The 57,671-nt window shown below is 69.9% G+C and carries 46 protein-coding genes and 1 pseudogene; 34 read left to right on the top strand and 13 right to left on the bottom strand.

Annotated elements, in window-relative coordinates; translation table 11 throughout:
• Window positions 1-4: 4 nt before the first annotated feature.
• Entirely contained in the window at window positions 5-682 is a 678-nt protein-coding gene (locus LX83_RS25825) for an MBL fold metallo-hydrolase (RefSeq protein ID WP_253775886.1), read from the bottom strand.
• A gap of 139 nt (window positions 683-821) precedes the next feature.
• Here LX83_RS25825 and LX83_RS25820 point away from each other — a divergent pair, with 139 nt between their 5' ends.
• Window positions 822-2,162, top strand: a complete 1,341-nt coding sequence (locus LX83_RS25820) for an acyltransferase family protein (protein WP_253775884.1) — start codon at window positions 822-824, stop codon at window positions 2,160-2,162.
• Here the strand turns inward: LX83_RS25820 and LX83_RS25815 are convergent.
• Window positions 2,129-2,830: pseudogene (locus LX83_RS25815) on the bottom strand (maleylpyruvate isomerase N-terminal domain-containing protein); the annotation flags it as partial. The gene LX83_RS25820 and the pseudogene LX83_RS25815 overlap by 34 nt on opposite strands.
• 122 nt (window positions 2,831-2,952) lie before the next feature.
• Here LX83_RS25815 and LX83_RS25810 point away from each other — a divergent pair.
• The 3 genes from LX83_RS25810 (at window position 2,953) to LX83_RS25800 (ending at window position 8,980) form a co-directional block, all read left to right on the top strand.
• Window positions 2,953-4,248: an MFS transporter gene (locus LX83_RS25810; protein ID WP_253775882.1), complete on the top strand. Its 1,296-nt coding sequence runs from the start codon at window positions 2,953-2,955 to the stop codon at window positions 4,246-4,248.
• A 264-nt stretch (window positions 4,249-4,512) separates the two neighbouring features.
• Window positions 4,513-7,422 carry an excinuclease ABC subunit UvrA gene (gene uvrA, locus LX83_RS25805; RefSeq protein ID WP_253775880.1) on the top strand — a complete coding sequence of 970 codons (2,910 nt, stop codon included), beginning with the start codon at window positions 4,513-4,515 and terminating at the stop codon, window positions 7,420-7,422.
• Between the two features lie 181 nt (window positions 7,423-7,603).
• On the top strand, window positions 7,604-8,980 hold the full coding sequence (locus tag LX83_RS25800; protein WP_253775878.1) for a hypothetical protein: 1,377 nt from the start codon (window positions 7,604-7,606) through the stop codon (window positions 8,978-8,980).
• A 542-nt stretch (window positions 8,981-9,522) separates the two neighbouring features.
• Here the strand turns inward: LX83_RS25800 and LX83_RS25795 are convergent.
• The gene (locus tag LX83_RS25795; protein WP_253775876.1) at window positions 9,523-10,344 is read right to left on the bottom strand and encodes an SGNH/GDSL hydrolase family protein; all 822 of its coding nucleotides are present in this window, start codon (window positions 10,342-10,344) and stop codon (window positions 9,523-9,525) included.
• Between the two features lie 398 nt (window positions 10,345-10,742).
• On the opposite strand from LX83_RS25795, the gene LX83_RS25790 reads away from it, so the two are divergent.
• From LX83_RS25790 to LX83_RS25760, 7 genes are all read left to right on the top strand, one after another.
• On the top strand, window positions 10,743-16,898 hold the full coding sequence (locus tag LX83_RS25790; RefSeq protein ID WP_253775874.1) for a PA14 domain-containing protein: 6,156 nt from the start codon (window positions 10,743-10,745) through the stop codon (window positions 16,896-16,898).
• Window positions 16,895-17,731, top strand: a complete 837-nt coding sequence (locus LX83_RS25785) for a hypothetical protein (RefSeq protein ID WP_253775872.1) — start codon at window positions 16,895-16,897, stop codon at window positions 17,729-17,731. Before LX83_RS25790 ends, LX83_RS25785 begins: the two co-directional genes overlap by 4 nt.
• Before the next feature lie 904 nt (window positions 17,732-18,635).
• The gene (locus LX83_RS25780) at window positions 18,636-19,175 is read left to right on the top strand and encodes a hypothetical protein (RefSeq protein ID WP_253775870.1); all 540 of its coding nucleotides are present in this window, start codon (window positions 18,636-18,638) and stop codon (window positions 19,173-19,175) included.
• Between the two features lie 319 nt (window positions 19,176-19,494).
• Window positions 19,495-20,040, top strand: coding sequence for a hypothetical protein (locus LX83_RS25775; protein WP_253775868.1), 546 nt, complete (start codon window positions 19,495-19,497; stop codon window positions 20,038-20,040).
• A 1,652-nt stretch (window positions 20,041-21,692) separates the two neighbouring features.
• Window positions 21,693-21,881: an RHS repeat-associated core domain-containing protein gene (locus tag LX83_RS25770; protein ID WP_253775866.1), complete on the top strand. Its 189-nt coding sequence runs from the start codon at window positions 21,693-21,695 to the stop codon at window positions 21,879-21,881.
• A 1,991-nt stretch (window positions 21,882-23,872) separates the two neighbouring features.
• Window positions 23,873-24,118, top strand: coding sequence for a hypothetical protein (locus LX83_RS25765; protein ID WP_253775864.1), 246 nt, complete (start codon window positions 23,873-23,875; stop codon window positions 24,116-24,118).
• Between the two features lie 310 nt (window positions 24,119-24,428).
• Window positions 24,429-24,836, top strand: a complete 408-nt coding sequence (locus LX83_RS25760) for a hypothetical protein (protein WP_253775862.1) — start codon at window positions 24,429-24,431, stop codon at window positions 24,834-24,836.
• Window positions 24,837-25,099: 263 nt separating this feature from the next.
• Here LX83_RS25760 and surE read toward each other — a convergent pair whose 3' ends face one another.
• A complete protein-coding gene (gene surE / locus LX83_RS25755) occupies window positions 25,100-25,885 on the bottom strand; it encodes a 5'/3'-nucleotidase SurE (RefSeq protein WP_253775860.1) in 786 nt (261 codons plus the stop codon).
• Window positions 25,886-25,905: 20 nt separating this feature from the next.
• Window positions 25,906-26,844, bottom strand: a complete 939-nt coding sequence (locus tag LX83_RS25750; protein ID WP_253775858.1) for a PfkB family carbohydrate kinase — start codon at window positions 26,842-26,844, stop codon at window positions 25,906-25,908.
• Window positions 26,845-27,155: 311 nt separating this feature from the next.
• Here LX83_RS25750 and LX83_RS25745 point away from each other — a divergent pair, with 311 nt between their 5' ends.
• Window positions 27,156-27,365 carry a DUF397 domain-containing protein gene (locus LX83_RS25745; protein ID WP_253775856.1) on the top strand — a complete coding sequence of 70 codons (210 nt, stop codon included), beginning with the start codon at window positions 27,156-27,158 and terminating at the stop codon, window positions 27,363-27,365.
• Between the two features lie 117 nt (window positions 27,366-27,482).
• Here the strand turns inward: LX83_RS25745 and LX83_RS25740 are convergent, their stop codons facing one another.
• The 3 genes from LX83_RS25740 to LX83_RS25730 form a co-directional block, all read right to left on the bottom strand.
• Entirely contained in the window at window positions 27,483-28,898 is a 1,416-nt protein-coding gene (locus tag LX83_RS25740; RefSeq protein ID WP_253775854.1) for a GntP family permease, read from the bottom strand.
• A gap of 106 nt (window positions 28,899-29,004) precedes the next feature.
• The gene (locus LX83_RS25735) at window positions 29,005-30,591 is read right to left on the bottom strand and encodes an N-acyl-D-amino-acid deacylase family protein (protein WP_253775852.1); all 1,587 of its coding nucleotides are present in this window, start codon (window positions 30,589-30,591) and stop codon (window positions 29,005-29,007) included.
• Between the two features lie 56 nt (window positions 30,592-30,647).
• On the bottom strand, window positions 30,648-31,961 hold the full coding sequence (locus LX83_RS25730; protein ID WP_253775850.1) for a type III PLP-dependent enzyme domain-containing protein: 1,314 nt from the start codon (window positions 31,959-31,961) through the stop codon (window positions 30,648-30,650).
• A 125-nt stretch (window positions 31,962-32,086) separates the two neighbouring features.
• Here LX83_RS25730 and LX83_RS25725 point away from each other — a divergent pair, with 125 nt between their 5' ends.
• From LX83_RS25725 to LX83_RS25715, 3 genes are all read left to right on the top strand, one after another.
• Complete coding sequence (locus LX83_RS25725; RefSeq protein WP_301328918.1) at window positions 32,087-33,220, top strand: sugar kinase; 1,134 nt, start codon at window positions 32,087-32,089, stop codon at window positions 33,218-33,220.
• A complete protein-coding gene (locus tag LX83_RS25720; RefSeq protein ID WP_253775848.1) occupies window positions 33,217-33,960 on the top strand; it encodes an IclR family transcriptional regulator in 744 nt (247 codons plus the stop codon). Before LX83_RS25725 ends, LX83_RS25720 begins: the two co-directional genes overlap by 4 nt.
• 131 nt (window positions 33,961-34,091) lie before the next feature.
• The gene (locus LX83_RS25715; RefSeq protein ID WP_253775846.1) at window positions 34,092-34,472 is read left to right on the top strand and encodes a RidA family protein; all 381 of its coding nucleotides are present in this window, start codon (window positions 34,092-34,094) and stop codon (window positions 34,470-34,472) included.
• Between the two features lie 125 nt (window positions 34,473-34,597).
• Here LX83_RS25715 and LX83_RS25710 read toward each other — a convergent pair whose 3' ends face one another.
• Complete coding sequence (locus LX83_RS25710; RefSeq protein WP_253775844.1) at window positions 34,598-34,951, bottom strand: DUF1844 domain-containing protein; 354 nt, start codon at window positions 34,949-34,951, stop codon at window positions 34,598-34,600.
• Between the two features lie 275 nt (window positions 34,952-35,226).
• Here LX83_RS25710 and infC point away from each other — a divergent pair, with 275 nt between their 5' ends.
• From infC to LX83_RS25665, 9 genes are all read left to right on the top strand, one after another.
• Window positions 35,227-35,796: a translation initiation factor IF-3 gene (gene infC, locus LX83_RS25705; RefSeq protein ID WP_308204059.1), complete on the top strand. Its 570-nt coding sequence runs from the start codon at window positions 35,227-35,229 to the stop codon at window positions 35,794-35,796.
• A gap of 110 nt (window positions 35,797-35,906) precedes the next feature.
• Complete coding sequence (gene rpmI / locus LX83_RS25700; RefSeq protein ID WP_253775840.1) at window positions 35,907-36,101, top strand: 50S ribosomal protein L35; 195 nt, start codon at window positions 35,907-35,909, stop codon at window positions 36,099-36,101.
• A gap of 241 nt (window positions 36,102-36,342) precedes the next feature.
• Window positions 36,343-36,717: a 50S ribosomal protein L20 gene (gene rplT, locus LX83_RS25695; RefSeq protein ID WP_253775838.1), complete on the top strand. Its 375-nt coding sequence runs from the start codon at window positions 36,343-36,345 to the stop codon at window positions 36,715-36,717.
• The gene (locus LX83_RS25690) at window positions 36,714-37,604 is read left to right on the top strand and encodes a TrmH family RNA methyltransferase (RefSeq protein WP_407649672.1); all 891 of its coding nucleotides are present in this window, start codon (window positions 36,714-36,716) and stop codon (window positions 37,602-37,604) included. The genes rplT and LX83_RS25690 overlap by 4 nt, the downstream gene beginning before the upstream one ends.
• A 159-nt stretch (window positions 37,605-37,763) precedes the next feature.
• Window positions 37,764-38,831, top strand: coding sequence for a phenylalanine--tRNA ligase subunit alpha (gene pheS / locus LX83_RS25685; RefSeq protein ID WP_253775834.1), 1,068 nt, complete (start codon window positions 37,764-37,766; stop codon window positions 38,829-38,831).
• Between the two features lie 98 nt (window positions 38,832-38,929).
• Window positions 38,930-41,509, top strand: coding sequence for a phenylalanine--tRNA ligase subunit beta (gene pheT, locus LX83_RS25680; protein WP_253775832.1), 2,580 nt, complete (start codon window positions 38,930-38,932; stop codon window positions 41,507-41,509).
• Window positions 41,510-41,781: 272 nt separating this feature from the next.
• On the top strand, window positions 41,782-42,552 hold the full coding sequence (locus LX83_RS25675) for a class I SAM-dependent methyltransferase (RefSeq protein ID WP_253775830.1): 771 nt from the start codon (window positions 41,782-41,784) through the stop codon (window positions 42,550-42,552).
• Complete coding sequence (locus tag LX83_RS25670; protein WP_253775828.1) at window positions 42,549-43,118, top strand: nitroreductase family protein; 570 nt, start codon at window positions 42,549-42,551, stop codon at window positions 43,116-43,118. The genes LX83_RS25675 and LX83_RS25670 overlap by 4 nt, the downstream gene beginning before the upstream one ends.
• Window positions 43,102-43,431: a DUF6092 family protein gene (locus tag LX83_RS25665; RefSeq protein ID WP_253775826.1), complete on the top strand. Its 330-nt coding sequence runs from the start codon at window positions 43,102-43,104 to the stop codon at window positions 43,429-43,431. Before LX83_RS25670 ends, LX83_RS25665 begins: the two co-directional genes overlap by 17 nt.
• 15 nt (window positions 43,432-43,446) lie before the next feature.
• On the opposite strand, the gene LX83_RS25660 is transcribed toward LX83_RS25665, so the two are convergent.
• From LX83_RS25660 to LX83_RS25645, 4 genes are all read right to left on the bottom strand, one after another.
• A complete protein-coding gene (locus tag LX83_RS25660) occupies window positions 43,447-44,466 on the bottom strand; it encodes an acetylserotonin O-methyltransferase (protein ID WP_253775824.1) in 1,020 nt (339 codons plus the stop codon).
• A 30-nt stretch (window positions 44,467-44,496) separates the two neighbouring features.
• Entirely contained in the window at window positions 44,497-45,216 is a 720-nt protein-coding gene (locus LX83_RS25655; protein WP_253775822.1) for a tRNA-dependent cyclodipeptide synthase, read from the bottom strand.
• A 263-nt stretch (window positions 45,217-45,479) separates the two neighbouring features.
• Window positions 45,480-46,058, bottom strand: a complete 579-nt coding sequence (locus LX83_RS25650) for an oxidoreductase (protein WP_253775820.1) — start codon at window positions 46,056-46,058, stop codon at window positions 45,480-45,482.
• On the bottom strand, window positions 46,055-46,537 hold the full coding sequence (locus LX83_RS25645; RefSeq protein ID WP_253775818.1) for a methyltransferase domain-containing protein: 483 nt from the start codon (window positions 46,535-46,537) through the stop codon (window positions 46,055-46,057). The genes LX83_RS25650 and LX83_RS25645 overlap by 4 nt, the downstream gene beginning before the upstream one ends.
• 63 nt (window positions 46,538-46,600) lie before the next feature.
• Between LX83_RS25645 and argC the strand changes: the two genes are divergently transcribed.
• The 10 genes from argC to tyrS are packed head-to-tail and all read left to right on the top strand — an operon-like array spanning window position 46,601 to window position 57,193.
• Window positions 46,601-47,644, top strand: a complete 1,044-nt coding sequence (argC, locus tag LX83_RS25640) for an N-acetyl-gamma-glutamyl-phosphate reductase (RefSeq protein ID WP_253775816.1) — start codon at window positions 46,601-46,603, stop codon at window positions 47,642-47,644.
• A complete protein-coding gene (gene argJ, locus LX83_RS25635; RefSeq protein ID WP_253775814.1) occupies window positions 47,641-48,855 on the top strand; it encodes a bifunctional glutamate N-acetyltransferase/amino-acid acetyltransferase ArgJ in 1,215 nt (404 codons plus the stop codon). Before argC ends, argJ begins: the two co-directional genes overlap by 4 nt.
• Window positions 48,852-49,799, top strand: a complete 948-nt coding sequence (gene argB / locus LX83_RS25630) for an acetylglutamate kinase (RefSeq protein ID WP_253775812.1) — start codon at window positions 48,852-48,854, stop codon at window positions 49,797-49,799. Before argJ ends, argB begins: the two co-directional genes overlap by 4 nt.
• Window positions 49,796-51,082, top strand: a complete 1,287-nt coding sequence (locus tag LX83_RS25625; protein WP_301328917.1) for an acetylornithine transaminase — start codon at window positions 49,796-49,798, stop codon at window positions 51,080-51,082. Before argB ends, LX83_RS25625 begins: the two co-directional genes overlap by 4 nt.
• 1 nt (window position 51,083) lies before the next feature.
• Window positions 51,084-52,025, top strand: coding sequence for an ornithine carbamoyltransferase (argF, locus tag LX83_RS25620; protein WP_253775810.1), 942 nt, complete (start codon window positions 51,084-51,086; stop codon window positions 52,023-52,025).
• Window positions 52,022-52,564, top strand: a complete 543-nt coding sequence (locus LX83_RS25615) for an arginine repressor (protein ID WP_253775808.1) — start codon at window positions 52,022-52,024, stop codon at window positions 52,562-52,564. The genes argF and LX83_RS25615 overlap by 4 nt, the downstream gene beginning before the upstream one ends.
• On the top strand, window positions 52,557-53,777 hold the full coding sequence (locus LX83_RS25610; protein WP_253775806.1) for an argininosuccinate synthase: 1,221 nt from the start codon (window positions 52,557-52,559) through the stop codon (window positions 53,775-53,777). Before LX83_RS25615 ends, LX83_RS25610 begins: the two co-directional genes overlap by 8 nt.
• Window positions 53,778-53,788: 11 nt before the next feature.
• Window positions 53,789-55,237, top strand: a complete 1,449-nt coding sequence (argH, locus tag LX83_RS25605; protein WP_308204058.1) for an argininosuccinate lyase — start codon at window positions 53,789-53,791, stop codon at window positions 55,235-55,237.
• An 8-nt stretch (window positions 55,238-55,245) separates the two neighbouring features.
• On the top strand, window positions 55,246-55,875 hold the full coding sequence (locus LX83_RS25600) for a DNA-3-methyladenine glycosylase (protein WP_253775804.1): 630 nt from the start codon (window positions 55,246-55,248) through the stop codon (window positions 55,873-55,875).
• A 43-nt stretch (window positions 55,876-55,918) separates the two neighbouring features.
• A complete protein-coding gene (gene tyrS, locus LX83_RS25595) occupies window positions 55,919-57,193 on the top strand; it encodes a tyrosine--tRNA ligase (RefSeq protein WP_253775802.1) in 1,275 nt (424 codons plus the stop codon).
• The last annotated feature ends 478 nt before the right edge of the window (window positions 57,194-57,671 follow it).

The following is a 57,671-nucleotide window of genomic DNA, read 5'->3' as shown; positions in this document are numbered from 1 at the left end:
CAGCTCACCAACCGCGCTCACGCCATTCGGCGAGGTGGGGGCGCTGTTCGCCGAGGGTGGAGTCGTCGCCGTGGCCCGGGTAGAACCAGGTGTCGTCCGGCAGGACGTCGAAGACGCGCTCGGTCACGTCGGTGATCAGCGACTGGAAGTCCTCCGGTGAGGTGGTCTTCCCGACCCCGCCAGGGAAGAGCGAGTCGCCGGTGAACAGGTGTGGGTGGCCGGCCGGGTCCTGGTAGAGCAGGGCGATGGAGCCGGGGGTGTGCCCGCGCAGGTGGATCACGCTCAGTTCGACGCGGCCCACGGGGATGGTGTCGCCGTGTTCGACCAGCCGATCGGGTGGCACCGGCAGTGGTTCGGCGTCCAGGGGGTGGGCGATGGTGTTCGACCCGTTCGCGCCGGCCACCGCGCCCAGGGCCTGCCAGTGGTCGCCGTGCTGGTGGGTGGTGACGATGGTGCGCAGCGTCGGACGCTGGGAGTCGTAGCCGATCAGGTCGGACAGCCGCTCCGGGTCGGCGGCGGCGTCGATCAGCAGGGCCTCGTGGGTTTCGCGGCACACCAGCAGGTAGGCGTTGTTGTCCATCGGGCCCACGGAGATCTTGGTGATCGTCAGCGCGTCCAGCGTGCGCCGGGTCGCCGGTCCGCCCGGGTCCACGTGACCGGTGTAGGTGTCTAGTACGTCCACGCTCGCAGACCGTAGCCGGTCGACCGGAGACACCGCATGTCTTCAGAGTCCTCACAGGTTGACCCCCTAGGCTCGGCTGGAGCCAAGGAGATACCCCGAACAGCCGTTGCCGTCCGACTCCGAACAGGTCCTCCAGCTCGTGACTGACGCCCCCGCAACAGACCACCGGCTCCCCACCAGCTCCACCCGCTCGCGCCGCCGCCTGAGTTGGGACGTGCTCCGCGTTGTCGCGGTGTTCTGCGTGCTCCTGCAACACGCCACGCACACCGGCCCGGCCAACCACGCCGAGCTGGGCACCCTCCCGTTCACCTTCGTGCTGTCCATGGGCGCCAGCACACTCATGGTCATCTCCGCCTACTTCGCGTGCGCGTCGCTGGCCAAGGGGCGGCCGGGCCGGTTCTTGCGCAACCGGCTGGCCCGGATGATGCCGGCGTTCGCCGCGGCCGTGGTGCTGACCTTCCTGGTGCAGCGCTGGGTGGCGCCGGAGGGCTGGGGCCAGCTCGACGGGCGGGACGTGGTGTTCAACATCCTGCTGCTGCAGGCGTGGCTGCCGGACGTGCGCATGGTCGACTTCGCCTACTGGACGGTGCCCGTCCAGGTGGTCGCCTTCGCGGCCGGGGCACTGCTCTGCGGCCGGGCGCTCGGGCGGGGTCGGGCACTGCGGCTGCTGCTGTGGGCACTGGTGGCCGTTCCCCTGATCGTGCGACTGGGCACGTTCGAGCCGGGGCCGCTGCGCACCGCCTCCGACGGGCTCGGCCTGCACCGCGCCCAGCTGTTCGCCGCGGGCGCGGCGATCTGGCTGTGGAGCCGGGGTCGGCTGGGCGGCCCGCACCTGGCCTGCCTGCTGACCGCGGCGGTCGTCGCGCAGGAGATCCACAGCGGTGAGCTGGCGTCCACCATCGGGTTCGGTGTGCTGCTGCTCGCGGTGTGCCTGGCCGCGGGCGGGCCGGACTGGGACCGGCCGCTGCTGCGCGCGCTGTCCCGGCCGATCACCTGGTTGGCCGGCATCTCCTACGGCGTGTACCTGGTCCACCAGGAGATCGGCAACGTGGTGATGGTGCGGCTGGCCGAGCGCGGGTTCACGTCGTGGTCGCTGCTGGCCGGCTTCGTCGGCTCGGCGGTGCTGCTGGGCTGGCTGCTCACCGTGCTGGTGGAGCGGCCAGCCCACCGGTGGCTGACCGGTCCGCAGCCGGCCTGGCTGGCCAGCGCGGTGCTGTTCTCCTGGGTGCGGCCGCCGCTGTTCCGCCCTGGCTCGGTGCTGGCCAGGGCGAGCGTGACAGGGCAGCGGCGGACCGGCCGGCTGCTCGGGGCCGAGCCCGGGCGGGGGCCGGCTCAGATCCAGCGGGGCAGTGGCGGCAGCGCGCTGCCCAGCGCGGAGCCGTCACCCCGGCCGGTCAGCCAGGCCAGTGCCCGGTCCGCGGAGGCGCGCACGGTGAGTGGGATCGCGGTGTCCCCGCCGAACAACTCCCAGGTGCGCTGACCGCCGCCGGGCAGGTCGAGTTCCAGCCTGATGGTCGGGCCCTCCGCCCGCCCGGCGTGGTGGCGCACGGCGTGGTCGAGCAGGGTCTCCAGACGCGCCACGGGCACGTCGGCGAACTCCAGCCCGAGATCGAGGTCGACCGCGTGGATCCACACCTCGCGCATGCGGATCCACGGCAGTTCCGCCGCGGGCAGCAGCTGGCCGTGGCTGGTGGCCACCTCGGCCGCCCAGGCGGAGGCCGGCATGCCGGCGGCTGCCTCGGCCCACCGCTGGCTGGCCGCCTCCAGGTCCGCCACCAGCAGCGCGGCCGGCCGGTGCGCGCCCTCCTCGACGTCGGCGTCCCGGTCGGCGCAGCTGTAGTAGGCGGCGTGCTCCACGCCGGTGCGCGCCCACGTGAGCAGGTTCACCAGGGCGTCGGCGTTGCGGGCCAGGTGGGTCAGCAGATGCGCCCTGGTCCACCCGGGCAGCCGGCTGCGGCCGCGCGCCGTGGCCTCGTCCATGCCGCTGACCAGCGCGTACAGTCGCTGGGTCGCCTGTTCGACGGCGTCCAGGCCGGCTCTGGCGATCCGCGCCGCCTCGGGTTCGCCGCGCGGCGGTGGCACGGTGGCGTCGGCTGATCGGACAGATCGAACAGCCGGACCACCGCCGGTGCTGCTGGCCTGGATCATCTGCCTACCCCCGGGCGTTGTGGCGTGGTTGGGTGGCTCACTCCAGCGTAGGAGGCTCGGCCAACTCCTGGTAGGCCCGTCGGACACGAATGGCGGGCAGAGCCCGACTTGTGGAGCAATGAATGACAGAAACATCCCAACCAGTCGAAACGGCCACGGCCAGGCCGGGTCGGGTGCGCGCGCTGACGGCCGCGGCCATCGGCAACGGCCTGGAGTGGTTCGACTGGAACGTCTACGCGATCTTCGCCGGCTACTTCTCCAAGCAGTTCTTCGCCGGGGGCAGCGGGGCGACCGCGCTGCTCAGCGCGTTGGCGATCTTCGCGGTCGGGTTCTTCTTCCGCCCGCTGGGCGGCGCGCTGCTGGCGGCGTTCACCGACCGGCACGGCCGCCGCGCCGGCATGACCCTGTCCGTGGTGCTGATGGCCGGCGGCAGCCTGCTGATCGCGATCTCGCCGACCTACGCGCAGATCGGGCTGCTGGCGCCGGTGCTGCTGGTGACCGCCCGGATCGCCCAGGGTCTGTCCACCGGTGGTGAGTTCGCCGCCAGCGCCACCTACCTGGCCGAACTCGCCCCGGCCAACCGGCGCGGCTTCTACGGCAGCTTCCTCTACATCAGCAACGCCACCGGCACCCTGCTGGCCTCGCTGCTGTCCCCGGTGCTGATCGGCCTGCTCGGCGCCGACGCCGTGGCCGACTGGGGCTGGCGCATCCCGTTCGTGATCGGCGCGCTGCTCGGCGTGTACGGGCTGTACCTGCGGCGCACCCTGGCCGAGACCGAGGCGTTCCTGGCCAGCAAGGACCAGCGGGTGGCCCGGCCCACCGCCGAGGTGCTGCGCCGGCACCCCGTGGCCGTGCTGCGGGTGGTCGGGTTCACCCTCGGTGCCACCACCGCCTATTACACGTTCGCCGTCTACCTGCCCACCTACGCCAAGCAGGTGGGCGTGCCCGCGGTTGGCGCGGACTGGGCGGGCATCGCGGCGCAGGTGCTGTTCATCGGGGTGCTGCCGCTGCTGGGCGCGCTGTCCGACCGGATCGGGCGGCGGCCACTGCTGATCGTGTTCGCCGGCGGGTTCGTGCTGCTGGCCGCGCCGCTGTTCCTGCTGATCAACACCTCGCCGTGGGCGCTGTTCGTGGCCATGGCCGGTGGACTGGGCCTGTTCGCCTGCTACGGCGCGGTCGCCCCGACCGCCATGGCCGAGATGTTCCCGACCGAGGTGCGCACCGCCGGCATCGGCCTGCCCTACGCGCTGACCGTGGCCCTGTTCGGCGGAACCGCGCCGTACGTGATCCAGTGGCTGGGTGACCGCGCCGGCACCTGGTACCCCTGGTACCTGGCGGTGCTGTGCCTGATCAGCCTGGTGGTGTTCGTGACGACCAGGGAGACGCGGGACGCGGACCTGGTCTCGACGAGGGCGTGACCAGCGGCACACCGAACTGGGGGACCGGCCGGCGGGAATCTGGACGCCGGTCGGTCCGTTGTTGTCGGTGGGTGGTCCTAGCATGGCTCCAGGCCGATCCCGGCGCGAGACACCTGTCGCACCCCGGACCGCCGCCACCCCGGCGGTCAGCAGCGAGTAAGGTGTTCGAACGTCTGTTCGGGGAATGGATCACCGTGCGCCACGTCGCCAGTCATCCAGCTCTGACCTGGCCGGACTCGCCCAACAAAAGCCGAAGGGACCCCAGTGGCCGACCGCCTTGTCGTTCGCGGCGCCCGCGAGCACAACCTGCGCAGCGTTGATCTCGACCTGCCGAGGGACAGCCTGATCGTGTTCACCGGGCTGTCCGGTTCAGGCAAGTCCAGCCTGGCCTTTGACACCATCTTCGCCGAGGGACAGCGGCGTTACGTGGAGTCGCTGTCGGCCTACGCCCGACAGTTCCTCGGCCAGATGGACAAGCCGGACGTGGACTTCATCGAGGGCCTGTCGCCGGCCGTGTCGATCGACCAGAAGTCGACCAGCCGCAACCCGCGCTCGACCGTGGGCACCATCACCGAGGTCTACGACTACCTGCGGCTGCTCTACGCCAGGGCCGGCAAGCCGCACTGCCCCACCTGCGGCGAGCCGATCAGCCGGCAGACCCCGCAGCAGATCGTCGACCAGGTGCTGGCCATGGAGCCGGGCACCCGCTTCCAGGTGCTCGCCCCGATCGTGCGGGGCCGCAAGGGCGAGTACGTGGACCTGTTCGCCCAGCTCCAGACGCAGGGCTACTCCCGGGCCCGGGTCGACGGCCAGACCTACCCGCTGTCCGAGCCGCCCAAGCTGAAGAAGCAGGAGAAGCACCACATCGCCGTGGTGATCGACCGGCTCGCCGTCAAGGCCAGCGCCAAGCAGCGGCTCACCGACTCGGTGGAGACCGCGCTGCGCCTGGCCGACGGCCTGGTCGTGCTGGAGTTCGTCGACCTGCCCGAGGACGACCCGCACCGCGAGCGGGGCTTCTCCGAGAACCTGGCCTGCCCCAACGGCCACCCGCTGGCCGTGGAGGACCTGGAGCCGCGCTCGTTCTCGTTCAACGCCCCCTACGGCGCCTGCCCCGAGTGCACCGGCATCGGCGTGCGCAAGGAGGTCGACCCGGAGCTGGTCGTGCCCGACCCGGAGCTGTCCCTGGCCGACGGCGCGATCGCGCCGTGGGCCGGCGGCCAGACCGCCGAGTACTTCACCCGGCTGCTGGAGTCGCTGGCCGAGACCATCGGCTTCCGCATGGACACCCCGTGGCGGCAGCTGCCCACCAAGGTGCAGAAGGCCGTGCTGCACGGCGTCGACGAGCAGGTGCACGTCCGCTACCGCAACCGCTACGGCCGGCAGCGCTCCTACTACGCCAACTTCGAGGGCGTGATCCCGTTCCTGGAGCGGCGCCAGGAGCAGACCGAGTCCGAGTACATGCGGGAGAAGTACGAGGGCTACATGCGGGAGGTGCCCTGCCCGGCCTGCCAGGGCACCCGGCTCAAGCCGGAGATCCTGGCGGTCACCCTGGCGCACCGCACCGAGGGTGAGCTGTCCATCGCCGAGGTGTGCGCGCTGAGCGTGCGCGAGTGCGCCGAGTTCCTCGACGGCCTGGAGCTGGGGCCGCGCGAGCAGATGATCGCGGGCGCGGTGCTCAAGGAGATCCAGGCCCGGCTGCGCTTCCTGCTCGACGTCGGCCTGGACTACCTGTCGCTGAACCGGGCCGCCGGCACCCTCTCCGGTGGTGAGGCCCAGCGCATCCGGCTGGCCACCCAGATCGGCTCCGGCCTGGTCGGCGTGCTCTACGTGCTGGACGAGCCGTCCATCGGCCTGCACCAGCGGGACAACCACCGGCTGATCGAGACCCTGACCCGCCTGCGCGACCTGGGCAACACCCTGATCGTGGTCGAGCACGACGAGGACACCGTCCGCGCCTCGGACTGGGTGGTCGACATCGGCCCGGGTGCGGGCGAGCACGGCGGCAGGGTGGTGCACAGCGGCCCGTACAAGAAGCTGCTGACCAACCGGGAGTCGATGACCGGCGCCTACCTGTCCGGCCGCAAGCAGATCCCGGTGCCGGCCACCCGCCGCCCGGTCGACCGCAAGCGCCAGCTCACCGTGGTGGGCGCGCGCGAGAACAACCTGCGCGGCATCGACGTGTCCTTCCCGCTGGGTTGCCTGGTCGCGGTCACCGGCGTGTCCGGTTCGGGCAAGTCCACGCTGGTCAACGACATCCTGGCCACGGTGCTGGCGAACAAGCTCAACGGCGCCCGCCAGGTGCCCGGCCGGCACACCCGGGTGCGCGGGCTCAACCACGTGGACAAGCTGGTGCAGGTCGACCAGTCGCCGATCGGCCGCACACCCCGGTCCAACCCGGCCACCTACACCGGCGTGTTCGACCACATCCGCAAGCTGTTCGCGGCCACCACCGAGGCGAAGGTGCGCGGCTACCAGCCGGGCCGGTTCTCGTTCAACGTCAAGGGCGGGCGCTGCGAGGCGTGCGCGGGCGACGGCACGATCAAGATCGAGATGAACTTCCTGCCGGACGTGTACGTGCCGTGCGAGGTCTGCAAGGGCGCCCGGTACAACCGGGAGACCCTGGAGGTCCACTACAAGGGCAAGACCATCGCCGAGGTGCTCGACATGCCCATCGAGCAGGCGTGCGAGTTCTTCCAGCCGATCAACGCCATCCACCGCCACCTGCGCACCCTGGTCGACGTGGGCCTGGGCTACGTGCGCCTGGGCCAGCCGGCGCCCACCCTGTCCGGCGGTGAGGCGCAGCGCGTGAAGCTGGCCAGCGAGCTGCAGAAGCGGTCCACCGGCAAGACCGTCTACATCCTGGACGAGCCCACCACCGGCCTGCACTTCGAGGACATCAGCAAGCTGCTCGGCGTGATCAACGGGCTGGTCGACAAGGGCAACACGGTGATCGTGATCGAGCACAACCTCGACGTGATCAAGACGTCGGACTGGATCATCGACATGGGCCCGGAGGGCGGCTCCGGCGGTGGCGAGGTGCTGGCCGAAGGCACCCCGGAGGAGTTGGCCGAGGTCGAGGAGAGCTACACCGGCCGGTTCCTGCGGCCCATGCTCGGCCTGCCCGAACTGGGCACGGCCGAGGCCGCGGTGATCGAGGAGGCCGTCGCCGGCTGACCCGGCCCGCCGCACGGGGTACTCGCTGGACTGGGGCAGTCGGTCACGCACCGGCTGCCCCAGTCTCTTGTGGACCGTTAGCCGTGCGAACCTCTTGTCCTTAACCAGATCCGGTGAACTGACGCCTCACCCCATCGGCTACCTTTCCGCCCCACACGGGTGAATTGAAAAGGAGCTGCCGGTGACAGCGACGGACAGCAGTCGGACCGAGGCGGTGGCAGACGACCCGCCCAGACCCGGCTTATCCCCGCTCATCGGATGGCGGGAGCGGCTGGCCGCCGCCGTCTTCCCCGCCCCCGCGACCAGTGCCGGACCACGTCGAACCGGCCGCTTCCTGCTGGCGTTCCTGGCGGCCACCGCATACCTGCTGCTGATCCCCGCCGGGCGGACCCGGCTGAACCACGTCTGGGCCGAGGACGGTGCCCGCTTCCTGGTCGACGCGCTCACCCAGCCGTTCGGCACGACCCTGATCACCCCCTACGGCGGCTACTCGCACTCGGTCCCCCGCCTGGCGGCCGGCCTGGTCGCGCTGCTGCCCCTGCCCTGGGCGGCCGCCGCACTGGCGATCAGCGCGGCCGCGTTGCGCGCCGGCATCGCCCTGCTGGTGTTCACGGCCTCCCGGGGCGTGCTGCGGTCGACCCCGATCCGGGTGGCGCTGGCCGCCCTGGTGATCGTCATCCCGGCCGGCAACTGGGAAACCATCAACAACCTGACCAACCTGCACTGGTTCGTGCTCTACGGCGCGTTCTGGGTGCTGCTGTGGCGGCCGGCGCACCGCTGGCAGCAGGTGCTGACCGCGGTCGTGCTGTTCCTGGCGTCGACGACCAGTCCCATCGCCCTGATCCTCACCCCGCTCGCGGTGGCGCGGTTCGCGTTGCCGCGCCGCGACTGGTGGGGCGGCTGCGGTTTCCTGGCCGGACTGCTGCTCCAGGCCCTGGCCGTGCTCGGCAGCACCCGCACGCCGTACTCGGACGCCCCGGCCGACCTGCCGGCCGCCGCGGTCTCCGCCCTGGTCCGGGGGCCACTGTCGGCGGTGGCCGGCCCGGAGTGGGCGATGACCCTCTACCAGCGGTTCCACCTGCTGGCCGCGGTGGCGGCGCTGCTGGTCGTGGTCGTGCTGGTGGTACCCGCGCTGGCACCGGGACTGGCACCCCGGCGGTTCCTGGCGGTGGCCGCGCTGGTCTGCGCCGCGGTGAGCATGGGCCTGGAACTGGTGATGAACTGGACGCCGGTGCTGCACGTGGACGCGCCCGGGGTGCTCGGTGCCGGGCAGCGCTACAGCGCGGCGCCGTGTCTGTTCCTGCTGGCGGCGGTCGCCGCCGGGGTGGACGCACTGCGCGGGCGCCGGCTCATCCCGGTGGTGCGGGTCGCGGTCGCCCTGGTGCTGCTGGCCGGGGTCGCGCATCAGTACCGGACGCCGTACGGGCGGTTGGGCGGCGTCCCGTGGGGCCAGACGGTCGCCGACGCCACGATCGCGTGCGCCCAGGGACAGCCCGAGGCGACCCTGCGGCACGACCCGGACGGCTGGTACTTCCCGCTGCCCTGTCCGCTGCCCTGAGGTTGGTTGGCTGGTAGCCACGCCAGGCCGGACAGAGCCACGGGTTGGTGCAACCCGGTTTTGGTTGCGGACCGGGTTGGTTGCGCCCCGGTTGGTTGCGGACTGGCTGGTTGCCGACCGGCTGGGTGCGGACTGGCTGGTTGCGGACCGGGTTGGTAGCACGCCGATCGCGCCCCACCGCCAACATCACTCGATCGAGAACCGGGTTGTCCACAGGGCACCAGGTTGTCCACAGTCGCGGTCGCGGTGGTGTTGACAGCGGTGGGGCGCGACTAGGCTGGAGCAGGGCTCGCCCCCCGTGGTGGGTGGGGGCGTGATCTGGGGACGGACACCACGTTGCCCAGCACGCTCGCCCCGTGGTGGGTGGGGCGTGGGTAGTGGTGCAGCGCGGCATCCCCGCACCTGCCGTCACCCCTGTTGCGCGTGCGGGCGATCTGGTGACAGCCACTGGACCACCGCAGCGTGCCCATGCGCGCACACCAGTCGGGACACCGGGCCAGCCGCCATCGTCGATGCCGGCCCGGTGCCGTCTCAGCCGCTGATCAGCAGGAGATCATCCAGGTGTAGAGCGCGCCGTGCACCACCAGGTTGCCGGCGTTGTTCAGGTGAATGCGGTCCGGCAGGTACAGCCCGGCGGTGTCGTTGTTCGGCGACGGCAGGTACTGGGCGAGGTCGGACAGGCCAGCGCCGGTGGCTACAGCCACCTCGTGCATCTTGGCGCCGTACTCCGACCAGGTGTGCACCGCCCGGGGCGACTCGCGCTGGCCGATCTCCCAGATCTTGACCAGGAAGATGGAACTGCTCGGGGCGGCGGCCTTGATCGAGTCGACCAGCTGACGCAGCTGCCTGGCGAAGACCTCGGGGTCGCGGTCGATGTAGAAGTCGTTGCCGCCCAGTTCGACGATCACCATGCTGGGCTGTAACTGCTGGATCTGGGCGACCGCGCTGGTGGTGTCGGCCCAGCGCCCGCCGGGCAGGTAGTCGGCGACCAGCGCGCCGTTGTGCGCCAGGTTGGTCACCTCGGTGCCGAAGCCCGCGAGGTTGCGCGCCATCTTCGCCACCCAGCCGTTCTCGGTGGGCACGTAGGTCTGCACGTCAGCGGGATAGCCGGTGGTGCCGTAGCCGGTGGCGGCGGAGTCGCCCAGCACGACGAGCCGGGACTTGTCCGTGCACCAGGTGGGCCCCGACGCCGCGGTCACCTCCTCGGCCGAGGCGGTGGACGAGACGCCAGCCGAGACGCCAGCCGAGGCGTCGGGCGAGACGTCGGACGAGGCCGAGGCAGCCGACGGCTGGATCGCCACCAGGCCGGTCAACATGGCGAGGACAACCGCGGCCAAGCCGAGTCTGGCGCGGGTTCTGGTCATCATGGCCTGCTCACGCTCCCGTGGGCCCCTGGCCGGCGCACCGGGCGAGCTGCCGAACAACCAGTGGCGTCGGCCTGCGGATCGATCACGTCGAGCCGCGCGTTACCGCTGCATCCGTTGGCAGGCAACGGGATCCACCAGTCGGTCTACTGTGGACGATTTGTTACAGCCATCCCGGGTGGTGATCATCACCGTGTAAAAACCGTGTTTACTCCATTTGGTCGCTGGTTGCGGTGATCCGGATCAGTCACCCTCTGTGCGCTTGCGTGTCACTCGCAGGAGTCGGGGCCTGCGTCGGAACAAGGGGGCTTCACTTGGTTCCTCGTCGTGGTCGCGCGCGCCCGCATTCGGGCCCGCGCCGAAGATGGCGCGGCGTCGCGCTCGCCGTCGTGCTCGCGATGGCCGCTTCCGGTGTCGAAGCACTGGTGATCCCAGGCACGGCGTCGGCGGCCGACCCGGCTCGCGATCCCCGCGATGTGCCGGTCCTGTCCAGCCAGCCCACGCCACCGCCGGCCACCTCCGGCCGGACCGACGCCGACTTCGACCCGCTGGCCACCCGGGACGGCTACGCCGGTTCCCGTTTCGACCCCGAGCGGTCGCACGTGGTGAGCCGGTCGATGTTCGTGGAGGAGTGGGAGAACCCGGACGGCAGCCGGACCCTGCGGCAGTCGTCCGCACCGCTCAACGTCAAGGACGAGACCGGCAACTGGCAGCCGGTCGACACCACCCTGGCCAAGCAGGACTCGTCAAGTCGGGTGCGGGCCAAGCGGCACGTGCTCAACCCGTCGGTGGCGGCCAAGGCCAACGACCCGGCCGTGCTCGCCGTTGAGGTGGACGGCGGCAAGGCGTCCCTGGCCATGGAACAGGCCGCCGACCGTCCCGCCACAGTGGATGGTGACGAGGCGACGTTCACCGACGTGCAGCCGGACACCGACCTGGAGTACGAGGTCACGGCGAGCGCCGTCAAGGAGACGATCGTGGTCAAGCGGCAGCCCGCCGCCGGCCGGTCGTCCTGGCGCTTCCGCCTCAACACCGAGGGCCTGACCCCGGAGTTGGACGGCTCCGGCGGTGTGCTGCTCAAGGACGCGGCCGGGGTGGCCAAGGTGACCCTGCCGCCGATCGAGACCTGGGACTCGTCCGGGTCCGACGACCGCGCGCCCGCCATGACCGGCGGCACCTACACCCTCGACAACGCCAACGGCCAGTGGACGCTGACCGTGTCCGTGGACGAGAACTGGTTGCGGGCTCCGGAACGCAAGTTCCCGGTGTACGTGGACCCGACCATGTCGTTCGGCGTCGTCGACTCCTACGCGTACCGGTCGGACGGCTACACCTGCCACAACTGCGGCCTGCGCATCGGCAACAGCCAGGCGGCTGGTGACACCTACTTCCGGTCGGCGTTCAAAGTGGACTACTCGCCGCTGTTCGGCAAGACCGTGGTGGGTTCCCGCCTCGACCTGACCAGGGTGGGCGGCACCACCGGATCGGTCAAGTCCTGGATGACGGACCTCTACCACGCCTCGTCACTCGACTTCAACGGCATCGGCGGCCACGCCGCGTCCACCTACGTCGGTGACACCGGCCAGTTCACCGGGGAAAGCCTGACCGGGTTCATCCGCTACCTAGTGGACCGGCGCGACCCGGACGCGTGGTTCATGCTCGTCGGCACCGAACAGCCCGGGGTGTGGACCTACAAGCACCTGGACGCCACCCTGCTGGTTGACGTCGGTTCGGCCCCGGGTGCCGCGCCACTGACCGAGCCGGCCGACAACTCGACCCTGACCACCACAACTCCCACCCTGCGGGTGGGCGCGGTTTCCGACGGCGACGGCGAATCCGTGCGGTACTGCTTCCGGGTGGCCACCGGATCCGACGCCAAGACCGGTGTGGTGGTCGAGTCCGGCTGCCTGGATCGTCCGGAATGGACGGTTCCCTCCGGGGTGTTGCAGGACGGCGTGGCCTACACCTGGCAGGCCACCACCGTGGCGAACCTGACCACCACCACACCGCCGTGGGTCGGCCACTTCAAGATCGACCAGCGGATCGGGGACCACGGCCCCTCGCCCACCGACTCGGTCGGCCCGGTGACGGTGAACCTGGCCAACGGCAACGTGTCCACGTCGGTGTCCTCGCCGTCGTTCACCACGGTCGGCGGCAGCGCCGGGCTCAGCTTCTCCTACAACTCCCAGCAGACCGACGCCAAGGGTCTGCGCGCGTCCTACTACAACGACCTCAACCACAACGGGGCCATCGACGACGGCAACGAGCCGACGCTGGTGCGCACCGAGCCACAGGTGAACGTGGACTGGGGCACCGAGTCGCCGTTCGCCCCGGCCCTGCCCGCGGACTACTTCGTGGTGCGCTGGAGCGGCTACTTCCAGGCCCCGGAGACCGGCACCTACCTGTTCGCCGGCGTGCACGACGACAAGACCACGGTGTGGATCAACAACAACCAGGTCTACCTCGGCGAGGGCGTCAGCGACGTCAACTGGACCCAGGCCACCGGCGTGGCGCTGACCAAGGGCCAGCGGGTGCCGATCAAGGTCGAACTCGCCGAGATCGTGGGTGACGCGCGGCTGCGGCTGTTCGTCAAGACCACCGACGACACCACCGTGCCGCAGCAGATCGTCCGCTCGGACTGGCTGTACAGCGAGGACCTGCCGGCGCTGCCGCAGGGCTGGACCCTGTCGGCCGATTTGGACGGTCAGGGCGGCAGCTATGTGTCCGCGCAGGTCACCGACCAGACCGTGGTGCTGACCGACGCGTCCGGCGCCAAGCACACCTGGACCAAGGCGAGCAATGGTGGCTACACGCCGCCGACCGGCGAGGACGGTGTGCTGTCGCTGGACAACTCCGGGCGGGTGAACCTGGCCGACGGCGGCGAGGTGTTCGTGTTCCGCTCGGACGGCAAGCTGGAGTCGCAGAACTCCGTTGCCGACTCCCGCAAACCCGCCGCGTTGCAGAACATCTACGACGGCGCGCCCACCCGGCTCAAGGAGATCAAGGACCCGGTGTCCGGGCGGTCCCACGTGCTGCACTACAACCGGCCCGGGGACGACTGCTACGGCGGGGTGAGCCGGCCGGACGGCGCCGACGAACTGCCGCCCACCCAGATGCTGTGCCGGATCAGCTACTGGGACAACACCGAAACCCGGATCTGGTACTGCGGCGGCACCCTGTGCCGGGTCGAGGACCCGGGCAGCGAGAACACCGACTTCGGCTACAACGCCGGCGGCCAACTCGACCGGGTGCGCGACTCGCTGGTCAACGACTGGGTGGCGGTGGACCTGGCTGGCCGCAACAACATCGCCGAAGTGCTCACCGCGATCAGCTACGACACCTCGTCGGGCAAACCCAAGGCCACCTCGGTGACCTCACCGGCCCCGGCGATCGGTCAGCCTCGGCCCGCGCACTCCTACCGGTACGTGGGCACCGGCGAGACCCAGGTGGACACCGCCGGCCTGGCGCCCGCGACCGGGTTCAGCCGCAAGGTCACCTTTGACGAGGCGTACCGGCAGCTGACCGACACGGACGCCACCGGCAAGACCACCCGGCAGGAGTGGAACGTCAAGGACCAGGTCGTCGCGACCATCGACGCGGCCGGCCGCAAGACCACGACGATCTACGACCACGCCGACCGGCAGACCGACACCTACGGCCCGGCGCCCGAGTCGTGCTTCGCCGGCCTGACCCCGACCGCGGCGTGCGCGTCCACTGTGGACCACAACCACACCGGGTACGACGAGGGCATCAACGGTCTGGCCGCCACCTACTACGCGAACAAGGACCTGTCCGGCGCGCCCGTGGTCTACGCCACCGGTGTGGGCACGGCCGACGGCAGCCTGGTCCGCAACTGGGGCGAGGGATCGCCGACGACCGGCGTGCCCGCGGACGGCTTCTCGCTGCGCCTGACCGGCGAGATCGTCTTCCCGCAGGCCGGCGAGTACACCCTGCGGGTGCTCGCCGACGACGGCGTGCGGGTGTGGGTCGACGATCGCGGCGTCATCGATGACTGGCGCGATGTCGCGCCCACCTGGCGGGAGGGCAAGGTCAACAGTGACGCGGCCGGCGCGATCAAGCGCATCCGCGTGGACTTCTACGACAGCGTGTCACTGGCCCAACTCGAACTGCACTGGACCACACCGTCCGGTGCGCAGGAGGCCGTGCCAGGGTCGCAGCTCAAGCCGCGCTACGGCCTGACCACGTCCACCACCGAGGACGAGTCCGACGGCGTGCCCAACAAGGTCACCCGGACCCGCTACACCGACAACGGCCTCGACCCGGTGTACGGCCTGGCCACGGCCACGATCGCCGACCCGAACGGTCTGGCCCTCACCGGCACGACCAGTGTGGAGACCCCGGGCAGCGGGTACCTGCGCCAGACCGGCAAGACCCTGCCGACCGGCGCGCGCACCACCTACGCCCACTACGGCGACACCGAGGCACGGGACAACCCGTGCACGGCCGAGTCCGACCCGGCCAACCAGGGCGGCCTGGCCAAGACCACCACGGCGCCGAACCCGGCCTCGGGCAACGCCCGCGTGGAGGAGCGGGTCTACGACGCCTCCGGTCGAGTTGTCGCCGAGTCGATCAACGGGGCGTGGGTGTGCACCCGCTACGACAGCCGTGACCGGGTGGTCGAGACGACCTACCCGGAGACCTCGGCCGCGGGCAAGCGCACCGTCACCACCGACTACAAGGTCGGCGGCGACCCGCTGACCACGTCGGTGAGCGACACCTCCGGCACGGTCACCACCAAGGTGGACCTGCTCGGCCGGACCGTGGCCTACACCGACGCGCTCGGCACCCGGTCCGAGACCTTCTACGACCTGGCCGGCCGGGTCGAGCGGGAGACCGTGCAGCCACCCCACGCGGTGGACACCCTGGAAACCACCGAGTACCGGTACGACGACGCCGGGCGGGTGTTGGAGACCAAGTTCAACACCGCCGTGCTGGCCACGCCGTCCTACGACGCGGCCGGTGAACTGGCGTCGGTGACCTACGGCAACGGCACGTCACTCGCGTCGATCGGCAAGGACAAGGCCGGCCGAACCACGTCGCTGACGTGGAAGAAGCCGGACGGCTCCCAGGTGGTGTCTGCGGTGGGCCGGTCCCGGTCCGGCACGATCGTGGACGAGTCGCTCGCCGGCGTGGACGCTCGGCCGGGCGCGCCGAACTACGTCTACGACGCGGTGGGCCGGCTGACCGAGGCGTGGGTGCCGGGGCACCACTACACCTACGACTTCACCTCGGCGGCATCTGCTCAGTGCCCCACCGGCACCCAGGCCAACGCGGGCGCGAACACCAACCGGATGCGCCTGGTTGACGCCACCGCGTCCGGTACCGCCGAGACCGGCTACTGCTACGACGCGGCCGATCGCATCCTGGCCACGACCGGGGCGAACGCCGTGACCGGCATCAAGTACGACGATCGCGGCAACACGACGGAGTTCACCGTCAACGGTGCCACCACCTACCTGGGTTGGGACGGCGCTGACCGCAACCTCACCGCGCGGTCTGTCGGCACCAAGCCGGAGGACGCGGCTGACGTGTCCTACATCCGTGACGCCACCGATCGCATTATTGGTCGCACCGCGGCGCAGGGTGATTCGGCGGCGCCGGTGGTGCGGTACTCGTACAGCGCGAGCGGCGACTCGGCCGACCTGGTGCTGGCCGACAACAAGCAAGTGATCTCGCGGTCGATTCCGTTGCCTGGTGGGGTGTTGTGGACGGGGACGATCAAGGACGGCAAGGTCGTCCAGCAGTACGATCACCCCACGGTTCGCGGCGATATCTGCGTGAGCACGGATGAGTCGGGGGTGCAGGTGGGCGAGCTGCGCACCTACACCCCGTTCGGCGAGCCGTTGAAGGCTGACGGTTCGGTTGACCCGGACGCGGTGCCGGACAACCAGACCGGCCAGCTCGACTACGGCTGGCTGGGCCAACACCAACGCCCCTACGAGCACGCCGGAGCGTTGTCCCTGGTCCAGATGGGCGCCCGCCCCTACAGCCCACTCCTGGGGCGTTTCCTGTCTGTTGATCCGGTCGAAGGCGGCTCCGCCAACGACTACGACTACGTCAACGGCGACCCCGCTAATGAAACAGATCTGGATGGTCGTAATCCAGCTGTCGGTGCAGGTATCGGTAGCATATTCGGACCGGCTGGCGCTGTAATTGGAGCTGCTGTCGGGCTTGCGATTATTGCAATACCCGTGGCTAGAGCCGCGCAGAGCCATGCGATTCCGCGGCCGGGGGCCTGGCAGGTGAAAAATCGCCGTAGCCTTAGCTTCAAGGGAAAGTCGTATGGTTATCGAATTTATGATGCAAAAGGTAATACCTACAAGTATGGGATCACTTCGGGCGCGGTTCCTGATGCGCGCCCTAAGAGTCAACTGGCTAAATGTCAAAAGGTGATGAAGTCACCCTGTAAATACAAGAAGTATGGACCCTTTCCAACCAGGTGGCAAGCTAGGTTGTGGGAGAATACTCGAATTATGGACTATAAGAGGGTTCACGGAGTTTGCCCGCCCGGTCAGCGGAAGAGTTGCCGGTGAGTCCGGGTAGCGCGGTATATCTGACTGCATATAGTGAAGCGCGCGATGGTGCTGTAAAATCAGTTCCCTGGTGGGCTGAAATTGGGGAAAGTTCTCTCGCGAGGCCGCTTCTAGATGTGGCCGCGAGTGCGCTAAATGCAACCGTAGATCTACGTGCCTGGCTGGGGGAGAGTTACGGTAAGCGCGACGTCATCATCGAGTTTTGCGCATCCGATGACGATCTTTATGTGTCCATTGAACCCGAGGCTTATCTATGTGTTGTTGCGGTTCCTGACAAGATAGCTGAGGAGCCTTCGCCGCGCACCGTCCTCGAATGGATTTATGTGCGAAGCCTGCAGGCGCTCGATGAGATTGGGGCTCGTTCAAAGCTAGGCAATCCGCTCTACGGAATGTCAGGTGAGGTGATCCGTCCTCTCGTGCCTGGAAGTGGTTCTTATCTACTGGCCAAACCAAGGCTGGCGAAGAGAATGGCAAGCCTGCAGGGTGAGTTTGCATCGACAATTAAATCCGTTCCCGATCATGATTCGGTCAGTACTTGGCGCATAGATGCAGAGTCGCTTTCTGCGGTTATCCCCAGATCTGTGCGCGCACGTGCAGCACATGTCGATTCTTTGGTGAGGATAGGAGCTAAGGCTCCTACTGAAACAAAGAGAAGTTGGGGTCAAATTAGAGTTAATGGCGAAGATCTTACCTTCAATCAGGCTCTGCGGCGCCTGAAGCTGCTTGAGCGCTGGTCAATCTGGAAGCTGTCCTGCGAAGTCATAGATGCGGGCCGTTCAGGGCCGGTCTACTGGCTGACTCTTTCGGCCATCCAACATGAGAAATCATCGTGATCGCCCAGTTGGAACCCGCTCCACTGTGACGCCCTGGTAGGTATGTTACTGGCAATATTGACATAACTGGTTGGAGGGCCGCCTGGGCTAACCTTGGGATGATTGTAGTCCGGGTGAGTCCAGGTGGTCCCACAATGATTCTATGTCAGATTTTTTGGTTTTGGAGCGGTTGCGGGTAGTTAGAGTGCAATGTTGAAAGCTTGAATCGGACCGACTAGAGCGGTCCCGCAATCTGAACCGCGCCGGGTATTTTGGAGGTTCTGAAGGTATGGAAGAATGGGGCCGTGCTCGCACCCAAGAAGTACCCGTACTGCGTGTTCAGTTGGAAGTATGTCTTCTGGCGTCCGAGAAGCAGGGCTGAGAAGCTGACATATCTCGCGTTAGCCGTCCTCTGCCTGGGGTACATTCCGGTTTTTGTGTATCGTCTCCTTCCACGTCCGGTGCTGGTCGTGCTTACTGTAGCCCTGTATTCCCTGTGTTTTGGCGTTGCGTCGTACTGGGACAGGCGTTGGCGACGTGAGCTGAATCGGGTTGACCAGGTAAGCGAGCAAGATGACTCCGACTGAATCCTGTGGCTGCGTAGGGAGTCGGCTTGTTCCCCAGGGCTACCGTGCTGAGAGCGGTGGTCTTCTTGGATTTCCGGCTGGCGTGCTCGCTACTTGACGACTATCTGCCTGGGTCACTTCCTTTCATCGTCGTTCGGTTGTCGGCAAGCCTTGGCTTGGTGCTCGTGTGGTTGGGCAGTTTTTCTGACGTGAGTATCTGGCTGCAATGGGTCGGAATGGGCGTGTTCTTTGTCGCGATTTTGGTGAGGCTGGTACGAGTCGGGAGGAAGCGGAATGCTGAGTCAGGCCAGTAGGCGAGTACCTGTGCCTTGTTGTCTCCACAGGCGGAGGGTCTAGCTATGCGTTACAAGATATCGCCGATGGTGCTCGCGGTCGTGGTCGCAGGAACCATGGCGGCGTGTGGATCTGCGCGTTTGCCGAAGTTTCCGGAGTCTGGCGTGTTCCGCGAGTGCGATCCGCGGGAGGAGGTGACTGCGCAGAGGTTGCAGGCGAGCGAGCTGCTCAGTTTGACAGCGCCATCTGTCCAGTTGGGCGAGATTTACGTGAAGAAACCCTGTGAAGACGAGGACAGTATTGGAATGATTGGGCGGCCTGGTTGGTCGAATGGTGCTGAGGAGGCGGTGAGTGCCTACTACGAGGAGAGATTACCAAGCGCTGGATGGCGATTGGCTGGGCAACACTCCTCAGGTCCTGTCCAGGCTGGCCAGTCCGGTTTTGACATATCTCGTCGCTGCTTCGAAAACCCAGGTGAGCCTGGGGTGACGCTCGAAGTTTCATTCACTTACGGAGTTGGCGGAAACGTTCCTCGCGGGGTGGAGCAGAAGCCTGATTTCTTCCTTGAGTTTCGTTTCAACCGGGAGGGCGTTTCTTGCGATTGATGTGCCGTGACATGGTGTAGTTGAGGTGTGTCGAGCGAACGAGGGTTAGGGGAGGGAAATTGAAGGCTGCGTCGTGGCTTCTGATCGTTTCGTCAGCTATGTCGATGGTCTCGCTGGGGGTTACTCTGGGCCTGGCTCGTGGCGAACCGATGTTCTGGCTGGTCATCATGTTCGTTGTCAGCTCATTGTTGTTGTGGCTGGCGTGGTGGTCGAGATCAAGAAGAACAGGAAGACAAGCGGTCAACGGTAGTCAGGGGCCGGTAACACCACAGATGGTGGATGCGATTGAGCGGCGAGAGAGTCGAAGCCAGCAGTGGGGGTGTTGGTGGTCAATCAGGTCAGGCGCAGCAACACCGCTGCCACGTGGGGTATGGCCGCGGTCATGGTTGTGTTCAGTTCGTCGGTTCCTTTCTGGGTCAACCCTCCTGATCTTCCCGAACTGCTCGTGACCATGTTCTTCTCGCTGTTGTTCGTGGAGGGCTACCGGCGGTTTCAGTTGCGGCCGAAGATCACCTGGGACCACAGTGGGCTCGATGTCGTCGGCGACTGGAAGACGCGACGTGTTGAGTGGTCGGACGTCCGGGATATTCACATTTCTGGTAGTTATGTGGTCATCGAGCTCACCCAGGGCAAGGTGGAGTGGCTCTTCAATCACTCGTACTTCGTCTCGCTGATCTCGAAGCGGTATGCCGGTAGGGCAGATCGCCACGAACGGGCGTTGCGGCGCGCCTTGGAGTGTGCTCGAGGCGGTGCGGAAGGCGCAGGAGTTCCCGGTGTGAAGGCGCGTGACCACTCCTGGTGGCTCTACCTGCTTGTTGTTCCGGCCCCGGGACTGCTGGAGATGTTTCGTTTTCTGGCCGCCTGAGTTGGCGGCGCGGTGCCGACCCGAGAGGGAGTTGCTGATGCCGGCCAGGCGAAGGATTCCGAAGATGACGTTCCCCCGCTTGCTTCTGCTGCTTGCTGTTGGGGCTGTGGCCTGGCTTGGGCAGGTCGCTCTTGGCGGCGGTGCGCTGGTTGTCGGGTTGACGACTGGTCTTTCTGCGGCTGTGGGGTCGTTTCTGGGAAGACGCTGGCTGTTTCGTGATGAGCGGTGGCGCGAACGAGGATCACGGTGCGGTCGGTAGCGGCGTGTGGTCGGGGAGGACGCCTTCGACTTCGGTGACCGCGCAGGGCGGTGATGGTGGGGTGGCCCTCGCCGAGCAGGGCGGCGTCCGTGCCCGGTTCGAGTTCGTGTTGCACCACGGTGGTGACGACTTCGAGTTGGCCTTCGCTGGGGCGGTTCACGCGGCTCTGCACGGCGCCGTATCTCGTGGCGGGTGTGATCTCGCCTATCTGCTGTCTGTGAAGGAGGCGCGCCCTTGGCCGTGTGCTAGTGCTCGCCAAGGGCGCGCCTCCTTGCCCGAGTGATAGGATTTGGTGATTCTGTGTGAAAACGGTTGCGCGTTGGGGATGTTTCCTGATATCGCTGCTAGTTTTTGTGGTGCTAGCTGCTTATCTAGCGGCCCGCTCTTATGGCTGGTATGAGTCGTTAGGTGCGAGCCGTTCCTTTTTGTGTCCGTAGCTATTTCCGCCGTGCTTGTGCTGATTGGCGCGATATTCCCTGTGGTTCTGGTCTTTCCGAGATTCTCTTCTCGTTATTCGACTGGGGATTTCGCTGGGGTGGCTATTGCGTCTCTGGTCTGGCTCATGCTTTCAGGTCTCGTTAGTGTGTTCGTATCAGGAGGTTTCTAAGTCGCCGGTATTGGTGTCATCGCTACTTGTCGCGAGGGGCGAACTGTGAGCCTGTAGTCCGTTCGGTGAGTCGTTGACGGCGGGCGTTCGGTTGATCCGGATCCGGTTCCGGACAATCAGACTGGCCAGTTCGACTACGGCGGGCTGGCCAGCACCAGCGCCCCTATGAGCACGCGGGTGCGTTGTCTCTGGTCGAGATGGGCGCCTGCCCCTATAGCCCGTTGCTGGGGCGCTTCTCCTGTCCGTCAACCCCGTCGGGTTGACGGCGGCTATCGACAGCTTTGTCTGTCGATAGCCGCTTCTAAAATACTTCCATCTCAGTCAAGGAACTGTTATGAAGCGTGCAAGGTGGCTCTGGCGGCTTCTAGTGATCATCCTGGTAGGAGTCGTTCTGGGTGTTATTGTGCGACTGTTACCAATTGGAGAAGAATGGCAGTATCTAGCTTATATGGCCCTGGTCTTGCTGATCATTCCTAGTCTTGTTGATATATGGAGAAGTAGGGATCAGAGTGGCAAATAGCGTACTAATTCGCTTTTTTATCCTTGTTGGCAATCCCGTCTGCGATTGCTGGAATATCTAATATACTGGGTGACTGTGTCCTTCGCTGTGGGCTTGGGGCGATTAGGGCAGTTGAGAGAAAGAAAAATCTGGAGACAAATCTCAGGTAAACACCCTGTGTTATGTGCTGGATGTTGTCTGACAACCAGACCGACTAATTGGACTTCGGCTGGTTGGGCCAACGCCAACGCCCCTACGAGCACGCCGGTGCGTTGTCCCTGGTCTAGATGGGCTCCCGCCCCTACAGCCCAATCCTGGGGCGTTTCCTGTCTGTTGATCCGGTCGAAGGCGGCTCCGCCAACGACTACGACTATGTCAACGGTGACACCATCAACAACACAGACCTCGACGAGGCGTGTTTTTGGGATCTATGCATTATTGAAGGAATAGGTCTCGTTGAGGCCGGGCAGTGCTGATCGCTGGTGCAGGAGCGATATGGGCAATAAACCATCCTGTCCATGTCTCATTACCTAGCTTTGGGAGCACCGCGAGCTCAGGATACAGGTCGACGCCAACAAAGAATTACGGGTCGCCGGTAAATGAAGTAAACAGGCTACGTATTCGTTCGGGTAAGGCGGCGGCTTCAAGCTATTCTGCCCCTAAGGGGCATACTGGAACTAAGCATGGTAGTAAGGGTGCGGCTGAAAAGGCAGCAAAGCGTGAAGCGGCAAGAGCTGGTGGACGTGCGCGCTATAGAGGGCCATGTAAGGCGGGAAACCATGTACGCTGCGATTACTATAACGATGTGAATAAGGCTAGGCGGGGGCGCTCCAGGGATGTTATTGTTACTAGTCATCACTACTGGTAACGGTTTGACGATGAATTTGGTTAATCATGAAAAGTGACTCCGAATCCTCATTGCCGCGCTACGACCAAGAGACGGGAAACCTAGTAGGTCCTGATGGGGGAAGCTGGAGAGAGATAAAGGCATGGCTTGAGCCTGATGAAGTGAGGAGGTGGAGAGATTCCGGCGCTCTGGTCGCGATTGACGAGTGCCATGTGGGATGGACTTGGAACGCTAAGCTTACCCAAGAAGCCATGTCGCAGGTTGTTACCGCTCTGGAATCTCACCGTCTCGCGAAGGGGAAATATCCAGAAGCGTTGATATTGGCGGCCTCCCTCTGGGAAAATGTAGCGGATGGGCGAAAGCTGGTAGTGCTTTCGGAGGAGTCGCCTAAGCGGCGACGGGTGATACAGGAGATGCTGGCCGAGTACGAGGATGTTCAGCCACCAAAGATATAACGGGTAGCATCTTGATGCGTAATGGAGCCACTCTGCTCTGGTGTCTGAGTTCTTTTGGGTTGAGTCCTGATTATTATTCAAGGATTATATGAAACGTGACGTTGGCGCCTTCGATTACGGCCGGAGGAGCCAACGTCCGTAACGCCCCTCCAGGACCCCCTCTCGCGGGCGGACTCGGTCGTGTCGGTCCGGTCAGTTGCTACGACTGTTGCTACATCAGCTACGATTCTATAGACCGATCGATGTGGGAACTTGTTGGGGTTGGCAGTTTTGGAAAACATGAGCTTGCTGATTGAATTGACAGTTCGATTGGGAGTGTGGCGTTGCTTGGGTGGAGATATGTCTTCTGGCGTCGGAGAAGCAGGGCTGAGAAGCTGACATATTTCGCGTTAGCCGTCCTTTACCTGGGGTACTTTCCTGTTTTTGTGTACCGTCTCCTTCCGCTTCCGGTGCTCGTCGTGCTTACTCTAGTCCTGCATTCCCTGTGTTTTGGCGTTGCGTCGTACTGGGACAGGCGTTGGCGATGTGAGCTGGATCGGACTGATAGAGAAAGTGATCAAGAAGACTCCGACTGAATCTTGTGGCTGTGCAGGGAGTTGGCTTGTTCCCCGGGGTCACTGTGCTGAGCGTGTTGGTCTTCTTGGATTTTCTGCTTGTGTGCTCGTCGCTTTACGATTACCCACCTGGGTCACTTCGGGCCATCGTTGTTGCCATTGTTGATGGGGGAGGTATCACCATGCCGCGATGGTGTTGCGGCTCGATGGCGCGGATCGGGAGAAGTGAGCTGCAGGCGACAAGGTTGATCGCTGGCTGCTGCGCCGAATCGTCGTGGTGTGGATCGGCGCTTGTGAAGTTCGAGTAGGGGGGGCTGGACCGCGATGTGGTGGGAAGCCGTACGGTTCCTGGGGCTGATCGAATTTCTTACTTTTCTCCTGTTTCTCTGGAGAGAGAAGTGGTACGTCCGGTTGTCGGCAAGCCTTGGCCTGGTGCTCGTATGGTTGGGCAGTTTTTCTGACGTGAGTATCTGACTGCAATGGGTCGGAATGGGCGTGTTCGTTGTCGCGATGTTGGTGAGGCTGGTACGAGTCGGGAGGAGGCAGAATGCTGAGTCGGGCCAGTAGGCGAGTGCCTGTGCCTTGTCGTCTCGACGAGTGGAGGTTCTGGCTTGCGTTACAAGATATCGCCGATGGTGCTCGCAGTCGTGGTCGCGGGAGCTATGGCGGCATGTGGATCTGTGCGTTTGCATCTCGTCTCTGCTTCGAAAACGCAGGTGAACCTGGAGTGGTGCTCGAAGTTTCATTCACTTGCGGAGCTGATGGAACCGTTCCTCGCGGGGCAGAGCGAGAGCCTGATTTCTTCCTTGAGTTTCGTTTCAACCGGGAGGGTGTTTCTTGCGATTGATGTGCCGTGACATGGTGTAGTTGAGGTGCGTCGAGCGAACGAGGGTCAGGGGAGGGAAATTGAAGGCTGCGTCGTGGTTTCTGATCGTTTCGTCAGCTATGTCGATGGTCTCGATGGGGGTTACTCTGGTCCTGGCTCGTGGCGAACCGATGTTCTGGCTGGTCATCATGTTCGTTGTCAGCTCATTGTTGTTCGTGGCTGGCGTGGTGGTCGAAATCAAGAAGAACAGGAAGACAAGCGGTCAACGGTAGCCGGGGGCCGGTAACGCCACAGTTAGTGGATGCGATTGAGCGGCGAAAGGGTCTAAGCCAGCAGTGGGGGTGTTGGTGGTCAATCAGGTCAGGCGCAGCAACACCGCTGGCACGTGGGGTATGGCCGCGGTCATGGTTGTGGTCAGTTCGGCGATTCCTTTCTGGGTCAACCCCCCTGATCTTTCCGAGCTGCTCGTGACCATGTTCTTCTCGCTGTTTTTCGTGGCGGGCTATCGCCGGTTTCAGTTGCGGCCGAAGATCACCTGGGAGCACAGCGGGCTCGATGTCGTCGGTGACGGGAAGACGCGGCGTGTCGAGTGGTCGGACGTCCGGGACATTCACATTTTCGGTAACTACGTGGTCATCAAACTCGTCCAGGGCAAGGTGGAGTCTCCTGGTGAGCAGCTTGATGGAAGGGTTAGTGGGATGAGAGTTGCGCCCGGAGTGCGGATTTTCCGTTGGTTGGCCTGGTGCTGATACAGATACCGCTGTTGATCACTAATTTTGGGCTGAGCGGCGGCAAGCTGTGGATAACGATCCTGAGTTCTCTCGTCATGGTCTGCGCGCTCGTGGCGGTCGTGTTGGAGGTTCGGAGGTTCAGGGCGGCGGAGAAGCAATGGGAGGTAGCGAGCCGCCCCGACTGGCCCACGGGTGAACGGCGGTGGCCAGGAGGGACAGGGCGGGCAGTGAGGCTGGACGGGTGGCGCGCCAGATGACCACGGCCGCGGCGGTACCCGATCTCACTGCGCGGTCGGTAGTGGCGTGCGGTCGGGGAGGACGCCTTCGACCTCGGTGACCGCGCGCAGGGCGGTGATGGTGGGGTGGCCCTCGCCGAGCAGGGCGGCGTCCGTGCCCGGTTCGAGTTCGTGTTGCACCACGGTGGTGACGACTTCGAGTTGGCCTTCGCTGGGGCGGTCCACGCGGCTCTGCACGGCGCCGTAGGAGGCCAGCGGTGCGCGGCGGAGTTCGCGGAGCTGGTCCGGTGGCAGGTTGGGCACGTTCACGTTGAACACGCTGTGCTCGGGTGCGTCCAGCAGCAGCGGGATGGCCACCCGCAGCACCGGGAACACGCTGTCCCACAACGGGATCACGTCCTTGTCGTGGCCCACGTCCAGGGACACCGCCATGGCGCGCAACTCGTTGGTGCCGGCGGTCACGGCCGCGCCGACCGTGCCGGAGTGGACCAGGGCGCGGCCGATGTTGGCGCCCCGGTTGACGCCGGACAGCACCAGGTCGGGTGCGTGGTCCAACGCGCCGTGCGCCGCGGCCAGGGTGATGAACGCGGGGTGCGCGCCCACCGCGTAGCACGGCACGCCGGGCAGGTCGGCCAACTCGCGCCGGTGCACGATGGGCGCGTCGCCGTTGGCCAGCACGGTCAGTCCGGCGCTGGTGCCACTGGACTCCTTGCTCGGCGCGGCCACCACCACGTCCAGGTCGGCCTGCTGCGCGGCCTTGGCCAGGGTGACCAGGCCGGGGGAGTGGATGCCGTCGTCGTTGGTCACCAGTGCGAGCGGTCGCCGTGCCATGGTTTGCCTCCCAAGTGGTTTCACCTGTCACCGGGCTGGTAGGCGCGTAGTGCCACGCGCTCGGCGATGGCCCGCACCCCGTCGGCCCGGCTGCTGGCCAGGCCGCGGCGGGTCACGTTCAGCGCTCCGGCCGCCGCGCCCAGGCGGACCGCCTCGGTCAGGGGCTTGCCCACGGCCAGGGACGCGGCCACCGCGGCGGTCATGGAGTCGCCGGCGCCCCGCGTCTCCACCGGGTGCAGCGGTGGCATGCGCACCTCCAGCACCACGTCGTCGTCGAGCAGGGCCAGGGCTGGCTCGGCCGAGCGGGACACCACCACGGCCCGCGCGCCCTGCTCGCGCAGCGCGACCATGGCCCGCACCAACTCGTCCGGCTCGCCGCTGGTCGCCCGGCCGTCGGCGATCAGCTCCTCGTGGCTGACCTTGAGGAAGCGCAACCCACCGCGCAGCGCGGCGGACAGCCGGTCGCCGGCCAGATCGGCCAGCACCGCGACGCCGTTCCCGCCGAGGTCGGCGGCCAGCCGCTGGTAGGACTCGGCCGGCACGGTGCGGGCGTCCGACGGACCACTGAGGACGGTGACGGTGGACGCCAACCCCTGGATCAGGGTGGTCTCGTACAGGCTGTCCAACTCGTGGCGGGACAGCGGGTCGCCGGGTACCTCGGCGAGGGATTCCCGCCCCTGGTTGCCGCGCCGGTCGTGCACGTAGCCGCCGTTGCGCGCCACCACCTCCTCGGCCGCCAGGTCCACGCCGCCGCCGGTGATCAGGTGGCGCAACACCTCGCCGGTCTCCCCGCCCAGCGCGGCGCACAGCGTCACCGGCACCCCGAACGAGGCGATCATCCTGGCCTGCCACACGCCCTGGCCGCCCGCGTGCAGGTGCAGGTCCGGTTCGCCGCCGAGATCCTCAACGGTCACGGTGAGTTGCGGGGACGGGGCGAAGACCATGACACGGGCGTCCATGGCCTTCCTGTACCCGGATCGCCTCCCCGCTACTCGGGCCGCGACCGGTTTCGGTGTGGTCCGGAGTGGAGCGATCGGCGGCCGCGCCGAGGCGGCACGGGACGCACCGTCGTCGCCCTGTCACCCTGCGGGCACCGCGGTGCCGGGTGGGCCCGAAGCGGACGCGGGATTGCGCGCCGCGCCGGTGAACTGTGCCGCTGGGGTCCGCACCACTGGTTTACCGTCCACCCACCACTTCGACGCCGCAAGCCGCACCCGGTGTCGGAGCGTCTCGCGAACCGATCGTGGAGGGGCACGGAGGAGGTCCGAACATGGGTGGCTCGTTGCCGGACGGCGGCTGGGTCAGGAGTTCACGCAGCGGGTCCGGCGGGGACAACTGCGTCGAGGTGCGGCTGGGGCGGGAGTTGGTGGGCGTGCGGGACTCGAAGAACCGGCACGGCGGGGCGTTGCTGGTGGGATCGGCGCGGTGGCGGGTGTTCGTGTCCGGGGTCAGGGCGGGCCGGTTCGACCTGGCCGAGTGACGCCGAGGGAGGCCGGGGGACGCCGGGGAGGCCGGGGAGACGACCGCCCCGGGGTTGGACGACCCCGGGGCGGCAGGTCGGCGAGAACCGGAGTTCGACCGGCTCGACGACGGGCGATCAGACGAACACGCTCAGCAGGGCGGCCATGGCGAAGCCCACCACGGACAGGATGCTCTCCAGCACCGTCCACGTCTGCAGGGTTTCCTTGACCGGGATGCCGAAGTAGCGCGAGACGATCCAGAAACCGCCGTCGTTGACGTGCGAGGCGAAGATCGACCCGGCGGCGATGGCCATGGCGATCAGCGCCAGTTGGGGCTGGGAGTAGCCCTGGTCGACCACGAGCGGGCCGACGATGCCGCCGGTGGCCACGATCGCCACGGTGGCCGAACCCTGGGCCACCCGCAGTCCCACACTGATCACATAGGACAGTGCGATCACCGGCAGGCCGGCCGCGGCCAGGGTGCCGGCCAGCGCCTTGCCGACGCCGGTGGCCGACAGCACCGCGCCGAAGAACCCGCCGGCGCCCACCACCAGCAGGATCATGCCCACCGGGCGCAGCGACGCCGTGGTCAGCTCGGTGATCTTGGCGCGGGTCATGCCACGCCTGGTGCCCAGCAGCCAGACCGCGAGCAGCACCGCGATGGTCAGCGCCACGGCCGGCGTGCCGAGGAAGGTGCACACGCCGGCGACCGCGGATCCCTTGGGCAGCAGGATGCTGCCGAACGTGCCCAGCAGGATCAGCACCAGCGGGATGCCGATGATCGTCGACACCAGACCCAGCGAGGGCTCGTCGCCCTTGTCCTCGGCGGCGTCCGCGCCGCGTGCCTGCTCCGCCGCGGCCAGCATCTCCTCGGGCACCGGCAGGTTGACGCGCTTGCCGATCCAGGAGGAGAACAGCACGCCGCCGACGAACCAGGCCGGGATGGCGCAGGCCAGGCCCATGATGATGATCCAGCCCAGGTCCACGTGCAGCAGGCCGGCCACGGTGACCGGGCCGGGGTGCGGCGGCATGAACGCGTGCATCACGGACAGCCCGGCCAGCAACGGCATCGCGTAGAGCACGATGGACCGGCCGCCGCGCTTGGCCGCCACGTACACCAGCGGCGCCAGCACGAAGATGCCGATGTCGAAGAACACCGGGATGCCGAAGATCAGACCGGACAGGCCCATCGCCAGGGGGGCGCGCCGCTCGCCGAACGCGCGCAGCAGCGAGCGGGTCAGCACCTCGGCGCCGCCGGAGGCCTCCAGGATGGCGCCGAGCAGCGTGCCCAGCCCGATGATCGCGGCGATGTGCCCGAGGATGCTGCCGAAACCGTTCTCCAGCAGCGATCCGGAACTCTTCTGCGCCGAGCCGACGATCTGCTCCACCGGCAGGCCGGCGGCCACCGCCACGAGCAGGCCCACGACCAGCAGGGCGATGAACGGCTCCACCTTCAGCCGCATGATCATGATGAGCAGGAGTGCGATGCCCGCGGCGGACAACGTGAGTAGGCCACTGGTGTCGTGTTGCAACCAGTGCAGGAAACCGTTCATCAGCGGACGTGCTCCAGGGAAGGGGGAATGGGGATGGGGATGGGAAGAACACCGGCACGCGGGAGGCCGGAAAACCGGACGGGGTAAGGAGAACCCCGCGGTCGCCTCAGCTGGTGCGGCGGATCGAGTGGCCGGGCAGCGCCCCGGTGGGCCGGCCGTCGTCGAGCACGGCCACGCCGTTGACCAGCACGTGGTGCACGCCGGTCGCCGGCTGGCGCGGCTGGTCGAAGGTGGCGGTGTCGGCGATCGTGTCCGGGTCGAACAGCACCAGGTCGGCGGCGTAGCCCTCGCGCACCAAGCCGCGGTCGGTCAACCGCAGCCGCCGCGCGGGCCGGCCGGTCAGGTGCGCCACGCACTCCTCAAGGCCGAGCACGCCCAGCTCGCGCACGTAGCACGCGAGGTAGCGGGGGAAGGTGCCCCACGCCCTGGGGTGCGGGCGTTCCCCGACCAGCAGGCCGTCGCTGCCGCCGGTGTGCGCGGGGTGGCGCATGATCGCGCGCACGTTGTCCTCGTGGCCGACGTGCATCAGGCAGGACGTGCCCAGGCGCTCGGCCACCAGCACGTCGAAGTACAGCTCGGCGGGTGGCCGGCCGGCGCGCCGCGCGGACTCGGCCACGCTGAGCCCGACCAGGTGGCCGTGCTCGGCCGAGCGCACGCCGTTGATCTCGATGCTCTGCCAGTCCACCGGCACGCCGTGACAGCCGTCCGAGCCGATTTCCTCGATCTCCCGGCGAATCCGCTCTCGTGTGTCCACATCCGACAGTCGGGCGATGGTCGCGTCGGCCCCGCCCTCGCTGGCCCAGCTGGGCAGCAGTGCCGACAGGTAGGTGGCGCCGGGCAGGTAGGGGTAGGTGTCCAGGGTGATGTCGCAGCCGTCGGCGATGGCCTGGTCCAGCAGGCTCAGCAGCTCACCGGCCCGGCCCGCGTTCACCGGGAAGTTCATGGTGGCGTGGGCCAGGTGCAGCGGGCAGCCCGACCGCCGGGACACGTCGACCATCTCGGCGTAGGCCGCCAGCGCGCCAGCCCCGTAGCTGCGGTGGTGCGGGCTGTAGTAGCCGCCGTGTTCGGCCACCACCCGGCACAGCGCCACCAGTTCCTCGGTGTCCGCGTACATGCCGGGCGTGTAGGTCAGCCCGGAGGACAGCCCGACCGCGCCCTGCCGCAGCGACTCGGCCAACACCCGTTGCATGGCGGCGAGTTCGTCGGCGCTGGCCGGGCGCGCGTCCCAGCCAAGGCACAGCATCCGCAGCGTGCCCTGGGGCACCAGGTAGGCGGCGTTCACGGCGATGCCCGCGTCCAGCCGGTCCAGGTACTCGCCGACCGAGCGCCAGTTCCAGTCGAAGCCGGCCGGGTCGTCGTTCCACCCGGCCAGCTGGCCGCGCAGGGCGGCCAGCACCTCGTCGTCGACCGGTGCGTAGGACAGGCCGTCCTGGCCGAGCACCTCCAGGGTGACGCCCTGCGAGACCTTGGCCAGGTGGTCGGGGTTGGCCAGCAGTTGCAGGTCGGAGTGCGAGTGCATGTCGATGAACCCGGGCGCGAGCACCAGGCCGGTGGCGTCCACCCGGCGCCGGCCGGTCAGCCCGCGGTCGGTGTCGATCGCGGCGACGCGGCCGTCGGCCACCCCGACGTCGGCGACGAACTCGGGTGCGCCGGTGCCGTCAACGACGCGCGCGTTGTGGAACACCACGTCCATGTGGGTTCACCTCCGGGGGAGCGGGGAGCGGGGAGCGGGGCACAGCGGGCGGGGCGTCAGAAGTAGGTGCGGACCAGGTCGACCACGGTGCTGCCGTCCACCACCGGCAGCACCGGCCACTTGTCGAACACCGTGCACGGGTGGGACAGGCCCAGCCCGACCCAGTCGCCGACCTGGACGTGGCGGGCCGCCGGCCCGAGGGCCAGGAACGCGTGCTGGTCGTTGAGCGCGCTGACCCGGGCGTCGGCCAGCGGGGTGGTCCGCCCGCCGGAGCGCAGCAGCTGCGGTTCGGGCAGGCCCTCGTCGAACGAGGCGTCCCGCTTGCCCAGGGTGAGCAGGGCGAGGTCGTCCTGCGGCCGGGAGGTGACCTGCGCCCAGGCGCGCAACGCGGAGCGGAACGGCGTGCCACCGGGCAGCGCGCTGGCCCGGTGGAACGGGGAGATGCCCCGGTAGAACCCGTCGTCGTGGGTCAGGTAGGCGCCGCTGCGCAGCACCGGCAGCACCGGCAGCCCGGTCGGCCACGGCCGGGTCAGCGCGGCGGCCACCTGGTCGAAGTAGGCGCTGCCGCCGGCGGTCACCACCACCTGGTCCAGCCCGTCGAACCGGCCGGCCTCGGCCAGCCGCTCCACCAGCGCGCGCAGGTCAGCCAGGTAGGCGTCCACAGTGGACAGCGCGGCCGGGCTGGCGTCGTGTGCGAGCGCGCCCTCGTAGCCGGCGACACCGGCCAGCCGCAGGGTGGGGCTGGCCGCGACCGCGTCGGCCACGGCCAGTGCGGTGGCCAGGTCGCGGGCGCCGGTGCGGCCACCGGGCGCGCCCAGTTCGACCAGCACGTCCACCGGCCGGCGCGCGCCGGCCGCGCGCAGGGCCGCGTCCATCAGGGCCACGCCCCGGGTCGAGTCGACCCAGCAGGAGAAGGCGAACCCGGGGTCGGCGTCGAGCTGTCCGGCCAGCCAGCGCAGGGCCGCGGGGTCGAGCAGCTGGTTGGCCAGCAGCACCCGGCTGACCCGGAACGCCCGGTACACCCGCAGCTGACTGGCGTTGGCCGCGGTGATGGCCCAGGCGCCGTGGTCGAGCTGCCTGGCGAACAGCTGCGGGGCCATGGTGGTCTTGCCGTGCGGCGCCAGTGCCACGCCGTGCCGGGCGCACCAGTCGGCCATGGTGACGAGGTTGTGCTCCAGCGCGCCGGCGTCGAGGGTGACGATCGGACCGAGGAAGCCGTCCTCGAACAGGTCCAGCCGGCGCTCGGCCACCTCGGCCAGGGTGGCGCCACCGACCTCGCTGGGCAGGCCCTTGAACCGCCAGTCAACGCGTTCGGCGCGGATGGCCGCGAGCGCGGACCGGTCGATGCTCGCCGGTTGAACGCTGATCATGGGCGCCCCTATCTCGCTCGTTGCATGTGGCGCAACGATGGTTGCATATGGTGATGCAGGGGTGTGTAGCATTCCCCCAGTTCGCCGTCAACGCAACCAACAGCCCTGGGCTGCCGGAGGAATTAATGCGGTTGGAACACCAGGACGTCGTCCAGTTGGCGGGCCAGGCAGCCGCTGGCGGTCCGTCCGGCCAGCCAGCGTCCACAGTGGATCAACCAGCGCTCTCCGGTGACGTGGTGTGCCTCGGCGAGTCCATGGCCCTGCTCGTGCCGGCCGAGGCCGGCCCCGTGCACGAGGTGCGCACCTGGACCAGGACCGTGGGCGGCGCCGAGTCCAATGTGGCCTGCCACCTGGCCCGGCTCGGGGTGCGCAGCCGGTGGGTGAGCGCCGTCGGCCAGGACGCCTTCGGCCAGGCCGTGCTCGCCGACGTGGCCGCGGCCGGGGTGGACGTCAGCGACGTGCGGATCGACCCGGTCCGGCGCACCGGGCTGTACGTCAAGGAGGCCAGCGCCGGGGGCAGCCCGGTCCGCTACTACCGGGACGGCTCGGCCGCCGCCGGCATGGGCCCCGACCTGCTGGCCGGCCTCGACCTGGGCGCCACCCGGCTGGTGCACGTCAGCGGCATCACCGCGGCGCTGTCCGACAGCTGCCTGGCGCTGCTGCGCGCCCTGCTGCACGGCCCGCGCACCGGCTACCAGGTGTCCTTCGACCTCAACTGGCGTCCGGCGCTGTGGCGCGACAAGGACCCGGCCGTGCTGCGCGAGCTGGCCAACGCCGCGGACATCGTGCTCGCCGGCGAGGACGAGGCCGAGATCGTGTGGGGCACGGGCGAGCCGGCCGCGCTGCGCGCGCTGCTGCCCGCCCCGGCCACCCTGGTCGTCAAGCAGGGCGCCAGGGGCGCCACCCTCGTCGAGGGCGACCAGGAGGTGTTCGAGCCGGCGCTGCGGGTCGACGTGGTCGAGCCGGTGGGCGCCGGTGACGCGTTCGCCGCCGGTTTCCTGGCCGCGACCCTGCTCGGCCAGCCGGCCCGCACCCGGCTGCGCGCCGGCCACATCCGCGCCGCCGCCGTGCTGCTGACCAGGGAGGACGTTGGCGAGCCGCTCGCCGACGAGCTGGTCGAGAAGCTGCTGGCCGCGGACGAGGCCGGCTGGGCCGGCGCCCACCTGGTGGCCCCTGGCCGGCTGCTGGACCCCGGCGAGCGCCCACCGCTGGACCCCGGCGCGGTCACGCTGCCGGACTCCGGCGAGGGCGCGCCGTGAGCCAGAGCCTGGACCGCGCGCTCACCCTGCTCGCCGGCCTGGCCGACGGCCCCAAGACCCTGGACGAGCTGGCCGCCCGCGTCCAGGTGCACAAGACCACGGTGCTGCGGCTGCTGCGCACCCTGGAGTCGCACCGGTTCGTCCGCCGCGACGGCAACCACCACTACCGGCTGGGCACCGCCCTGTTCGACCTGGCCAACCGGGCCCTGGAAGAGCGCGACGTGCGGCGCAGCGCCGAGCCGGCCCTGCGCGAACTCAACGAGCGCACCGGCTACACCGTGCACCTGGCCAGCTACGAGGACGGCGAGGTCATCTACATCGACAAGTACGACAGCCGACACCCGGTGCGGATGTACTCCCGGGTGGGCCGGCGCGCGCCACTGCACTGCACGGCCGTGGCCAAGGTGCTGCTCGCCGAACTGCCCGAGGAGCGCCGGCGGCAGGTGGCCGAGCGCATCGACTACACCCCGCTGACCCGCAACACCATCCTGGACGCCCCGGCCTTTCTGGCCGAACTGGACCGGGTGCGGGCGCAGGGCTATGCCGTGGACAACGCCGAGCACGAGGACTTCATCCACTGCGTGGCCGCGCCGGTGCGCGGCGCCAGGGGCGAGGTGCTGGCCGCGGCGTCGGTGTCCGTGCCCAAGGTCCTGCTCGACCTGGACGGGCTGCTCGCCCTGGTGCCGCACCTGCTGGCCGCGACCCGCGCCGCCTCGGTCGAGTGCGGCTGGTCGGGGTAGCCCGAGGGTCGCGGGCCGGACACCCGTCGGGCGGCCGCCCGACGCGGGGCCCCACCCCGGCTCACCACGTGCCGCGAGCCGCGCGCACCGCAAGTAAGTTCACGTACCGCACGTGAGGAAAGGACAGCACCATGGCCAAGACCGCCATCCACACCGACGACGCCCCCACGCCCCCGGCCAAGTTCGCGCAGGGCGTGCGCAAGGGCAACATCCTGCAGGTCGCCGGGCAGGTCGGCACCGACCCGAAGACCGGTGCGGTGGTCGGCACGACCGTGGCCGAGCAGACCAGGCAGGCGCTGCGCAACGTCGAGGCCGTGCTCAAGGCCGGCGGGTCCAGCCTCGCCGACGTGGTGATGTTCCGCGTCTACCTCACCGACACCGCGCACTTCGGCGAGATGAACGAGGTGTACGGGGAGTTCGCGGTCGAGCCCTACGCCGCGCGGACCACCGTCTACGTGGGCCTGCCCGCCGGCCTGCTGGTGGAGATCGACGCGCTCGCCGTGCTCGACTGACCGCACCGCGCCAGCACCACCCGCGGTGGACGACCCGCGGTGGGGCGACCGGGGCGACAACGGCCGCCAACCGGGCCGGTGCCAGCGCGGCGCCGGCCCGGCCGGGGGCTCAGAACACCGGGCCCTCAGAACACCGGGCCGGTGTACTTCTCGCCGGGGCCCTGGCCCGGCTCGTCCGGGATCACCGAGGACTCGCGGAAGGCGCGCTGCAGGGACTGCAGGCCGTCGCGCAGTGGCGCGGCGTGCGGACCGAGGTACTCGGCCGAGGCCGTGACCAGGCCGGCCAGCGCGGTGATCAGCCGCCGCGCCTCGTCCAGGTCGCGCTTGGGGCTGGCCTGCGGGTCCTCGTCGGCGAGGCCGAGCCGTTCGGCCGCGGCCGACATCAGCATCACGGCCGCCCTGCTGATCACCTCGACGCTCGGCACGTCGGCCAGTTCACGCACGTCAAGCTCGGGATCGGGTACCTGCGGATCGTTCACGGTCTGGTACCCTGTCATGTGCGACCAGCCCCCGCCCACGCGGGGGCGGCAAGTGGAGCCCCGCTCCCACCCGCGTCGCCGCCGAGGCGGCCGGGTCCGGTCCCGCAGGTCAGCGGCCTGGCACGACCAGGAGCTGCTGTGGTGTGTCCGGCGCGCGAGCGTCGGATTGATCGGTAGGACAGGGCCCCGCGTCTTCAGGCGCCGGGGCCAGATCCATGTGCAGGGCCCCTCTAGCCACGCGACAGACGTGACATACCTCGAACTGAGGAGGCCCCATCAGCTCCGAGCCGCGCATCAACGACCGCATCCGCGTGCCCGAGGTCCGCCTGGTCGGACCCAACGGCGAACAGGTCGGGATCGTCCGCATCGAGGACGCGCTCCGGCTTGCGCAGGAAGCGGATTTGGACCTCGTCGAGGTCGCCCCGCAGGCGCGTCCGCCGGTCTGCAAGCTCATGGACTACGGCAAGTTCAAGTACGAGAGCGCGCAGAAGGCCCGCGAGTCACGCCGTAACCAGCAGCTCACGGTCATCAAGGAGCAGAAGCTCAGGCCGAAGATCGACTCCCACGACTACGAGACCAAGAAGAAGGCGGTCGTCCGCTTCTTGGAGCACGGCAACAAGGTCAAGGTGACCATCATGTTCCGTGGTCGTGAGCAGTCCCGGCCCGAGCTCGGGTACCGGCTGTTGCAGAGGCTGGCCGACGACGTGGCTGACATGGGCTTCGTCGAGGCCAACCCCAAGCAGGACGGCCGAAACATGATCATGGTGTTGGCGCCGCACAAGAACGTCAAGCCGCGTCCCCGGTCCGGTTCGGAGGACTCGGACATCGAGTCCGCCGAGGACTGACCCGACCAGGTCAGCGTCCAGGGACGAGGTCTCCTGCCACCGGAGCCAGCCGGCTCCGGTGACGAGGACGCACGCCGCCCGAGGGCGGCAGTACGAGAGCAAGGACGGAAATGCCGAAGAACAAGACGCACAGCGGGTCCGCCAAGCGCTTCCGGGTGACTGGCACCGGCAAGCTGCGCCGCGAGCGCGCTGGCCGCCGTCACCTGATGGAGAAGAAGGCCAGCACGCTGGCCCGCCGCCTGGAGGGCACCGCCGAGGTCGCCAGCAACGACGTGCCGCGCGTGAAGCGGCTGCTCGGTCGCTGACTCCGGCCCGCCCAGCGCGGGGCCGGGGCACGGCGCCGCAGCGCGCCGCACCGGCCGCCGCGCCGACCAGGCTCCCACCCGGCCGCGCCAGGTGACCCAGCCCGGGTCAGGGCCCTCACCTGGCTGTTCCAGGTGATCGGCGCTGGTCAGGGCGCTCACCTGGTTGTGCCAGGTGATCCGCCGCACCCACGCACACCGGGGCACATCACCAACGCCCCACGAGATCGACAGGACGGACCCCGTGGCTCGCGTCAAGAGGGCGGTCAACGCCCAGAAGAAGCGCCGCACGACCCTCGAACTGGCCAGCGGCTACCGCGGCCAGCGCTCGCGGTTGTACCGCAAGGCCAAGGAGCAGATGCTCCACTCGCTCAACTACGCCTACCGGGACCGCAGGGCCCGCAAGGGTGACTTCCGCCAGCTGTGGATCACCCGCATCAACGCCGCCGCCCGCCAGAACGGCATGACCTACAACCGCTTCATCCAGGGCCTCAAGGCCGCCGGGGTTGAGGTCGACCGCAAGATCCTGGCCGAGCTGGCCGTGAGCGACGCCACCGCGTTCGCCGCACTGGTCGAGCTGGCGCGCGCCAACGTGCCGGCGACCGGGGCCCAGGCCTGACCGGCCGGTTCCACGCACCGCGACCCGGGGACGCCCCGTTCACCGAACGGACTCCCCGGGTCGCTGCCGCTCGGCGGTTGACCAGGCGGGCCGGCCGGGAACGCGCCGGCCGCTTCCTCGCCGAGGGCGCCCAGGCGGTGCGTGAGGCACTGGGCTGGGCCGCGGCCGGCCAGGGCCGGGTGCACGAGCTGTTCGTCACCGAACCCGCCGCCGCCCGGCACGGCGACCTGCTGGCGCGGGCCGACGCGGCCGGTGTGCCGGTGGCGCTGGTCACCGAGCGGGCCGCGGCCGGCCTGTCCGAGACGGTGACCCCGCAGGGCCTGGTCGCCGTGTGCGACCTGCTGGACCGGCCGCTGGCCGCCGCCCTGCCACCGGCGCCCGGGCTGGTCGCCGTGCTGGTCGGGGTGGCCGACCCGGGCAACGCCGGCACGGTCACCCGGGTGGCGGACGCGGCCGGGGCCGACGCGGTGCTGTTCGCCGGCGACACCGTGGACCCGCACAACGGCAAGTGCGTGCGGGCGTCCACCGGCAGCGTGTTCCACCTGCCGCTGGCCCGTTCCCGGCAGGTGGACGAGGTGTTCGCGGCCTGCCGGGCGGCCGGGCTGCGGCTGGTCGCCGCGGACGGCCACGCCACCGGCGACCTGGACACCGCCAGCGCCGGGGGTGAGCTGGCCGCGCCCACCGCGTGGGTGTTCGGCAGCGAGGCGCACGGGCTGTCCGAGGCGGTCCGCGCCCAGGTCGACGACGTGCTGCGGGTGCCGATCCACGGCGCGGCCGAGAGCCTGAACCTGGCCACCGCCGCGGCCGTCTGCCTGTACGCGACAGCCCGTGACCAGCGTTCGGCTGGCCGGGCCCAGCGGTGCGAACGGCCCGACCGGCACGCGTGACGCGGCGTGGTCGTGATCGATCCGACCGTGGGCCAACTGCGTGAACCCGCCCAGGCCCGATCACCTAGTATCGGCCTGTTGCGCCCCGTGTCGACCCCTGGCGGAGCGCAGGTAACGCACCCCTGTCCGCGACGGACCACCAGGAGCTGTCTGTCAACCATGTCCGGAGCCAACGACCCGTACGACCCCAAGGAGGTCGCGGCGCTCGCGCCGGAGACCCTGCGTGCCGCCGTCGACCAGGCCGTCCAGGCGTTCACCGCCGCCGCCGACCTCGACGAGCTGGCCGCTGTCAAGCCCGCCCACCTCGGTGACCGCTCGCCACTGCTGACCGCCCGCCGCGAGATCGGCGCCCTGCCGCCGGCGGCCCGCGCCGAGGCCGGCAAGCGGGTGAACGAGGCGCAGAGCGCGGTCCGGGAGGCGTTCGCCACCCGACAGGCCCAGCTGCAGGTCGAACGCGACCAGCGGGTGCTGCGGGAGGAAGCGGTCGACGTCACCCTGCCCTGGGACCGGGTGCCCCGGGGCGCCCGCCACCCGATGACCACCCTGGCCGAGCGGATCGCCGACGTGTTCGTGGGCATGGGCTACGAGGTGGCCGAGGGCCCCGAGGTGGAGACCGAGTGGTTCAACTTCGACGCGTTGAACTTCGCCAAGGACCACCCGGCCCGCACCACCTCGGACACCTTCTACGTGGCGCCGGCCGACTCCGGCCTGGTGCTGCGCACGCACACCTCCCCGGTGCAGATCCGCTCGCTGCTGGAGCGGGAGCTGCCGGTCTACGTGGTCTGCCCCGGTCGGACCTTCCGCACCGACGAACTCGACTCCACCCACACCCCGGTGTTCCACCAGGTGGAGGGGCTGACCGTGGACAAGGGCATCACCATGGCGCACATGAAGGGCACGCTGGACGCGTTCGCCCGCGCCATGTTCGGCCCGGACTCGCGCACCCGGCTGCGCCCGCACTTCTTCCCGTTCGTCGAGCCCGGTGCCGAGGTCGACGTGTGGTTCCCGGAGAAGAAGGGCGGTGCCGGCTGGGTCGAGTGGGGCGGCTGCGGCATGGTGCACCCGAACGTGCTGCGCGCCTGTGGCGTCGACCCCGAGGTGTACTCGGGTTTCGCCTTCGGCATGGGGCTGGAGCGAACCCTGCAGTTCCGCAACGGCATCCCGGACATGCGGGACATGATCGAGGGCGACGTGCGGTTCACCCTGCCGTTCGGGACGGAGGCGTAGTGCCCGTCCCCTTCTCGTTCCCCTGTCCGGGGCCCGGACCCCGTGCCGCCGGCCGGACCACACGCCTCATCGAACAGCCAACGCGTTAGGAGCTGGAGTTGCGCATCCCGGTTACCTGGTTGACCGAGCACCTCGAACTGGACGAGGTGCCGACGCCGGAGCAACTCGCGGACGCCTTCGTTCGGGTCGGCATCGAGGTCGACGACATCCGTCCGCTCAACGCCGTCACCGGCCCGCTGGTGGTCGGCCGCGTGGTGCGGATCGAGGAGCTGACCGGGTTCAAGAAGCCGATCCGCTACTGCCAGGTCGAGGTCGGTGTGCTGGCGGCCGACGCGGCCACGTCGTCGACCGAGATCGACGACCCCGAGGGCATGGGGCTGACCGGCGGCACCGCCGCGACCGCCGGGACCGGCGAGGCCGCCCCGGACGTGCGGGGGATCATCTGCGGGGCGACCAACTTCGCCGAGGGTGATTTGATCGTGGCCGCGCTGCCCGGCGCGGTGCTGCCCGGCGGGTTCGCCATCTCGGCGCGCAAGACCTACGGCCACGTCAGCAACGGCATGATCTGCTCGGCCAAGGAGCTGGGCATCGGCGACGACCACAGCGGCATCCTGGTGCTGCCGCCGGGCACCGCCGCCCCCGGCACCGACGCGGTCGACCTGCTCGGCCTGGACGACACCGTGCTGGAGGTGACGCCCACGCCCGACCGGGGCTTCTGCTTCTCCGTGCGCGGCCTGGCCAGGGAACTGGCGTGCGCGCTGGACGTGCCGCTGATCGACCCGGCCATGCTGGAGGTGCCGCCGGGCGAGGGCGAGGTCGTCCCGGTGCACATCGAGGACGAGCAGGCCTGCTCCCGGTTCGTGCTGCGCCGGGTGACCGACCTGGACGCGACCGCGCCCACCCCGTGGTTCATCCGCCGCCGGCTGATGCTCGCCGGCATCCGGTCCATCTCGCTGGCCGTGGACGTCACCAACTACGTGATGCTGGAGCTGGGCCAGCCCCTGCACGCGTTCGACGCCGGCTCGGTGAAGGGGTCGCTGGTGGTCCGGCGGGCCAGGCCGGGGGAGAAGCTCACCACGCTCGACGACGTGCAGCGCGAGCTGGCCAGCGACGACATCGTCATCTGCGACGACACCGGCCCCATCTCGCTGGCCGGCATCATGGGCGGCGCCAGCACGGAGATCAGCGACACCAGCACGGACGTGCTGCTGGAGGCGGCGCACTGGGACCCGGCCTCGATCAGCCGGGGGGTGCGCCGGCACAAGCTGCCCAGTGAGGCGGCCCGGCGGTTCGAGCGGTTCACCGACCCGGCGCTGCCGCCGGCCGCGCTGGAGCGGGCCGCGCGCCTGCTGCGCGAGTACGGCGAGGGCCGCATCCACCCGGGTCGCACCGACGTCGGCCGGGTGTCGCTGTTCCCGCCGGTGAGCATGCCGATCGACCTGCCGGACAAGGTGGCCGGCGTCCGCTACGCGCGGGGCGTCACCGCCCGCCGGCTGCAGCAGATCGGCTGCGCCGTGGAGGTCACCACCAGCGACAGCGGTGTCACCATGGTCACCGCCACCCCGCCGACCTGGCGCAGCGACCTGCGCCAGCCCGCCGACCTGGTGGAGGAGGTGCTGCGGCTGGAGGGCTACGACAGCATCCCGTCGGTGCTGCCGACCGCCCCGGCCGGCCGGGGCCTGACCGAGGTGCAGCGCCGCCGGCGGACCGTGGCCAGGGCGCTGGCCGAGGCCGGCTACGTGGAGGTGCTGCCCTTCCCGTTCACCTCGCCGGCCACCTGGGACGCGTTCGGTTTCGCCCCCGACGACGTGCGGCGCAACACCGTGAAGGTGCTCAACCCGCTGGAGTCCGAACGGGACGAACTGGCCACCACGCTGCTGCCCGGCCTGCTGGAGTCCTTGCAGCGCAACGTGTCCCGGGGCCAGCGCGACGTGGCGCTGTTCCACGTCGGCCAGGTGACGCTGCCCAGCGCCACCCAGGTGCCCGTGCCCGACGTGCCGGTCGCCACCCGCCCGTCCGACGCCGAGCTGAGCAGCCTGCTCGCGGCGCTGCCTCGGCAGCCGCTGCACGTGGCCGTGGTGTTGGCCGGCCAGCGCCAGCGCACCGGCTGGTGGGGCAAGGGCGAGCCGGCCAGCTGGGCCGACGCCGTGCAGGCCGCCAAGATTGTTGCCGAGGCCTACGGCGTGGAGCTGCGCGCGGTCGCGGTGGAGTGCGCGCCGTGGCACCCGGGCCGGTGCGCCGAGCTGCGGGTCGGCGACTGGCCGGTGGGCCACGCCGGTGAGCTGCACCCCAAGGTGGTGGAGGCGCTCGGGCTGCCCCGGCGCACCTGCGCCATGGAGCTGGACCTGGACGCGTTGCCGCTGCGGGACAACCGGCCGGTCCCGCTGGTCTCGCCGTTCCCGCCGGTGCTGCTGGACGTGGCGCTGGTGGTGGACGCGGCCGTGCCCGCCGCCGATGTCGCGGCCGTGCTCCGCGGCGCCGGCGGTGACCTGCTGGAGGAGGTCCGGCTGTTCGACGTCTACACCGGCGAGCAGGTCGGCGCGGGCAAGCGGTCGCTGGCCTACTCGATGCGCTTCCGGGCGTTGGACCGGACGCTGACCGTGGAGGAGGCCACCGCGTCCCGCGACGCGGCCGTGGCCGCGGCGACCGAGCGGTTCGGCGCCACCCTGCGCGGCTGAGTTCTCGGCGGTGGGCGCCGGGTCCGGGTTCGCCCGGCCCGGCGCCCACCCGTTTCTCCGGCCGTCCACTGTGGACAGCCGCTGGCCGGGGCGCCCCCGTGCCGGGTTGACTCTCCACTGTGGACTTCGGCGCGCGCTGCCCCGTCGGGTGCCTGACCCGGCCGGCGGGCCCGCCCGCTCGGGCCGACTGCGGAGCGCATCCGGTGGGTCTCGTTCGAGTGATCCTGAGCCGTTCGCCCCAACCGGATCGTGCGCGTGCACCACGCTCGGCTGTGCCAACGGGAGTCTTCACCCGTCAGGAGGAGAGCGTGGCCCAGCAGTACGACGAGTTCGCCAACAGGAACTCCGACATCGAGCGCGTGGTCGGCCCGTACCGGGAGGAGGTGGAAATTCCGTCCCTGTGCGGTGTGCTCGGGCCGGTGCGCGGGAAACGCGTGCTGGACGTGGGCTGCGGCGACGGCGTGTACGCGCGGGTGATCAAGCAGCGCGGCGCCGCGCACGTGGTGGGCGTGGACGTGTCCGCCGGCATGATCGAGCTGGCCAGGGCCATCGAGGCGGAGCAACCGCTGGGCGTGGAGTACCGGGTGCACGACGCCACCACCATGCCGGTGCTGGACGCGTTCGACGTGGTGGTCGCCGCGGCCGTGCTGCACTACGCGGACACCCGGAGCACGCTGGTCCGGATGTGCGAGCGGATGTGCGCCAACCTGGTGCCCGGTGGTCGGCTGCTCGCCTACGTGGGCAACCCCACCGCCGACCCGCGGTCCGCGCAGGCCAACGGTTTCGTCCTGCACCGCCCGGCCGACCCGCACGACGGCGCCGCCTACACCATCTCGGTTCCCACCGTCCCGCCGATCGCGCTGCGGGTGCACTACTGGTCCCGCGAGTCCATGCAGGAGGCCCTGGAGTCGGCCGGGTTCACCGACATCAGATGGGAAGCGCTGGAACGGGTCCGGGTCGGGGCGACCGGGTCGCCGCCGGTGCGCCAGCCCGTGGCCAGCCCGGTCAACCTGCTGGTCAGCGCGCGCCGGAGGGAGCCGTGAGCACCGGCCAGCGGCAGCACGCCGACCCGCGCGGCAACGGCTCCCCGCGCCGGGTGTCCGACGTGTTCGAGGTGATGCGCACGCGCAGCGCCATGCGCAGCTACACCGAGGAACCCGTTGCCGACGCCGTGCTGGAGCGGATGCTGGACGCGCTGCTGGCCGCCCCGTCCGCGTCCAACAAGCAGGCGTGGGCCTTCGTCGTGGTCCGCGACCCGGCCCGGGTGCGCCGGGTGCGGGCGTTCTGCCCGGGCATCATCGGGGTGCCGGCACTGATCCTCGTCGCCTGCTTCGACCGGACACAGGCGCCGGACGACCCGGGCATGCTCCGGGTCGGCAGGCTGTGCGTGGCCATGGCGGTGCAGAACTTCCTGCTGGCCGGGCACGCGCTCGGCCTGGGCGGGTGCCCGGTGAGCAGCTTCCTCGTCGAGCCGGTGCGGTCCCTGCTGGACCTGCCGCGCCACCTGGACCCCGTGCTGGTCGTTCCCGTCGGACACCCGGCCCGTCAGGCCGAGCCGTCGCAGCGCCGCGCCAAGGCGGAGGTGATCAGGTATGAAACCTGGAAGTGACCCGGTGTCGCCGGAGCTGCGCGAGGGCATCGCGCTGCTGGCCGCCTACCTGCTCAGCAGCGGCCGGCGGCTGCTTGAGGAGACTCCCGGCTACGCGCTCTACCGGCTGTTGGAAGGGGCGCGCCGCGCTCTGGAGCTGCTGGAGACCGCCGGCGAGGCCACGCCGGACCTGGTCGCGGTGCGCAGCCAGTTGGACGGGGTGGTCTTCGGACCGCCCGCCGACCGCGATTTCGCCACCCTGTTGGACAACCTGTGCGCGGGGCTGGTCACCGCGCTGACCCAGCCGGACACCGCGGCCGAGCCAGCGCCGTGACGAAGTGCCCGCTGCTCAGCCGTGCTGGGGCCGGGCTTCGATGACGCTCAGCGTCGACGCGGTGGCGACGACGCGGCTGACTCGGAACCCGGCCTCGGCCAACAGGCGCGCGTAGCCGTCCCCGGTGCGCTCCCTGCCACCCAGCAGGACCAGCATCACCAGGTCGAGGGCCTTGCTCGGGTGGGGCGTGTCGTCGGCCGGAAGCAGCCGCTCGATGAGGACCAGCCGACTCTCCGGGCCCATCGCGCGCCGGCAGCCGCGCAGGATCGCCACCGCCTGCTCGTCCGACCAGTCGTGCAGGATCCACTTCAGCACGTAGAGGTCGCCACCGCGCGGGATCTCGCCGAACAGGTCACCGGTGACCACCTCCCAGCGGCCGTCCAGCCCGGCGGCCGTCATCCGCCGCCGGGCTGACTCGGCCACGTGGGGCTGGTCGAAGATCACCCCGGTGCTGTCCGGGCAGGCGCGCAGGATCGCGGCGAGCAGGGCGCCGTTGCCGCCGCCGACGTCGATGATCCGCCGCGCGGTGGCGAAGTCGTAGGCGTCGACCACCGCGCCGCTCTCCGCCACGGTGGCCTCGGTCATCGCGGCGTTGAACAGCGCGCCCCGCTCCGGCTGGTCGCGCAGCAGGGCGAAGAACGGCTGCCCGAACGTCTCGGGGCAGCTCGGCGCGCCCGTGCGCAGGCTGTGCATGGCGTCGGTGAACGCGTGGCAGACCTGCCCGGCGAACGCCACCATGGACCGCACCGTGCCGGGGTGGTCCGCGCGCAGGTGCTGGCCGAGCGGGGTCAGCGCGAACCAGCCGGCCGCCTCCTCCCGGAACACCCCCTGGCTGGCCAGCGCGCGCAGCACCCGGTGCAGCGCGTCGGGATGGGTGCCCGTGGCCGCCGCCAGGTCGCTGACCGCGCGCGGGCCGTCGGCCAGCAGCTCCGGCACGCCCACCTCCACCACCAGCTGGAGTGCTCTGGCGTAGAGGAAACCGTCGTTGAGCGCCAGCAGTCGCGCGCCGGCGTCGAGTTCGTGGTCCTGATCCATCTGCTGCTCGCTTCGCACTGGTGGGTTCGGTCAGGGGTGGGGGTAGTCCTCGGCCGGTCTGACGACCATGAATCCCTGGTTGCGCGCTGCCCGCAGCACTCCGTCCTGGTACCGCACCAGGTACTCCACCAGCGGAGTGCTCACGTGGTAGCAGTTCGCCGACGAGGAGACGCCGAAGATCGCCGGACTGTCCACGAAGAACGGCAGTTCGGCCAGCAGGTAGTTCAGGCCGGCGCGCAGCGTTTTCGGGGCGTCGCCGTCCGGGTCCGGTCTGGCCAGCAGGAAGCGGCGCACCATGTCCTCGCAGACCGAGGCGAACCGGTGGTCGCTGGCCAGTGCCTGGTCGACGTGGACGCGCAGGCGCTGGTAGGTCGGTTCGGCGAGGAAGTCGGACAGGGCGTGCACCCGGAAGCGGTCGCCGCCCGGCCGGATCTGCTCCAGCGCGCGCCGGATCCGGCGCCGCACGTCCCGGATCCGGGACTTGGCCAGCTTTGTCGCGTGCTGCGCGCTGTGGCCCAGCGCCACCAGCATCGTGTCGATGTGGGTGTCCACGTAGAGCACGTCGACGTCGGTGAAGAAGTGCCCGGCCCAGGTGAGCAGGGCGGCGAGGCGTTCTTGGGTGAAGTAGCTGTTGCCGGTGCTGACACCGATCAGGGCGTGGTCCCCGTGCTGCCAGATGCGCTGGCAGCGGGCGCTGCAGGGTTCGGCGTGGAACCCGTGCGCGGGGTTGGGGAGTAAGTCGAGGGACATGGTCTTCCTCCGGACGCGCGAGTGGCTTCGGGGTGGCCACGCGCTGGCGACTGGGGCTGGTACCGGTGCGCTGACCTCAGCGACCCCAGGAACACCCGGACCAGCTGGAAAGCGCGTGCCATCGCCGTTCCAGCGAGTCATCGACGTCCGGTTCCCTCTTCTGCGGGCTGGGGTGAACTCCACCGATCCAGAACCAATTCCACCGTGTGGTCGGCTGGTGGGGCGAGCACATGCACCCGAACGAGTGGTCGGCGGCTGCTCCGTCAGGCCGGCCGGGACCGGCGTCGCGGGCCGTACCAGCACCGGTCGGCCACCGGCTGCACGGCGAGCACGGCCACCGCGGCCAGCAGGGCGAGCGCGCCGACCAGCACGTCGTGCGCGGCCCAGGCGCCGGCGGCCGCACCGGCGAGGACGACCACCGGGCGGATGAGGGTGCCCGGCCCGAGGACGAGGGCGGTGGCGAGGAACCGCCGCCGCCAGTCCAGCAGGGCGTGGCCGGCCAGCGCGGCCAGCACCACGGCCGCGTAGGGCAGGTACACCGCGAGCATGACCTGGCCCGCGCGCAGGTACGGCGCGACGCGCGCGGCACCGCCCAGCACGTCACCACCCAGCACAGCACCGCCCAGCACAGCACCGCCCAGCACGTCCGCGAGCACACCACCGAGCACCGGCACCAGCAGGAGGAGCACCGTGCGGCAGCCCCGCGCCGCCGCCACGACATCACCCCGACGGTGCCGGATCAGCCCGGTGCGCCCGGCCGAGGAGCGGAAGCCGGCGAACGCGCCGTCCAGCGCGGCCAGCACCAGCAGTGCGCTGGCCACGGCCCAGGCGCTGCCCGTCACGCGCGCGTTCCCGTGATCGGGCGGACCACGTGGGTGAGCCGGGGCAGCCAGCGCGGCCCGTCCACGCAGGCGATCCGGTAGCCGTCCGCGCCAAGGCGGGCCGCGCGCAGCAGCGCGGCCGCGGGGTGGGCGCGGCGCGCGGACAGCACACCGTCGTGGCGGGACACCGCCTCCCGCGTCCGCGCCCGGTGGAACACCCAGGCGCCCAGCGTGGCCCACGGACCGGCGTCGAAGTCCCAGTGGGCGAAGGCGTGCACGCCCAGCCGCCGCTGGGCCGCGAAGAACTCGGGCAGCTGCGCGGCCGGCAGGTGGTGCAGCAGGCCGGTGGAGATCACGATGGTGCGGGCGCCGTCCTCGACGGCCACGCCGGGCTCGAACGCGTCACCGGTGACGAACCGGCAGCGCAGCCGCTCCACCCCGGCCAGGCGGGTGGCCTGTGCGATGAGCGTCGCGTTGAGGTCGACCCCGACCAGCTCCACCCGGTCGCCGGTCCGACATGAACGACATTGAGTGAGCTTGCATGGTTGTGCATAATCATGCGTATGACGGTTCGGATCGCAGTGGCCGGAGCCAGCGGCTATGCCGGAGGAGAGCTGCTACGTCTGCTGCTCACCCACCCCGAGGTCGAGATCGGCGCGCTCACCGCGGGCGGCAACGCGGGCAGCCGACTCGGGCAGCACCAACCGCACCTGGTGCCCCTGGCCGACCGCGTCCTGACCGAGACCACCCCGGCGGCACTGGCCGACCACGACGTGGTCTTCCTCGCGCTGCCGCACGGGCACTCCGCCGAACTGGCCGCCCAGCTCGACGAGCGGACCGTGGTCATCGACTGCGGCGCCGACCACCGGCTGACCAACCCCGCCGACTGGCAGCGCTGGTACGGCGGCGAGCACAGCGGCAGCTGGCCCTACGGCCTGCCCGAACTGCCGCTCGCCGACGGTCGCACCCAGCGCGACCTGCTGCGCGGCAGCCGGCGGGTGGCCGTGCCCGGGTGCTACCCCACGGTCAGCAGCCTGGCGCTGGCCCCGGCCCTGCGGGAGCACCTGGTGCGGCCCGAGGTCGTGGTGGTCGCCGTGTCCGGCACCTCCGGCGCGGGCAAGAGCCTCAAGCCGCACCTGCTCGGCTCCGAGGTGATGGGCTCGGTCAGCGCCTACGGCGTGGGCGGCGCCCACCGGCACACCCCCGAACTGGCGCAGAACCTGGCCGCGGCCGGCGGCACACCGGTGAGCGTGTCGTTCACCCCGGTGCTCGCGCCCATGCCCAGGGGCATCCTGGCCACCTGCACCGCGCCGCTGGCCGACGGGGTGGACGCCGACGCGGTCCGCGCCGCCTACCAGAAGACCTACGCCGACGAGCCGTTCGTGCACCTGCTGCCGGCCGGCCAGTGGCCGACCACCGCGGCCACGCTCGGTGGCAACGCGCTGCACCTGCAGGTCACCGTGGACGCCGACGCCCGGCGCCTGGTCGCGGTGGCCGCCATCGACAACCTCACCAAGGGCACCGCCGGCGGCGCCGTGCAGTGCATGAACCTGGCCCTCGGCCTGCCGGAGAGCACCGGACTGACCACCCTGGGAGTCGCGCCATGACCGAACCGACCACCGATCCCTCGGCAGCGCCGTACACGCCGGACACCTCGGCCGGGGTGACCGCGCCGCGCGGCTTCCGCGCCGCCGGGATCGCCGCCGGCATCAAGCCCTCCGGTGCCCCCGACCTGACCCTGGTGGTCAACGACGGGCCCGAGCAGACCGCGGCCGGCGTGTTCACCACCAACAAGGTCAAGGCCGCGCCCGTGCTGTGGTCCCAGCAGGTGCTGCGGCAGCGCCGGCTGCGCGCGGTGCTGCTCAACTCCGGCGGGGCCAACGCCTGCACCGGGCCCGAGGGCTTCCAGGACACCCACGCCAGCGCCGAGCGGGTGGCCTCGATCCTGGGCGTCGGCGCGGTCGAGGTGGCGGTCTGCTCCACCGGGCTGATCGGCGAGCGGCTGCCCATGGACAACGTGCTGGCCGGGATCGCCGAGGTGGCCGGCGCGCTGGCGGACACGCCCGAGGCCGGGCTGGCCGCGGCCACCGCGGTGATGACCACCGACACCAGGCCCAAGCAGGCGGCCGTGCACCACCCCGACGGCTGGGCGGTCGGCGGGTTCGCCAAGGGCGCCGGCATGTGCGCGCCGAACATGGCCACCATGCTCAGCGTGCTGACCACCGACGCGGTGGTCGACGCCGACGTGCTCGACCGCGCCCTGCGCGAGGCCGTGACGTGGTCGTTCAACAGCCTCAACGTGGACGGCGGCACCTCCACCAACGACACCGTGCTGCTGCTCGCCTCCGGCGCCTCGGGCCAGCGCCCCGACGAGGAGTCGTTCACCAACCTGCTCACCGCGGTGTGCGCCAACCTGACCACCCAGCTGCAGGCCGACGCCGAGGGCGTGACCAAGCGCGTGGTGGTCAGCGTGATCGGCGCGGCCGACGCGGCCGAGGCCAAGCAGGTCGCCAACGTGGTCGCCGAGGACAACCTGGTCAAGACCGCGCTGTTCGGCTCGGACCCCAACTGGGGGCGCATCGCCATGGCGGTGGGCCGCAGCGGCGCCAAGGTCGACCAGGACCGGCTGGACATCATCATCAACGGGGTCACCGTGTGCCGGGGCGGGGTGCGCGGTGAGGACCGCTCCACCGTGGACCTGAGCGGGCCCCAGGTGGGCATCGTGATCGACCTCGGCCTGGGCGAGGGCACCGCCGACGTCTACACCACCGACCTGTCGCACGCCTACGTCGAAGAGAACAGCGCGTACTCGTCATGAGCGGCCACCTGAGCCAGCAGGAGACCACCGGGGTGGGCGGCCTGGCCGCCAGGGCACGGGCCAGGGAGCAGGCCGCGGCCAAGGCCGAGGTGCTGGTCGAGGCGCTGCCCTGGTTGCAGCGCTTCCACGGCGCGCTGGTGGTGGTCAAGTACGGCGGCAACGCCATGGTCGACGACGAGCTGAAACGGGCCTTCGCCCAGGACATGGTGTTCCTGCGGTTGGCCGGCCTGCGCCCGGTGGTGGTGCACGGCGGCGGCCCGCAGATCACCGCCATGCTCGACCGGCTGGGCATGGCCGGCGAGTTCCGCGGCGGGCTGCGGGTGACCACGCCGGAGACCATGGACGTGGTGCGCATGGTGCTGGTCGGCCAGGTCGGTCGGGAACTGGTCGGGCTGATCAACAAGCACGGCCCGTACGCGGTGGGCATCTCCGGTGAGGACGCCCAGCTGTTCACCGCCGCGCGGCGGCCGGCCGTGGTGGACGGCGAGCCGGTGGACGTCGGCCTGGTCGGCGACGTGGTCGAGGTCAACCCGGACGCGGTGCTGGACATCGTGCACGCCGGGCGCATCCCGGTGGTGTCCACCGTGGCCCCGGACGCCGACGGCGTGGTGCACAACGTCAACGCGGACACCGCGGCGGGCGCGCTGGCCGTGGCGCTGCGCGCGGAGAAGCTGGTCGTGCTCACCGACGTGGAAGGCCTGTACGCCAACTGGCCGGACCGGTCCTCGCTGCTCAGCCGGGTGCGCGCGGACGAGCTGACCGCCATGCTGCCCAACCTGGTCAGCGGCATGGTGCCGAAGATGGAGGCGTGCCTGCGCGCGGTCCGCGGCGGGGTGCCCGCCGCGCACATCATCGACGGTCGGCTGCCGCACTCGGTGCTGTTGGAGGTCTTCACCAGCCAGGGCGTGGGGACGATGGTGCTACCAGAGGAGGAGACGGGATGACCGGGCCGACGACCGAGCACCCCACCCAGCCACCCGCCGCCGGCGCGACCAAGTCCACTGTGGACGCGCTCGCCGCGGTGTCGTCCAATGCGGACGGACGCGAGCGGTGGCAGGGCGCGCTGATGAACAACTACGGCACGCCCCAGCTCACCCTGGTGCGCGGCGAGGGCGCCCACGTGTGGGACGCCGACGGCAACCGCTACCTCGACCTGCTCGGCGGCATCGCGGTGAACGCCCTCGGCCACGCCCACCCCGCCGTCGTCGAGGCGGTGCAGCGGCAGATCGCCACCCTGGGCCACGTCTCCAACTTCTACGCCAGCCAGCCGGCACTGGACCTGGCCGCCGCCCTGCTGGACGTGCTCGGCGTCGGCGACAGCGGCCGCGTGCTGTTCTGCAACTCCGGCGCCGAGGCCAACGAGGCCGCCTTCAAGCTGGCCCGGCTCACCGGCCGGCCCAAGATCGTGGCCTGCGAGGGCGCCTTCCACGGCCGCACCATGGGCGCGCTCGCGCTCACCGGGCAGCCGGCCAAGCGGGAGCCGTTCCAGCCGATGACGCCCGGCGTGGTGCACGTGCCCTACGGCGACGTGGCCGCGCTGGAGGCCGCGGTGGACGCGGACACCGCCGCGGTGTTCCTCGAACCGGTGCTGGGCGAGGGCGGGGTGGTGGTGGCCCCGGACGGCTACCTGGCCGCCGCCCGCGAGTTCACCAGCCGCGCGGGCGCGCTGCTGGTCATCGACGAGGTGCAGACCGGGATCGGCCGACTGGGCAGCTGGTTCGCCTTCCAGCGGGCCGGGATCGTTCCCGACGTGGTGACCCTGGCCAAGGGGCTGGGCGGCGGCCTGCCGCTGGGCGCGTGCGTGGGCATCGGCGCCGCGGCCGGCCTGCTCCAGCCCGGCCAGCACGGCACCACCTTCGGCGGCAACCCGGTGTGCTGCGCCGCCGGCCTTGCCGTGCTGCGCACCATCGCGGCCGAGCGGCTCTGCGAGCACGCGGCCGAACTGGGCAAGGAGATCGCCAGCGGCGTTGAGGAACTGGGCCACCCGCTGCTGGCCGGCGTGCGCGGCACGGGCCTGCTCATCGGCCTGCTGCTGCGCCAGCCGGTGTCCGCGACCGTGGCCTCGGCCGCGGCCGAGGCCGGCTACCTGGTCAACGCGGTGCAGCCGGACGCCATCCGGCTGGCCCCGCCGCTGGTGCTGGAACGGGCCCAGGCCCGGCAGTTCCTGGCCGACCTGCCCGCCCTGCTCGACGCGGCCCTGCCGGGCCGGCCAACCACGGAGGCATGAGATGCCACGCCACTTCCTGCGCGACGACGACCTGAGCCCGGCCGAGCAGTTGGCCGTGCTGGACCTGGCCGACCAGCTCAAGACCGACCGGCTGGGGCACAAGCCACTGGCCGGCCCCCGCTCGGTCGCGGTGCTGTTCGAGAAGAACTCCACCCGCACCCGGCTGTCCTTCGAGGTGGGCATCGCCCAGCTCGGCGGCAACCCGATCATCGTGGACGGCCGGATGATGCAGCTGGGCCGCGAGGAGACCATCGAGGACACCTCCCGGGTGCTGTCCCGCTACGTCGACGCCGTGGTCTGGCGCACCTTCGCGCAGAAGCGGCTGGAGGCGATGGCCTCGGTGTCCCGGGTGCCGGTGATCAACGCGCTGACCGACGAGTTCCACCCCTGCCAGGTACTGGCCGACCTGCAGACCATCCGGGAGCGGCACGGCCGGCTGGCCGGCCTGACCCTGGCCTACTTCGGCGACGGCGCCAACAACATGGCCCACTCGCTGCTGCTCGGCGGCGCCACCGCCGGCCTGCACGTGCGCATCGCCGGACCCGAGGGCTTCACGCCCCACCCCGACGTGGTGCTGGCCGCCAAGCAGCGCGCCGGGCAGACCGGGGGCAGCGTGACCGTGCTGACCGACGCGCGCACCGCCGCGGCCGGCGCGGACGTGCTGGTCACCGACGCCTGGACGTCGATGGGCCAGGAGAACGACGGCAAGGACCGGGTGGGCCCGTTCCTGCCGTTCCAGATCAACGCCGCCCTGCTGGCCGAGGCCGCGCCTGGCGCGACCGTGCTGCACTGCCTGCCAGCGCACCGCGGCTGGGAGATCACCGACGAGGTGCTCGACGGGCCGGCCAGCGCGGTGTGGGACGAGGCCGAGAACCGGCTGCACGCCCAGAAGGCGCTGCTGACCTGGCTGCTGACCCACGCCGAGTCCGGGGAGCGACGATGACCACGGCGGCGACCAGGGCGGCCAGGCAGGCCCGCATCGTCGAACTGGTCGCGCAGCGGGCCATCCACAGCCAGACCGAGCTGGCCAAGATCCTCGCGGTGGAGGGCATCGAGACCACCCAGGCCACCCTGTCCCGGGACCTCGACGAGCTGGGCGCGGTCAAGCTGCGCGGTGCCGACGGCGGCGCCGCCGTCTACGTCATCCCGGAGGACGGCAGCCCGATCCGGGGTGTGCAGGGCGGCACCTCGCGGCTGAGCCGGCTGCTCGGCGAGCTGCTGGTCTCCGCCCAGTCCTCGGCCAACCTGGCGGTGCTGCGCACCCCGCCCGGCGCGGCCCACTTCCTGGCCAGCGCGTTGGACCGGGCCGCACTGCACGACATCGTCGGCACCATCGCCGGTGACGACACCATCCTGGTCGTGGCGCGGGAACCGCTGAGCGGCGCCGACCTCGCCGCCCGGCTGACCGCGCTGGCCAGCGGAGAACACGACGCGAGCAATCCCCCGCGCGCGGGGGCGATCGAGGAGAACGAGCATGACTGACCGGGTCGTGCTGGCCTACTCCGGTGGGCTGGACACGTCGGTGGCCATCGGCTGGATCGCCGAGGAGACCGGTGCCGAGGTCATCGCGGTGGCGGTGGACGTCGGCCAGGGCGGCGAGGACCTGGACACCATCCGCAAGCGGGCGCTGGCCTGCGGCGCGGTCGAGGCCGTCGTGGTCGACGCGCGCGACGAGTTCGCCGAGGGGTACTGCCTGCCCGCCCTGCAGGCCAACGCCCTGTACATGGACCGGTATCCGCTGGTGTCCGCGCTGTCCCGACCGGTGATCGTCCGGCACCTGGTGGAGGCCGCCCGGCGGTACGACGCCAGCACGGTCGCGCACGGCTGCACCGGCAAGGGCAACGACCAGGTCCGCTTCGAGGTCGGCGTTGGCGCGCTCGCCCCGGACCTGACGGTGCTGGCCCCGGTCCGCGACTACGCCTGGACCAGGGAGAAGGCCATCGCCTGGGCCGAGCGGCGGGGTCTGCCGATCGACGTCACCGCGCGCTCGCCGTACTCGATCGACCAGAACGTGTGGGGCCGGGCCGTGGAGACCGGGTTCCTGGAGGACATCTGGACCGCGCCCACCGAGGACGTCTACGCCTACACCGCCGACCCGGCCGAGCCGCGCGATCCCGACGAGCTGGTGCTCACCTTCGACCAGGGCGTGCCCGTGGCCATCGACGGCGAGACCGTCACCGTGCTGCAGGCGGTCCAGGAGCTGAACCGGCGGGCCGGCGCGCAGGGCGTCGGCCGGCTGGACCTGGTCGAGGACCGGCTGGTGGGCATCAAGAGCCGCGAGGTCTACGAGGCGCCCGGCGCCATCGCGCTGATCACCGCCCACCAGGAGCTGGAGAACGTCACCCTGGAGCGCGACCTGGCCCGGTTCAAGCGGCAGGTCGAGCAGCGCTGGGGCGAACTGGTCTACGACGGCCTGTGGTTCTCGCCGCTCAAGGAGGCGCTGGACAGCTTCCTGGCCACCACCCAGCAGCACGTCTCCGGTGAGATCCGGCTGGTGCTGCACGGCGGCCGCGCCGTGGTGACCGGCCGGCGCGGCGAGGAGTCGCTGTACGACTTCCACCTGGCCACCTACGACGAGGGCGACAGCTTCGACCAGTCGCTGGCCAAGGGCTTCGTCCAGCTGTGGGGGCTGCCCAGCAAGATCGCGGCCAGGCGGGAGCAGCTCGCCGGGCGGCAGCTAGGGTCCGCCCGGTGAACGCACGCCCCGTGAACGCACCCGACGACCAGGCACCGCCGGCATCCGCCCAGCTGTGGGGCGGCCGGTTCGCCAGCGGCCCGGCCGAGGCCATGGCCGCGCTGAGCCTGTCAACCCACTTCGACTGGCGGCTGGCCGACTACGACATCGCCGGCTCCCGGGCGCACGCCCGGGTGCTGCACCAGGCCGGGCTGCTCACCGACGACGAGCTGCGGCGGATGCTGGCCGCGCTCGACCAGCTCGCCGCCGACGTGGCCGCCGGCACCTTCACCCCGGTCCCGGCCGACGAGGACGTGCACACCGCCCTGGAACGCGGCCTGCTGGAGCGGGCCGGCAAGGACCTGGGCGGCAAGCTGCGCGCCGGCCGGTCCCGCAACGACCAGATCGCCACCCTGTTCCGGATGTGGCTGCGCGACGCGGCCCGGCGGATCGCCGAGGGCACCCTGGACGTGGTGGACGCGCTGGTCAGCCAGGCCACCGCGCACCCGGACGCGGCCATGCCCGGCCGCACCCACCTGCAGCACGCCCAGCCCGTGCTGCTGGCCCACCACCTGCTCGCGCACGCCCAGTCCCTGGTGCGCGACGTGGACCGGCTGCGCGACTGGGACCGGCGCGCCGCGGTCTCGCCGTACGGCTCGGGCGCGCTGGCCGGCTCGTCGCTGGGCCTGGACCCCGCCGCCGTCGCCGAGGAACTGGGCTTCACCTCGGCCGTGGACAACTCCATCGACGGCACGGCCTCCCGCGACTTCGCCGCCGAGATCGCCTTCTGCCTGGCCATGCTCGCGGTGAACCTGTCCCGGATCGCCGAGGAGGTCATCATCTGGACCACCTCGGAGTTCGGCTACGCCGTGCTCGACGACGCCTGGGCCACCGGCAGCTCGATCATGCCGCAGAAGAAGAACCCGGACGTGGCCGAGCTGACCAGGGGCAAGTCCGGCCGGTTGATCGGCAACCTGACCGGCCTGCTGGCGACCCTCAAGGCCCAGCCGCTGGCCTACAACCGGGACCTGCAGGAGGACAAGGAGCCCCTGTTCGACTCGGTGGACCAGCTGGAGCTGCTGCTCCCGGCGATCGCCGGCATGCTCGGCACCCTCCGGTTCGACACCGCGCGGATGGCCGCGAGCGCGCCGGCCGGCTTCACCCTGGCCACCGACATCGCCGAGTGGCTGGTCCGCCAGGGCGTGCCGTTCCGGGTCGCGCACGAGGCCGCCGGCGCGTGCGTGCGCGCGGCCGAGGCCCGCGGGGTGGGCCTCGACGAGCTGACCGACGCGGAACTGGCGGACTGCTCGCCGCACCTGACCCCCGAGGTGCGTACCGTGCTCACCGTGCAGGGATCGATCTCCTCCAGGAACGCCCGGGGCGGCACCGCCGCCGAGCGGGTGGCAGAGCAGCGCGACCGGCTGGTGGACGTGGTCCAGGCGCAGCGGGACTGGGCGCGCCGTCCGGTCCGGCCGGCCTGATGGCGCTGATGTCGGCCCCACGACAGCTGACCGAGCAGGAGCTTTCCGTCGACCCGGTCGACGCGGCCAAGCTCCTGCTCGGCTGCGTGCTGCAGGCGGACACCCCGCAGGGCCCGGTCGCGGTGCGCCTGGTCGAGGTGGAGGCGTACCGCGGCGGTGACGACCCGGCGTCGCACTGCTACCGCGGCCGCACCCCGCGCAACGACGTGATGTTCGGCCCGGCCGGGCGGCTGTACGTGTACTTCGTGTACGGCATGCACTACTGCGCCAACATCGTCTCGCTCACCGACGGGGTGCCCGGTGCCGTGCTGCTGCGCGCCGGTGAGGTGATCACCGGCGTGGACATCGCCAGGGCGCGCCGGCCCTCCGCGCGCAGCACCGCCGAACTGGCCAAGGGCCCGGCCCGGCTGACCGGCGTGCTCGGGCTGGACCGCGCGCACAACGGGATCAACCTCACCGACCCGGACTCACCCCTGCGCGTGCTGGCCGGTGACCCGGTGCCGGCCGAGTCGATCAAGGCGGGACCCCGGGTCGGCGTGGCCGTGGCCATGGACGTGCCCTGGCGGTTCTGGGTGGACGGCTCGCCAGCGGTGAGCACCTACCGGCGCGGCGGCAAGCGCGGCACCCGGTCCGGCTGAAACCGGTTGGGACCAGGTCGAGGCCGTGGGGGAAGATGCTGGCGTGAGTGAGCACATCCTCGACGAGCTGTCCTGGCGCGGCCTGATCGCGCAGTCGACCGACCTGGAGCACCTGCGGCACGACCTCGACCAGGGGCCACTCACGCTGTATTCCGGCTTCGACCCGACCGCGCCCAGCCTGCACGCCGGCAACCTGGTCCCGCTGCTCACCCTGGCCCGGTTCCAGCGGGCCGGGCACCGGCCGATCGTGCTGGCCGGCGGCGCGACCGGGATGATCGGCGACCCCAGGGACACCGGTGAGCGGACGCTGAACTCGCTGGACGTGGTCGCGGACTGGGCCGACCGCATCCGCGGCCAGCTGGAGCGGTTCGTCGAGTTCGACGACTCGGCGACCGGCGCGATCGTGGAGAACAACCTGAACTGGACCGGCGGCCAGTCGGTGCTGGAGTTCCTCCGCGACGTCGGCAAGCACTTCTCGGTCAACGTGATGCTGGCCAGGGAGACGATCAAACGCCGGCTGGAGACCGACGGGATCTCCTACACCGAGTTCAGCTACCTGCTCCTGCAGTCCCAGGACTACCTGCACCTGTACCGGGCCTACGGCTGCCGGTTGCAGATCGGCGGCTCCGACCAGTGGGGCAACATCCTGGGCGGGGTGGACCTGGTCCGCCGGGTCGACGGCGGCTCCGCCCACGCGATGACCATGCCGTTGGTGACCGACGCCGAGGGCCGCAAGTTCGGCAAGTCCACCGGCGGCGGCAACCTGTGGCTGGATCCGGCGATGACCTCGCCGTACGCCTGGTACCAGTACTTCGTCAACGCCAGCGACGCCGACGTCGGCCACTACCTGCGACTGTTCACGTTCCTTCCGGCCGAGGAGATCAACGCGCTGGAACGGGACATGGCCGAACGCCCACAGTTGCGCTCGGCCCAGCGCCGGCTGGCCGAGGAACTCACCACGCTGGTGCACGGTGAACGGGAGACCCGGCAGGTGATCGCGGCCAGCCAGGCCCTGTTCGGCCGGGGCGAGCTGCGCGAGCTGGACGAGCACACGCTGGACGCGGCCATGGCCGAGGTGCCCACCGGCACGGTGACCCTCGCCGAGCAGCCGACCATCGTGGACCTGCTGGTGGCCGCCGGGTTGGCGCCGAGCAAGGGGGCGGCCCGGCGGACCGTGCAGGAGGGCGGTGCCTACGTGAACAACACCAAGGTGGCCGACGAGTCCTGGCAGCCCGGTACCGACGACCTGCTGTACGGCAGGTGGCTGGTGCTGCGTCGGGGCAAACGGAACACCGCCGGCGTCCAGGTGCAGCACTGACCGCGATTTCCCTGGTGAGTGCGGTCACACCAGTGGCCGCCAATCCGGGCGCTGGCCGGGTTCCACGCCGCGAAACAGGCTCCTACCAGCGGTTTTGTCGATGTTGACGAGCCGGGGGCGGGATTTGACTTCCCGTTCCCCGGCGCGTAACTTTCTCTCTGCCAGCGCGGAGCGGGCCCACCGGCCGGAAGGCCACCGGGGACGCTGCCTGGCGATGGACACGAACCAAGCTCCCACGATGTGGTAGAGTGGGTGTCCGCTGATGCGAGATCCCCAGCAGCAAGGACTCCGACGGAGTCGGCTTGTCGCGGGTTCTCGGGTCACACAGCGTAAAACCAAAAGCCGAAACGGTGGGGTTTTCTGCTGGGCGAATCCGGTTCACTGGAGCCGATTTGACAGCGGAAAAACGAGTCGGATAGGCTGACGGAAAGCGAAAACTGAATACGGATCAGGGTTGGTCCTGATGAATCGGGAAAGT

This window comes from Goodfellowiella coeruleoviolacea (assembly GCF_024171785.1).
Lineage (GTDB): Bacteria > Actinomycetota > Actinomycetes > Mycobacteriales > Pseudonocardiaceae > Goodfellowiella > Goodfellowiella coeruleoviolacea.
This window is presented reverse-complemented; position numbering and strand designations above follow the sequence as displayed.

Bases quoted from the DNA above. Each gene is read 5' to 3' on its own strand.
- LX83_RS25810 (WP_253775882.1), top strand. From the start codon at position 2,953: ATGACAGAAACATCCCAACCAGTCGAAACGGCCACGGCCAGGCCGGGT.
- LX83_RS25795 (WP_253775876.1), bottom strand. From the start codon at position 10,344: ATGACCAGAACCCGCGCCAGACTCGGCTTGGCCGCGGTTGTCCTCGCC.
- LX83_RS25790 (WP_253775874.1), top strand. From the start codon at position 10,743: ATGGCCGCTTCCGGTGTCGAAGCACTGGTGATCCCAGGCACGGCGTCG.
- LX83_RS25780 (WP_253775870.1), top strand. From the start codon at position 18,636: ATGCGTTACAAGATATCGCCGATGGTGCTCGCGGTCGTGGTCGCAGGA.
- LX83_RS25770 (WP_253775866.1), top strand. From the start codon at position 21,693: ATGGGCTCCCGCCCCTACAGCCCAATCCTGGGGCGTTTCCTGTCTGTT.
- surE (WP_253775860.1), bottom strand. From the start codon at position 25,885: ATGGCACGGCGACCGCTCGCACTGGTGACCAACGACGACGGCATCCAC.
- LX83_RS25750 (WP_253775858.1), bottom strand. From the start codon at position 26,844: ATGGACGCCCGTGTCATGGTCTTCGCCCCGTCCCCGCAACTCACCGTG.
- LX83_RS25745 (WP_253775856.1), top strand. From the start codon at position 27,156: ATGGGTGGCTCGTTGCCGGACGGCGGCTGGGTCAGGAGTTCACGCAGC.
- LX83_RS25740 (WP_253775854.1), bottom strand. From the start codon at position 28,898: ATGAACGGTTTCCTGCACTGGTTGCAACACGACACCAGTGGCCTACTC.
- LX83_RS25735 (WP_253775852.1), bottom strand. From the start codon at position 30,591: ATGGACGTGGTGTTCCACAACGCGCGCGTCGTTGACGGCACCGGCGCA.
- LX83_RS25730 (WP_253775850.1), bottom strand. From the start codon at position 31,961: ATGATCAGCGTTCAACCGGCGAGCATCGACCGGTCCGCGCTCGCGGCC.
- LX83_RS25725 (WP_301328918.1), top strand. From the start codon at position 32,087: ATGCGGTTGGAACACCAGGACGTCGTCCAGTTGGCGGGCCAGGCAGCC.
- LX83_RS25715 (WP_253775846.1), top strand. From the start codon at position 34,092: ATGGCCAAGACCGCCATCCACACCGACGACGCCCCCACGCCCCCGGCC.
- rpmI (WP_253775840.1), top strand. From the start codon at position 35,907: ATGCCGAAGAACAAGACGCACAGCGGGTCCGCCAAGCGCTTCCGGGTG.
- pheS (WP_253775834.1), top strand. From the start codon at position 37,764: ATGTCCGGAGCCAACGACCCGTACGACCCCAAGGAGGTCGCGGCGCTC.
- LX83_RS25665 (WP_253775826.1), top strand. From the start codon at position 43,102: ATGAAACCTGGAAGTGACCCGGTGTCGCCGGAGCTGCGCGAGGGCATC.
- LX83_RS25660 (WP_253775824.1), bottom strand. From the start codon at position 44,466: ATGGATCAGGACCACGAACTCGACGCCGGCGCGCGACTGCTGGCGCTC.
- LX83_RS25655 (WP_253775822.1), bottom strand. From the start codon at position 45,216: ATGTCCCTCGACTTACTCCCCAACCCCGCGCACGGGTTCCACGCCGAA.
- argC (WP_253775816.1), top strand. From the start codon at position 46,601: ATGACGGTTCGGATCGCAGTGGCCGGAGCCAGCGGCTATGCCGGAGGA.
- argJ (WP_253775814.1), top strand. From the start codon at position 47,641: ATGACCGAACCGACCACCGATCCCTCGGCAGCGCCGTACACGCCGGAC.
- argB (WP_253775812.1), top strand. From the start codon at position 48,852: ATGAGCGGCCACCTGAGCCAGCAGGAGACCACCGGGGTGGGCGGCCTG.
- LX83_RS25625 (WP_301328917.1), top strand. From the start codon at position 49,796: ATGACCGGGCCGACGACCGAGCACCCCACCCAGCCACCCGCCGCCGGC.
- argF (WP_253775810.1), top strand. From the start codon at position 51,084: ATGCCACGCCACTTCCTGCGCGACGACGACCTGAGCCCGGCCGAGCAG.
- LX83_RS25615 (WP_253775808.1), top strand. From the start codon at position 52,022: ATGACCACGGCGGCGACCAGGGCGGCCAGGCAGGCCCGCATCGTCGAA.
- LX83_RS25610 (WP_253775806.1), top strand. From the start codon at position 52,557: ATGACTGACCGGGTCGTGCTGGCCTACTCCGGTGGGCTGGACACGTCG.
- LX83_RS25600 (WP_253775804.1), top strand. From the start codon at position 55,246: ATGTCGGCCCCACGACAGCTGACCGAGCAGGAGCTTTCCGTCGACCCG.